Source organism: Halomonas pelophila (genome assembly GCF_040196315.1).
Classification (GTDB): Bacteria; Pseudomonadota; Gammaproteobacteria; order Pseudomonadales; family Halomonadaceae; genus Halomonas; species Halomonas pelophila.
Window position 1 is genome coordinate 1 of record NZ_JBEGCI010000019.1, and the last position, 55,115, is coordinate 55,115.

The window sequence follows — 55,115 nt, forward strand, 5'->3', positions numbered from 1 at the left end:
TGGTGCCATCGTGCAAACACTGCTGCGCCACCTGCAGTTTGAACCACTCGTCGTATCGTTTGCTCATAAAAACACCCCGAAGGTTGGATTGGGGGTCCAACTTTCGGGGTGCAGTTCACACCGGCGGGGCCTTTTTTCATGCTCGGCGCACTATCAGAAGGAGCGGCGACGATAGCGCCGATACTCCGGCGTCCAGCTGTTGCGCTCGATGGCCTGGCGCAGCTTGATGCCGTTGGTCTTCAGCGCCACGCCCTCGCCCTGGGCCTGGGCGGCGACGTCGAAGGCGATCGCCTTAGAGAGCTCGCGGATCTGGGAGAGCGGCGGCAGCAGTGCGCCCTTCCCTTCCTTGACCAGCGGCGCCTCGCGGGCCAGCGCACGGGACGAGGCCATCAGCATGGCATCGGTGACCCGCTTCGCCCCGGCCGCCACCACGCCCAGGCCGATGCCCGGGAAGATATAGGCGTTGTTGCACTGGGCGATAGGGATGCTGCGACCGTCGTGCTCGACCGGCGGGAAGGGGCTGCCGGTGGCGACCAGGGCCTGGCCGTCGGTCCAGCGGATCACATCCTCCGGCACCGCCTCGGCCCGGGAGGTCGGGTTGGAGAGCGGCATGATCAGCGGCATCTCGCAGTTGGCATGCATGGCGCGCACCACCTCCTCGGTGAAGATGCCCGGCATGCCACAGACCCCGATCAGCACCGTGGGCTCGATCCGGCGGACCACCTCGAGCAGCGACTGGCCTTCCCACTCGGCCACCAGTTCCGGATCGTGGGCGAGGCGCCCCTGGAAGTCGCGCAGCCAGGCCTGCTCGTTGGTGACCAGGCCCTCGCGATCGACCATGTAGATGCGCGAGCGCGCCTCCTTCTCGGTCAGTCCCTCGGCCTGCATGGTCACCACCACCTGCTCGGCGATGCCGCAGCCGGCGGAGCCGGCGCCCACGAACACCACCCGCTGCTGGCCGATGCCCTCGTCGCGCGCCTGGCAGGCCGCCATCAGGGTGCCCACGACCACCGAGGCCGTGCCCTGGACGTCGTCGTTGAAGCAGCACAGCTGGTCGCGGTAGCGATCCAGCAGCGGCAGGGCGTTGGCCTGGGCGAAGTCCTCAAACTGCAGCAGCGCGTTGGGCCAGCGGCGCTTCACCGCGGTGATGAACTCCGCCATGAAGGCGTCGTACTCTTCCTGGGAGACCCGCCGGTGGCGCCAGCCCATGTACATGGGATCGTCGAGCAGCGCCTGGTTGTTGGTCCCCACGTCGAGCATGATCGGCAGGGTGTAGGCCGGGCTGATGCCGCCGCAGGCGGTGTAGAGCGCCAGCTTGCCGATCGGGATGCCCATGCCGCCGATGCCCTGGTCGCCGAGCCCCAGGATGCGCTCGCCGTCGGTGACCACGATCACCTTGACGTTGTCCTTGGTAGCGCTCCTGAGGATGTCATCCATGCGGTCGCGGTCGGGATAGGCGATGAAGAGTCCGCGGTGGTTGCGGTAGATGTTGGAGAACTCCTCGCACGCCTTGCCGACCGTGGGGGTATAGATGATCGGTAGCATCTCCTCGAGATGCTCGGAGACCAGCCGGTAGTAGAGGGTCTCGTTGTCGTCCTGGATCGCCCGCAGGTAGATGTGCTTGTCGAGGTCGTTCTGGCACTGGCTGTACTGCCGGTAGGCCCGTTCCGCCTGTTCCTCGATGGTCTCCACATTCTGCGGCAGCAGCCCGATCAGGTTGAACTCCAGGCGCTCCTCACGGGTGAAGGCACTGCCCTTGTTGAGCAGCGGCATCTCGAGCAGCGGTGGACCGGCATAGGGAATATAGAGGGGGCGCTTGTGTTCGATGGTCATCTCTCGCCTCGATAGGGTGACTGGAACGGGCCGTTGGCGCTCTCCCGGCGCCATTGGCGACACTCTACCATGCCGCAAACGACGACGCCCCGGCCGGGGGCCGGGGCGCCTTAGATGCCGACGAAAACGCGGCTCAGCAGCCCTTCGCCGTCGCCACCCGGGCGGCAGGCCCGTCGAAGAAGAAAGGCCGCAGCTTGACCCCGAGCATGTTGCCGGCGAAGGCCGCCACCAGCCACACCCAGCCATGCAGGCTGCCGGAGGCGATGCCGCCGAAGTAGGCGCCGATGTTGCAGCCGAACGCCAGGCGAGCCCCGTAGCCCAGCAGGATGCCGCCGATCACCGCGGCCAGCACCGAGCGCGCCGGGATGCGCAGGCTGGGGGCGAACTTGCCGGCCAAGGACGCCGCCACCAGGGCGCCGATCATGATGCCGACATTCATCACCGTGGTGATGTCCCCCCACACGCTGGCCTCGAGCGCCCTGGCGTTCCAGGAGGCCTGCCAGTAGCCCCACTGGCCGACATCGCCGCCCAAGAGCTCGAAGCCCTTGGCGCCCCAGAGTGCGAAGGCCGAGGTCACCCCCCAGGGGCGACCGGCGAGCGACAGGGTGGCGAAGTTGAGCAGCGCCAGCGCCACGGCGCCGGCCAGCAGCGGCCAGGGGCCGGTGAGCCAGCGCCGGTTGCCGGCGTCGATCCGAGGCGCCTGCTCCAGCTGGCCGTGGCGACGCCGCTCCATCACCACGGTCAGCGCCGCGATGGCAGCGAACAGCGCAAAACTGATCGCGATGCCGCCCCCGGCGCCGGCGGTCTTCACCAGCGAGACCGGCTGGAAGGCCGGCAGGCTCTGCCACCAGCTGAAGTGGGCCGTGCCGATCACCGAGCCGACCACGAAGAACAGCAGGGTGATCAGCATGCGGGCGTTGCCGCCCCCGGCCGTGAACAGGGTGCCGGAGGCGCAGCCACCGCCCAACTGCATGCCGAGCCCGAACAGGAAGGCGCCGACGATCACCGACACGCCGATCGGCGCCACGAAGCCGGTGACGGACTGGCCGAACAGGCTGCCGGCCGAGAGTGCCGGGAAGAACAGCGCCACGGCGATGGCCAGCATCACCATCTGCGCGCGCAGGCCGCGGCCGCGACGCTCGGTGATGAATACTCGCCAGGCGGCGGTGAAGCCGAAGGCGGCGTGGTAGAGCACGATGCCGAGCAGTCCGCCCACCACCATCAGCGCGCCTAGCCGGGCGCCGAAGGCGCTGCCCACGGCGAGCGCCCCCAGCAGCAGGCCGGCGGCGGCAAGGAGCGGCAGGGTCGGACGGGAACGCCGAATCAGGGCGACATCACTCATGAGGGATCCTCCGGAAACGTCCGGGTCAGCGATCAGATTAGCGCGCAGACTAACGAATCTCGAGCAGAACGTGAAATCATCGTATGGATGGTTTTCATTCGATCCGGCAATAAAAAGGCCGGGCCCCCGAGGGGCCCGGCCCGCGGCCATGAGCGTGGCTTAGCCGACGCTCAGACGAAACGGCCGAGGCCCGCCGCCTGGCGCAGGCGATCCATGAAGGGCGCCGCCTCGGCGCGAGCCCGCTCGGCGCCCTGGAGCAGCACCCGCTCGATATGGCCAGGATCCTCCATCAGCCCCTGATAGCGCTCGCGGGGCTCGCGCAGCTGCTCGTTGAGCAACTCGAAGACGCGGTTCTTGGCCTCGCCCCAACCGATGCCGTTGGCATACTCGCCGCGCATGGCCTCGGTCTCGTCGGCCGTCGCGAAGGCCGAGAAGATCTGGAACAGGGTGCAGCTCGCCGGGTCCTTGGGCTCGCCGGGCTCCAGGGAGTTGGTCTTGATCTTGCGCACCAGCTTCTGGAGCTTCTTCTCGGAGACGAACAGCGGGATGGTGTTGTTGTAGCTCTTGGACATCTTGCGCCCGTCCAGGCCGCCCAGCACCTCGACCCGCTCGTCCACCACCGCCTCGGGCTGGGTGAAGTACTGCCCCTTGTAGAGGTGGTTGAAGCGCCCGCCGATGTCGCGCGCCATCTCGATGTGCTGGATCTGGTCGCGGCCCACCGGCACCTTGTGGGCGTTGAACATCAGGATGTCGGCCGCCATCAGCACCGGATAGCCGAACAGCCCCATGGTGATGCCCTTGTCCGGGTCCTGATTGCCGGCGTCCTCGTTCTCGGCTACCGCCGCCTTGTAGGCGTGGGCGCGGTTCATCAGGCCCTTGGCACAGACGCAGGAGAGCATCCAGGTCAGCTCCGGGATCTCCGGCACGTCCGACTGGCGGTAGAAGATGGCGTTGTCGGTATCCAGCCCCAGCGCCAGCCAGGTCGCGGCGATCTCCAGACGCGACTCCTGCACCCGCTGCGGATCTTGGCACTTGATCAGCGCGTGCAGGTCGGCGAGGAAGTAGTAGGACTGGACGGACGGATCCTGACTCGCGGCGATGGCGGGCTTGATCGCCCCCACATAGTTGCCCAGGTGGGGCGTGCCGGTGGTGGTGATGCCGGTGAGGACACGGGTCTTGTCGGACGGTGCGGTCATGAAGGCGGGACTCTGCTGACTCTCGAATGGCCGCTATGGTAACGCGAGGCCCCGGTCAAGGCGACCGGGGCCGGCAGTGTCGACCAGCAGAGGGGGCAGGTCAGCGCGGAGGTCCTTTTCCAGGGAGGGAAAAGGTAGCGCCCAGGGAAGGGTTCACAGCGCCTCCGCGATGGCCCTGCGCCCCGGAAGCGGTCACCCTGCCAAGCGTCGCTTCAGCATCGAACGGCCAGGGCTGTCTTATTTCACCAGGCTGGCGGGATCGACGCTCTCGAGGCCGAAGGCGTCCGCCACCGCCTGGTAGGTGACCTGGCCGTCATGGACGTTGAGGCCGGCGGCGAAGTGCGGATCGTCGGCCAGGGCCTGCTTCCAGCCCTTGTCGGCCAGCGCCCGCACGAACGGAAGGGTGGCGTTGGTCAGCGCCTGGGTCGAGGTGCGCGCCACGGCGCCGGGCATGTTGGCCACGCAGTAGTGCACGACGCCGTCGACGATGTAGGTCGGGTCGGTATGGGTGGTGGGCCGGCTGGTCTCGAAGCAGCCGCCCTGGTCGATGGCCACGTCCACCAGCACGCTGCCCGGCTTCATCTCGGCGAGCATCGCGCGGGTGATCAGCTTGGGCGCGGCCGCACCGGGGATGAGCACGGCGCCGACGATCAGGTCGCACTCGCGCACCGCCTCATCGATGGCGTCGGCGGTGGAGAAGACGGTCTTCATGCGCCCCTGATAGCGGTCGTCCAGGGTCTCGAGGCGCGGGATGGAGGTGTCGAGCACCGTGACCTCGGCGCCCAGGCCCAGCGCCATGCGGGCGGCGTTCTCGCCCACCACGCCGCCACCGATCACGGCCACCTTGGCCGGGGCCACGCCGGGCACGCCGGGCAGCAGCACGCCGGCCCCGCCCTGCGCCTTCTCCAGGCTGTGGGCGCCCGCCTGTACGGCCATGCGGCCGGCCACGGTGCTCATCGGCGCCAGCAGCGGCAGCCCGCCCTGGCGATCCGTGACGGTCTCGTAGGCGATGCAGGTGGCGCCGCTCGCCATCAGGCCGCGGGTGAGGGTCTGTTCGGCGGCCAGGTGCAGGTAGGTGAAGAGCGTCTGGCCCTTGGCGAGCCGGGCGACCTCCTCGGCCTGGGGCTCCTTGACCTTGAGGATCAGCTCGGCCTCGCCCCAGACCTTCGCCACATCGGCTTCGAGGCGCGCCCCGGCGGCCTCATAGTCGGCGTCATGGAAGCCGGCGCCCTCGCCGGCCCCGGCCTGTACGGTGACCGTGTGGCCTCGGCCGACCAGTTCCCGGGCCCCCGAGGGGGTCAGGGCGACGCGGTACTCGTGGTTCTTGATTTCCTTGGGCACGGCGATCTGCATGGCACGCTCCTGCTATGGATGACGGAATCGGTGTTCCCCCATTACAGCACAGGCAGTCGATACACGAAGAGTCCACGCAGAAGAACAAAAAGGATGCGTGTACGCCGGCTTTTTCACCGGAAAATCTTCTATGAGAGAAGGCGTCTACAGAAAACCCTGTGGCCATAACCGAGCAGCTATGCCGTTCACGCGGGCGAGCCGGAGGTCTGGGTGGCGCCTCCCCTGCCCGCTCACCGGGCTAGTCCGCCCCCTCCCGGGTGGCGCCGCAGTGCCAGCAGGTGTCGAAGGCACCCTCGAGGCGCTCGCCGCAGCCGGGACAGGTCCAGGCCGGGCGCTCGCTGCCCCCATGAAGGGCCTGGCGAATCAGCGCCTCGGTGCGCTCGAGGTTGTGGGGCGCCACCCAGACCTCCGGCTCGCACTCGCCCAGCGGCAGCTCGCCGGCGCCGCCGCCCAGGGTCAGGTTGCGCAGCTCCACCGGGATGCCGGCCGCGGTCAGCACGTTATGCACGTGACTGACCAGCAGCGCATTGGAATGGGCGAAGGCGCGAACGTAGCCGGGCACCGTCACGGCCTAGTCCCGGAAGACGCGCACGCCCAGGGCCTTGAGGTAGGCGGTCTCGGGGATCGCCGGATGCACCGGATGATCCGGTCCCTGATGGCCCTGGAAGAGGATCTGGCCCTGGCGGTCCTGATGGCGCACCGCGCCGCGCACTACGTCCACCAGGCGCTCCGGGGCCAGGTGCATGGAGCACGAGGCCGAGAGCAGCAAGCCGTCGCGGCCGAGCAGGCGCATCGCCTCGCGGTTGAGCTTGCCGTAGGCCCGCTCGCCGTTGGGGATGTCCTTGCGCTTGCGGATGAAGGCCGGCGGATCGAGGATCACCACGTCGAACTCCTCCCCCTCGGCCTTGAGGGCGGCGAGCACCTCGAAGGCATCGCCCTCGCCCACCGCCACCTGCTCGTGCAGGCCGTTGAGGGTGGCGTTCTCGGCGACCCGCTCGAGGGCCGCGCCGGAGGCATCCACGCAGAGCACCTCGCTGGCACCGTTGGCCGCGGCCTGCACGCCCCAGCCGCCGACGTAGCTGAACAGGTCCAGTACCCGCTTGCCGCCCACCAGGCCATTGAGCCAGGTGCGGTTGACGCGGTGATCGTAGAACCAGCCGGTCTTCTGGCCGTCGAGCACCGGCACGACGAAGCGCACGCCGTTCTCCTCCAGCAGCACCTGGTCGGGCAGCTCGCCCTTCACCACCTCGACACTCGCCTCGAGGCCCTCCTGGCGACGCCCGCTGGTGTCGTTGCGGAACACCACGGCCGCCGGCGAGAGCACCTTGTCCAGGGCATCCAGCAGCTCGTCGGCCACGGCCTGCATGCCGGCGGTATTGAGCTGGACCACGACGACGTCGCCGAAGCGGTCGATGATCAGTCCCGGCAACAGGTCGCCCTCGCCGTGCACCAGGCGGTAGAAGGGCTTGTCGAAGAGCCGCTGACGCAGGGCCAGCGCCTGGTTCAGGCGGTGCACCAGCAGCGAGCGGTCGAGCCCCTGCTTGGGATCCCGGGAGACCATCCGCGCGCAGATCAGCGAGTGCGGATTGACGTAGGCCACCCCCATGCCCTTGCCGTTGGCCGCCTCGACCACCACCTGCGTGCCGGGGACGATGTCCTTGAGCGGCGTGGCCTGGATGTCGATCTCGTTGGAGTAGAGCCACAGGTGGCCGGCCTTGAGGCGACGGTCGGCATTCTTCTTCAGGCGCAGGGTATGCTGGGTCATGAGGGGTCTCGCAGGGAAAAGAGGGGATCGTTCAGGTCTGGCACTGGCCACAGAACACGCTGGCCCGCTGGCCCAGGGTCACCAGGCGCAGCTCGGCGCCGCAGCGCCGACAGGGCTCGCCGTCGCGGCCGTAGACGTTGAGGCGCTGCTTGAAGTAGCCGGGCTCGCCGGTGCCGCCGACGAAGTCGCGCAGGGTGGTACCCCCCTGGGTGATGGCAGCCGCCAGCACCTCGCGCACCGCCGCCGCGAGCCGGTCGAAGCGCTCCCGGGAGATGCGCCCGGCGGCCCGGCGCGGGTCGATGCCGGCCAGGAACAGCGCCTCGGCGGCGTAGATGTTGCCCACGCCCACCACCACGGCGTTGTCCATCAGGAAGGGCTTCACCGCGAGGCGCCGGCGGCGGGACAGGTCAAAGAGCCGGGCACCGTCGAAGGCGTCAGACAGCGGCTCCGGCCCCAGCCGAGCGAGACGCGCATCCGGTGCCGGGCCCTCGGCGAGCCAGTCGATGAAGCCGAAGCGGCGCGGGTCGTGATAGCGCAGGATGCCGCCGTCGTCGAGCACCAGGTCGACGTGGTCGTGCTTCTTCGGCAGCTCGCCGAGGTGGGCGAGCCGCAGGCTGCCGGACATGCCCAGATGCCAGAGCAGGGTGCCCACCGAGCCGCCAGCCTCCGGGGCCGCCAGCGGCACCAGCAGGTACTTGGCGCGGCGCGAGAGGGCGCCGATCCGCGCCCCGACCAGGCGCTCGACCAGATCCGCCGGCACCGGCACGCGCAGGCGGGTCTGACGGACGATCACCTCGGTGATCTCGCGACCCTCCACGTGGGGCGCGATGCCGCGGCGGGTGGTCTCGACTTCGGGCAACTCGGGCATGGTCTCGTCCGGAGAAGCGGTGATACGCAAGAACCCGACCATCGGGCCGGGTTCAGGCTGACAGGCTCGTACCTGCGGCGGAAGCGACCAAGTCTTACTTGATCTTGCCTTCCTTGTACATCACGTGCTTGCGGATCGTCGGATCAAACATCTTCTTCTCAAGCTTGTCCGGAGTGTTCCGCTTGTTCTTGTCGGTGGTGTAGAAGTGGCCGGTACCGGCACTGGAAATCATTCTGATCTTGTCACGCATGACGTGTCTCCCCTGGTGGAACGCTTAGACGGCTTCGCCGCGCTTGCGAATGTCGCCGAGCACCGCCTCGATGCCCTTCTTGTCGATGATGCGCATGCCCTTGGAGGAGACGCGCAGCTTGACGAAGCGCTTCTCGGACTCCACCCAGAAACGGTGGGAATGCAGATTCGGCACGAAACGACGGCGAGTCTTGCGCTGGGAGTGTGAAACGTTGTTACCAGTCACCGGGCGCTTGCCGGTAACCTGACATACTTTGGACATGAGAGCCTCCAACCGCTTGGCCAGGTGTATAGACCTGAGTGTTCAAAACCTGTCGGGCAAACCGGGACGACCCCGTTGTCATTTGACCCAAGGGAATTCAAAGGCTGCACTTTATACCAGAGACCGCCACAGTCGGCAAGCGACGCGGCGATGATCCGATGAGGGCATGGCATGGCCTCGCGACACCCAGGGTGGCGCGGCATACGGCGATGACAGGCGGGGACCCGTACCAAAGGGCCCAGCGCAACCGGTGCGGCATTATAGCGACCCGCGCGCGCTTTTCCTATCACGATCCTCACTTATCCCCATCACAACCACCCCCGCTCGGCGAAGGAGACCACCTCTCCGTCCCCCACCACGAAATGATCCAGCACGCGGATCTCGAACAGCGAGAGCGCCTCGCTCAGCCGCTCGGTGATGCGACGGTCGGCATCCGACGGCTCGGCCACGCCAGAGGGATGGTTATGGGCGAAGATCACCGCCCCGGCGCCCAGCGCCAGGGCACGACGAGCCACCTCGCGGGGATAGACCGAGGCGCTGTCCAGGGTGCCACGAAACAGCGACTCGTAGCGGATCACCCGGTGCTGGCTGTCGAGGAAGAGCGCAGCGAACTCCTCGTGCCCGAGATGGCGAAGCTTCGCGGCGAGATAGGCGCGCACCAGCGTGGGCGACGTCAGGGCGTGACCGCGCTCGAGCTGGCTCGCGAGGTGGCGCCGCGACAGCTCCAGGGTGGCCTGGAGCTGCACGAAGGTGGCCGTACCGATGCCGCGCTCGGCGCAGAAGCGCGCCTGGTCGGCCTCGAGCAGCGGCCGCAGGCCGCCAAAGGACGACAACAGGTCCCGCGCCAGGTCCACCGCCGAGCGGCCCGCCACCCCCACGCGCAGAAAGATCGCCAAGAGCTCCGCGTCGGACAGCGCCTCCACGCCGAGTGCCAGCAGCTTCTCCCTGGGACGCTCCCCTTCCGGCCAGTCGCGAATCGACATCTCGGCCTCCCTGCCCGCCGTTCGTGGGTATCAGTGTAGTCGGGCCGGCGGCTACGCAAGGTCGGGCGCCGATGGTAAGGTAGGAGGCCCGATTCCCACTCGGATACCACCATGTCTTCACTGCCCGGCCAACGGCGCAGCGGCCGCCCGATCGCGGGCCGCCGCATCCTGCTCGGCATCAGTGCCGGCATCGCCGCCTACAAGAGCGCCCAGCTCGCCCGCCTGCTCAAGCAGACCGGCTGCGAGGTGCGCGTGGTCATGACCGAGGGCGCCCAGGCCTTCATCACGCCGCTGACGCTGCAGGCGCTGACCGGCGAGCCGGTGCGCACCTCGCTGCTCGACCCCGAGGCCGAGGCCGGCATGGGCCACATCGAGCTGGCTCGCTGGGCCGAGATCATCCTGATCGCCCCGGCGACCGCCGACCTGATGGCGCGCCTCGCCCAGGGCATGGCGAACGACCTGCTGACCACCCTGTGCCTGGCGAGCGACGCCGAGACGGTGATGGCGCCGGCCATGAACCAGGCCATGTGGCGCCATCCGGCCACCCTGCGCAACGCCGACCGGCTCACCCAGGACGGCTGGCGGCTGCTGGGGCCGGAGAGCGGCGACCAAGCCTGCGGCGACGTGGGCCCGGGGCGCATGCTGGAGCCCGAGGCGATCGTCGAGGCGCTGCTTGCTACGGCGCCCGATGCCTCGCCAGCTAAGGCGCCCGACGCCGCGACAGCCATGGCGCCCGAGGCCTTGCCCTCCTCCGTGACGCCCAACGCCGCGACCGCCGAGGCGCACGAGGCCGAGGGCCTGACCGTGACCATCACCGCCGGCCCCACCCGGGAGGCGCTGGATCCGGTGCGCTACCTCTCCAACCACAGCTCCGGCAAGATGGGCTACGCCCTGGCCGCCGCGGCGGCCTCGCTCGGGGCCCGGGTGCGGCTGATCAGCGGCCCGGTCGCCCTCCCCACCCCCGAGGGCGTGGAGCGCATCGACGTGGAGAGCGCCCAGGAGATGCACGAGGCCGCCAAGCGGCTGGCGCCCGACAGCGATCTCTTCATCGGCTGCGCCGCCGTGGCCGACTACCGCGCCGAGACGGCCGCCGAGCACAAGATCAAGAAGGTCGACGGCGAGGACGGCCTCACCCTGCGCCTGGTCAAGAACCCCGATATCATCGCCGCGGTGGCGGCCCTGGCGGAGCGGCCCTTCGTCGTCGGCTTCGCCGCCGAGACGCGCGACCTCGAGGCCTATGCCCGGGACAAGCTGACCCGCAAGGGGCTGGACCTGATCGTCGCCAACGACGTCTCCGACCCCGAGATCGGCTTCGGCACCGATCACAATGCCGCCCTGCTGCTGTGGCGCGACGGCGAGACCGAGGGCCGCGAGGCGCTCTCGCCCCAGCCCAAGGCCGACCTCGCCCTGGCAGTGATGCGCCGTGCCCTGGCCTGCCTGACGGCCCGCCACACCCCCTGACACCGCACCCCGAGGAGCCCCGATGTCTTCCGCCCCAGAACGCCCGCGTCTCGCCGTCAAGCTGCTCGATGAGCGCCTGCGCGACGTGATGCCCCGCTATGCCACCGACGGCTCCGCCGGCATGGACCTGCACGCCCTGCTCGACGCCCCCCTGACCCTCGCGCCCGGCCAGTGCGAGCTGATTCGCACCGGGCTCGCCATTCACATCGCCGATCCGGGCCTCGCCGGGATGATCCTGCCCCGCTCGGGCCTGGGCCATAAGCACGGCATCGTGCTCGGCAACCTGGTCGGCCTGATCGATTCCGACTACCAGGGCGAGCTGATGATCTCCACCTGGAACCGCGGCCAGGCGTCCTTCACCATCGAGCCCTTCGAGCGTCTGGCACAGTACGTGCTCGTGCCCGTGGTGCAGGCCGAACTCGAGATCGTCGACGACTTCGACGCCAGCCATCGCGGCGGCGGCGGCTTCGGCAGCTCGGGCCGGCGCTGAGCCTCTCGATACCCCACAACGGATGGACCCCATGACCACAGAGACCGTACCCGCCTCGATCTTCCGCGCCTACGACATCCGCGGCATCGTCGATGACACCCTGACCGAGACCGGCGTCGAGCTGATCGGCCGCGCCATCGGCAGCGAGGCCCGCGCCCGCGGCGAATCCGCCGTGGTCGTCGCCCGCGACGGGCGCCTCTCGGGCCCACGGCTGCTCGAGGCCCTGACCCGCGGCCTGACGTCGACCGGGTGCGACGTCATCGACGTTGGCATGGTCCCCACCCCGGTGCTCTACTTCGCCACCCACGTGCTCGAGGGCACCGCCTCCGGCGTCATGGTCACCGGCAGCCACAACCCGCCGGACTACAACGGCTTCAAGATCGTGCTCGGCGGCGAGACACTCTCCGGGGACGCCATCACCGCGCTGCACACCCGTCTGGCGACGGGCGATCTCGCCGAGGGCCAGGGCCAGACGCGCCAGGAAGACGTGCGCAACGCCTATCTGGCGCGCATCCTCGGCGACGTCACGCTTACCCGGCCGCTCAAGGCCGTGGTCGACTGCGGCAACGGCGTGGCCGGCGAACTCGGCCCGGCGCTGGTCGAGCGCCTGGGCGCCGAGACGATTCCGCTATTCGCCGAGATCGACGGCACCTTCCCGAACCATCATCCGGACCCGGGCAAGCCCGAGAACCTGAAGGATCTGATCCGCACCGTGCAGGAGACCGGTGCCGACATCGGCCTGGCCTTCGACGGCGACGGCGACCGCCTGGGAGTGATCACCCCGAGCGGAGCGCTGATCTACCCCGATCACCTGCTGATGGCCTTCGCCGAGGACATGCTGTCGCGCAACCCGGGCGCCCGCGTGATCTTCGACGTCAAGTGCACCGGCAACCTGACCCGGGTGATCGAGGAAGCGGGCGGCACCCCCGAGATGTGGCGCACCGGCCACTCGCTGATCAAGGCGCGCATGAAGGCGACCGGTGCGGCGCTTGCCGGCGAGATGAGCGGCCATATCTTCTTCCAGGAGCGCTGGTACGGCTTCGACGACGGCCTCTATGCCGCGGCCCGCCTGCTCGAGATCCTCTCGAAGGAGCTCTCCACCGAGGGCATGGATGCCGACGCCTTCTTCGCCCGCTATCCTCAGGATCTCGGCACCCCGGAGATCAACATCGCCGTGACCGACGAGACCAAGTTTGCCCTGGTGGACCGGCTCGCGCGGGAGGGCGACTTCGGCGATGGCGGCATCAAGACTACCCTGGACGGCATCCGCGTCGACTACCCGGACGGCTGGGGGCTGTGTCGCGCCTCCAACACCACGCCGGTGCTGGTGCTGCGCTTCGAGGGCAAGGACGAGGCGGCGCTCACTCGCATCCGCGGCCGCTTCGCCGACGCCCTCGCCCAGGTGTCGCCCGAGCTCGAACTGCCCCACTGAGGGGCCGCTCGCCACATGACTTCTCGGCACATGAACGCTCACCAGGCGAGCTCTCGCCAGACGAAACAGGACAGGGAACCCGACCGATGACCGAACAGACTCGCGACCCGCGCCAGGTGGTGGAGGTGCTCTCCGAGGCGCTGCCCTACATCCAGCGCTTCTCCGGCAAGACCGTGGTAGTGAAGTACGGCGGCAACGCCATGACCGAGGACACCCTGATCGACTCCTTCGCCCGCGACATGGTGCTGATGAAGGAGGTCGGCATCAATCCGGTGGTGGTGCATGGCGGCGGCCCGCAGATCGGCGACCTGCTGGCCAAGCTCAACATCGAGTCGCGCTTCGTCAACGGCATGCGGGTCACCGACGCCGAGACCATGGACGTGGTCGAGATGGTGCTGGGCGGGCTGGTCAACAAGGGCATCGTCAACCTGATCAACCAGTCCGGCGGCAAGGCCATCGGCCTGACCGGCAAGGACGGTGCCCAGATCCGCGCCCGTCAGCTCAAGGTCGAGCATCAGAGCCCGGAGATGACCGCGCCGGAGATCATCGACATCGGCCACGTCGGCGAGGTGGAGCACATCTCCACCGACCTGATCGAGATGCTCGCCGCCCGCGACTTCATCCCGGTCATCGCCCCCATCGGGGTGGATGCGAAGGGCCGCAGCTACAACATCAACGCCGACCTCGTGGCCGGCAAGGTGGCCGAGGCCCTGGACGCCGAGAAGCTGATGCTGCTGACCAACGTGGCCGGCCTGATGAACGCCGAGGGCGAGGTGCTCACCGGACTGACCACCGGCCAGGTGGATGGCCTGATCGCCGACGGCACCATCCACGGCGGCATGCTGCCGAAGATCCGCTGTGCGCTGGAGGCCGTGAAGGGCGGCGCCAAGAGCGCCCATATCATCGACGGCCGGGTGCCCCACGCCACCCTGCTGGAGATCTTCACCAACGCCGGGGTCGGCACCCTGATTACCGACGAGCCGCAGGAACCGAGCGACGGCTGAACGCCGGCGACCCGATCCCAGTGAGCCAGCCCCAGAAGCTGGCCCTACGAGCCGCGCCCTGCGGGGCCGGCCCGATCCACCCGACCGATAAGAATATAACGACATGACGCAGGCAACCCACACTCCCAGCCGCCGCGAGCAGATCCTGCAGGGCTTGGCGCTGATGCTGGAGGAAGACAGCGGCAAGCGCATCACCGTGGCCGCCCTGGCCCGCCAGGTCGGCGTCTCGGAGGCGGCGCTCTATCGCCATTTCCCGAGCAAGGCGCGCATGTTCGAGGGCCTCATCGAGTTCATCGAGGAGAGCCTCTTCGAGCGCATCGGCCGGATCCTCGACGAGGTACCCGAGGCGGTGCCGCGCTGCGGCCAGATCCTCACCCTGGTACTGGCCTTCGCCGAAAAGAACCCGGGCCTCTCGCGCCTGCTCGGCGGCGACGCCCTGACCGGCGAGACGGCAAGGCTCAGGCTTCGCATCCATCAGCTCTTCGAGCGCCTGGAGACCCAGCTCAAGCAGGTGCTGCGCGAGGCCGAACTGCGCGAGGGCCGCCGCCCCGCCCTGCCGGTCTCCGCCGCGGCCAACCTGATGCTGGCCCAGCTCGAGGGACAGATCTCGCGCTACGTGCGCAGCGACTTCCGCCACCGCCCCACCGAGCACTGGGACGACCAGTGGCCGCTGCTCTCGGCACAACTCTTGCGCCCCGCGGCGCAGACGGCCTGACCCACGCCCGTAACACTCCGCGGTACAACGCACGAAGCCCCGGCCATTGGCCGGGGCTTCGTCATTCGGGCGATGCGATGAGGTAGCGATCTTCGCCAGGACCGGCAGTCGCCAGCCAGGGGGATCAGGCCGCCAGGGCGTCGCCGATCTGCAGGCGGATCTTCTTCATGGCGTTCTTCTCGAGCTGGCGGATGCGCTCGGCGGAGACGCCGTAGACGTCGGCCAGCTCGTGCAGGGTGGCCTTGCCGTCGCCGAGCCAGCGGCGCTGCAGGATATCCCGCGAACGCTCGTCGAGGGCCGCAAGGGCCGTCTGCAGGCGCTGGGTGGCGTCCTGCTCCCAGTCACTGTCCTCGAGCTGGGTGGCCGGGTCGGCGCTGGCGTCGTCGAGGAAGTGCACTGGCGCCTGATAGGCGGACTCGTCGTCCTCCCCGGGCGAGGCGTCGAAGCCGGCGTCGTGGGCCGACAGGCGACCTTCCATCTCGCGCACCACCTCGGGCTTGACGTCGAGATCCTTGGCGATCGCCTCGACCTCATCGGTGTTCAACCAGGCCAGGCGCTTCTTGGCGCCGCGCAGGTTGAAGAACAGCTTGCGCTGGGCCTTGGTGGTGGCGATCTTGACGATGCGCCAGTTGCGCAGCACGAACTCGTGGATCTCGGCCTTGATCCAGTGCACGGCGAAGGAGACCAGCCGCACACCCTGGTTCGGGTCGAAGCGTTTCACGGCCTTCATCAGTCCGACGTTGCCCTCCTGGATCAGGTCCGCCTGGGGCAGGCCATAGCCGGAGTAGCTGCGGGCGATGTAGACGACGAAGCGCAGATGCGACAGCACCAGACGGCGAGCCGCTTCCAGGTCCCCCTCGTCGTGAAGCCGGAAGGCGAGATCGCGCTCCTCTTCGACGGTCAGCATGGGAATGCCGTTGACCGCCTGGATGTAGCCGTTCAGGTCATGACCCGGGGAGAGTTGCCCCACCGGCAGAAGACTGGTGCTCATGTGCAGGTTGTCTCCTTCGAAGCCCATAGTGCTGTTCGTGATCGCCGACTACGACGATAAAGGCCGTTGAAAGTTCCGAATGTGCTCGCATATAGCGAGGAATCATCCAGCCATTTGCCTTAACGAGGCCGGATCTCCGCCAGGTGCCGATTCACGGCCAGCCAAGCACCCAGCCAGCCCAGTAGTGTACTACAGCCCAACAGTATTGTAGACCCTTCGCCTCCCAGCCGCGGCAGGGTGAAACTGGCGCCATAGCTGGCCGCCAGCGCGGAAACCGGGGCCGCAAGCCAGTCGCTGCCGAGGCTCAACAGCCCCCAGGCCAGCAGGCCACCGCCGAGGCCGAACCAGGCGCCGCTGTAGAGGAAGGGGCGTCGCACGAAGGCGTGGGTGGCGCCGATCAGGGTGACCACCTCGATCTCCTGGCGGCGGCTCTCCACGGCCAGCCGGATGGTATTGCCGACCACCAGCAGCACCCCCAGCGCGAACAGCACGCCCAGCGCCAGGGTGACGCGCTGGCCCAGCGCGGCGAGGTGGCGCAGGCGCTCCAGCCAGGCGAGGTCCAGGCGCACCTCGTCGACGCCGGGCACGGCCGCGAGGCCATCGGCGAGCCGGCGCACCGCCGCGGGGTCGGCATTGGCGGGGCGCACCACCACGCTTGCCGGCAGCGGATTCGTCTCGAGCCGCGCCAGGGCGTCCTCGAGCCCCAGCGCCTGCTGGAACTCGGCCATACCCTCGGCGGCGGTGATCAGCCGGGTGGCCGCCACGCCGTCCTGGGCGGCCAGGGCCTGCTCGATGCGCCCGGCCTCGGCCTCGCCGACCTCCTCGTCCAGGTAGGTGGTGAGAGTGGCGCTCTGCTCCAGCTGGGCGTCGAGCAGACGGGCGCTGTCCAGGGTCAGCCACAGGCCGGCCGGCAGCACCAGGGCGATGGCGATGGCCAGCATGGTCAGCAGGCTGCCCAGTGGCCGACGCAGCAGCCGGCGCGCGCTGTCGGCGGCCATGGCGCGGTGGTGGCGTGCCCAGGCGCGCCAGCGCAGGCCGCTTCTCGGCCGCTGCGTGCGGGCGCCGCGGGACGAGGGCTCGGGTCGACTCATGCGATCTCCTCGTCGGCCACCAGGCGGCCCTCGCTCAGCCGCAGGGTGCGGTGGCGAAGCCGGGCGATCAGCGCCAGGTCGTGGCTGGCGACCATCACCGTGGTGCCGATGCGATTGAAGTCCTCGAACAGCCCCATGATGTCGGCGGAGAGCTGCGGGTCGAGGTTGCCGGTGGGCTCGTCGGCCAACAGCAGTGCCGGCTTGTTGACCACCGCCCGGGCGATGCCCACCCGCTGCTGCTCGCCGCCGGAGAGCTCGATGGGCAGGGCCGCCTCGCGGTGCAGCAGCCCCACCTTGTCGAGCGCCGCCCGCACCCGGCGCGCGGCCTCGCGGCGCTCGATGCCCTGGATCTCCAGGGGCAGCGCCACGTTGTGGTAGATCGAGCGGTCGAAGAGCAGCTGGTGATCCTGGAAGACCACGCCGATCTGGCGGCGATAGAAGGGGATCTGGCTGTGGTGCAGGCGATCGATGTCGTGGCCCGCCACCCGCACCCGGCCGCGGCTGGGCCGCTCCAGGCGCATGATCAGCCGCAGCAGCGAGCTCTTGCCCGCCCCGGAGTGGCCGGTCAGGAAGACCATCTCGCCGCGGCGCACGCGAAAATCGATATTGGCGAGCGCATCATAGCGCCCTCCATAGCGCTTGCCGACGTGCTCGAAGGCAATCATGACGCGGGCGTGTCCTGGTCCCGATCGAACAGGGCATCGACGAACTCGTGCGCCACGAAGGGTCGCAGGTCATCCAGCCCCTCGCCGACGCCGATGAAGCGGATCGGGGTGCCGAGCTGTCGCGCCAGGGCGAAGATGATGCCGCCCTTGGCGGTACCGTCGAGCTTGGTCAGGGTCACGCCGGTGATCGGCACCGCCTCGTGGAAGGTCGAGGCCTGGGCCAGGGCGTTCTGCCCGGTGCCAGCGTCGAGCACCAGCATCACCTCGTGGGGGGCGCTGGCGTCGATCTTGCCCATCACCCGATGGACCTTCTTGAGCTCCTCCATCAGGTGCGCCTTGTTGTGCAGGCGCCCGGCGGTGTCGGCGATAAGCACGTCGACGCCGCGCGCCTTGGCCGCCGAGAGGGCATCGAAGATCACCGAGGCGCTGTCAGCGCCGGTGTGCTGGGCGATCACCGGCACGTCGTTGCGCTCGCCCCACACCTTGAGCTGCTCCACGGCGGCGGCACGGAAGGTATCGCCGGCGGCCAGCATCACGCTGCGCCCCTCGCGCTGGAAGCGCTGGGTCAGCTTGCCGATGGTGGTGGTCTTGCCCACGCCGTTGACGCCGATCACCAGGATCACGAAGGGGCCCTCGCCCTTGGGCGGCAGGGCCAGGGGCTCGGTGACCGGCTCGAGGCTCGCCGCCAGCTCCTCCTGCAGGGCGCGGTAGAGTGCCTGGGGATCCTTGAGTTCCTTGCGCGAGACCCGGTCGGCGAGCCGGTCGATGATCTCGGTGGTGGCCTCGATGCCGACGTCCGCCATCAGCAGCTGGGTCTCGAGCTCCTCCATCAGATCGTCATCGATCTGCTTGCGCCCCATGAAGAGGTCGGCCAGGCCGTCGGTGAGGTTGGCGCGGGTCTTGCCGAGCCCGGCGCGGATGCGGGCGAACCAGCCCTTCTTCTCGCTGACCGGCTTCTCCTGCAGGGCGGCAGGCGCGGGTTCGGGTTCGGGTTCGGGTTCGGGTTCGGGTTCGGGTTCGGGTTCGGGTTCGAAAACAGACTCGGGCTCGGGGGCGACCTGCTGCACCGCCTCTTCCGCGGGTTCCTCGGGCGTGGGCTCAGGGCTGGGCTCAAGGCTGGACTCGGCCGCCACCTCCTCATCGGCCGCGATCTTCTCCTCGGCGGCGACGGGCGCTTCTTCGGCGGCGGGAACAGTCTCGACAGCCTCCGCCTCGCCGGATTCCTCTGCCACGGACGTTTCCGGGGCCGTGGCGGCCGCGGAGGGCTCCTCCTGCTCTGGCCGCGCGCCGTCGGCTATCGTGTCCTGTTCCTCTTCCGACCGGCGCTCGGCCTCCTGTTCCGGTGTCGTCTGCTGCTGTTCCTGCTTCTTCTTGCGCTTGAGAAAACCGAACATGGGGGGATCACGCCTCACGGATGAACGAATCGCCTCATCCTACCATTGCGCACCATGACTGTGGACAAGCCGGCGGTTACAATCCGCTCCATGACACGTCACCCCTCCTCCTCCCGCAAGTCCCGCCGCCCGGGCCCAGGCGCCTCGCCCAGGGGCGCCCCAGCCAAGACCGGACGGCTGCGCCTGATCGGCGGCGACTACCGCCGCCGCCAGCTTCCCGTGCTCGATCATCCCGGGCTACGCCCCACCCCCGACCGGGTGCGCGAGACGCTCTTCAACTGGCTGACCGCCGCCGTGCCCGGGGCCCGGGTGCTCGACCTCTTCGCCGGCACTGGGGCACTCGGCCTCGAGGCCCTGTCGCGAGGCGCTCGGGAGGCGGTGTTCGTCGAGGCCGACGCCAGGGTGGCGCGCCAGCTGGCCGACAACCTCGAGACCCTGAAGGCGAGCGAGCGCGCCACGCTGCTGACCACCCAGGCCCAGGCCTTCCTGGCCGACACCTCCGCCCCCTTCTCGCTGGTCTTTCTCGACCCGCCCTTCCATCAGGGCCTCGCCGCCGGCTGCTGCGCGGCCCTGGAGGCCGGCGGCTGGCTCGCCGAGGAGGCCTGGATCTATCTCGAGACCGAGACCTCGCTGGCGCCGGCCGTGCCGGCCAGCTGGCAGCTGCATCGTGAGGTGCGGGCCGGTGACAGCACCGGGCGGCTCTACCGGCGCCGGCAGGCCGAGGACCAGTCGCCCGACGGCGACGGTTGCTGAGCCCCGGCCGCAAGGTTACGCTGCCGTCAGGAGAATCCCCACCGGGCGCGGCCCGATCAGCAGGATGTTGTCAGGAGAACAGGATGAGCATCGAACTCTTCAACCAGCTCGAACAGAAGGTCACCAGCGCCGTCGAGGCCCTGGAGTTGATGAGAATGGAAGCCGAGGAGCTGCGCGAGGAAAACGCTCGCCTGAAGCAGGAACGCGAGGAGTGGGAGCGTCGCCTCTCCGCCCTGCTGGGCAAGTTCGAGGAAGTCGAGACGACCGCGACCAGCTGAGGCGGGATCAGGCCAGCGGGAGCGACATCAGCAGCGCATCCTCCCGCGCACGGCCGGCGAGCGGCGGATAGTAGCCGCGACGCCGGCCGTCCTCGTTGAAGCCGGCGCGTCGATAGAGGCCAATGGCCGCGACATTGCTCGCCCGCACCTCCAGCAGCAGGCGCTCCACGCCCCAGCCCCTTGCCGCCTCGATCACCGCATCGAGCAGCCGACCCGCAAGCCCCTGACGACGACAGTCGCCGGCCACCAGGATGGCCTGCAGCTCCGCATCGAAGGGCAGGCGCACCACCACCGCATGCCCCACCAGCCGCGTCTCCTGCTCGACGCCGACGACCCTCGCCTCGGCATCACCCAGCACGGCCTCGAGCTGAGCCGGCGTCCAGGGATCATGCTGATGGGCCTGCTCCAGGGTCGTCAGCACCGCCAGATCGTCGATCTCCAGCGGGCGCAGCGTCGTCTCAGTCGGGCGCATGCGCCTCCCAGGCCTGACGCCAGCCGGCCATCTGCGGCCAGAGCGCGCGCTTGGCCGCGGCGCTGCCGGCCAGCTCATCCAGGGCAGGCCCCTGCCAGGCGGGCAACGCCAGCAGCGGGCAGTGTGCATCAACCAGGGCGAGCAGCTCATCGAGAACGGCGTCGTCGCCGAACACCAGCAGCCGCTCCGGCACCCAGCCGCGCCGCTGACGGCCGGCCAGGAAGGCCTGGAGCCCCTCCCGGGCCTCCTCGACCGGAGCCTCCACCGGCAGGCCCTCCAGCTGCGGCCAGCGAAAGGCCTCGAAGGCCGGCATCTGCTCGGGCACCACGCCGGCGGCCTGCAGCAGGTGGCGCAGCAGGCGCACCTCGGTGGCGCCGGGGGCCGCCTCCTGGGGCAGCAGGATCAGCCAGCGGCCATCCAGGCAGGCCACCTGCAGGGTGAAGCGCAGCGCCTCGCCGGCACGCTGCGCCGGGCGCGCCGCGGCCGGCTTCGCGTCAGCCTCCGCCTCGGCGGCGGGCACCATGTCGCCGAGCAGCGCACGCGCCTTGCCGGGGCCGGCCGGCGGGCGCTGGGGCGGCTCCGGCTCGGCGGGCGCCTCCCGGGGCGTGGCGACCTGGGCCTGGGCGGCCTCGTCGAGCAGGGCGTGCAGGCGCTCACCCGGCGGGGTCGGCGTCGCGGCCTCGGGTTCGGGCGGCGCCCACTCGCACTCCGGCGTGGGCAGGGCGTTGGGCAGGCGGTAGCGGGAGACCCAGGCCGTCAGGCCCATGGCCTCCAGGTACTGCAGGCGCTGCGGCTCCGGGGTCACGAGGTGCTGCCGCCCCGGCAGTCGGGGGAATCGGGGCGCGACCGGCCGCTGGCCTCCCACTCCTCGGGCGTGAAGAGGTGCAGGGCCAGGGCGTGCACCGGGCCTGCCAGCTCATCGGCGAGCAGCGCGTAGAGCTGCTGGTGGCGCTTGACCGGCATCAGCCCCTCGAAGCGGCGAGCGACCAGGGTGACCTTGAAGTGCGTCTCCGAATTCGCCGGCACGTTGTGCCGGTGGCTCTCGTTCTCCACCGCCAGGAAGTCGGGCTCGAGGGCCTTGAGCTTGGCTTCGATGGTGTCCTGGATGCTCATGTCGACGTCTCGATGCTGGGTGAGTGAGAGGGCCATTGTACGCCTTCCGTGCGGGTCCGACGACGCCCGCCGCGATCAGGCCCGGCGCGCCTCGCGCTGCGCCCGCCCGGCCAGGCCGACCCGCGAAAGGCTCGCCATGAGCGACAGCACGCAGGCCCCGGCCCCGGCCCAGAGCGTCGCCTGCACCGGGGCGCCGGCGGCCAGGAAGGCGCCGACCAGGGCGACCCCGAGGGACTGGCCCACCGTCCGGGTGGTGCTCATCACGCCGGAGGCCCGGGCGCTGCGCTCGCGGGGGACGCTGGCCATCATCTCGCGGTTGTTGGGGGGCTGGAAGAGGCCGAAGCCCATGCCGCAGAGCGCCGTGCGCCAGAGGCTGTCGGCCAGGCCCGCCTCGGCGTCCAGCCCGGCCAGCGCCGCCAGGCCCAGCAGCAGCAGTAGCAGGCCGGCACTGGAGAGCAGGCTCGGGTTGACCCGATCCGCCAGCCGACCGGCCAGCGGCCCCACCACCATGATCGCCAGCGGCCAGGGGGTGAACATCCAGGCGGTCTGCAGCGGCGTGAAGCCCATCTCCTGCTGATAGAGGAAGGAGAGCGCCACGAAGGCCAGCCCCTGTCCCACGAAGGCCAGCCCCGAGGCGCAGACCGCCAACGAGAAGCGCCGCTCGGCGAACAGTGACAGCGGCAGCAGGGGGTGACGCGCGCGCCGCTGGCGCCGCAGGAAGAGCCCGGCACTGAGCGCACTGCCGCCCAGCCAGGCGAGCACCTGCCAGCCGGGCACCCCGTGACCGGCGCTATCGAGGCCCAGGAAGAGCCCGGCCATCATGGCCACCGCGAAGAGGGCGCCGCGCCAGTCGAAGTCCTCACGGCGCCTGGCCTCCCGCGGCAGCGCCCGCCAGGCCAGGCTGGCGGCGCAGAGCCCCAGCGGCACGTGCAGGGCGAAGAGCCACGGCCAGTTCGCCACCGAGAGCACCAGCCCGCCGATGGTCGGCCCCGCCGCGTAGCCGCCGGCGACCACCAGGGCGGAGAGCCCCAGGGCGCTGCCGAGCAGCCGCGAGGGGAAGATCGACCGGTAGAGCGACGGCCCGATGGAGAGGGTCGCCGCCGCGCCGAGCCCCTGCAGGCCCCGAAACAGCAGCAGGGTCTCGAGGTTGCGGGAGAGCGCGCTGCCCAGTGCGGCCAGGGTGAAGAGCGCCACCCCGGCGGTGTAGACACGATAGCGCCCGACCCGCTCGCTGAGCGCGGCGAAGACCAGCAGGAAGGCGGCACAGACCACCTGGAAGAGGTTGGTGACCCACACCACCCGGGAGGGCGAGGCCGCGAGGTCGGCGGCGATGGTGGGCAGGGCGATGTTGACCATGGTGGTGTCCACCACCGCCATCAGGGTCCCGAGAATCAGTGCCAGCACCGCCAGGCGCCGTTCCGGGCCCGGCAGGCCATCGTCGCCGGGACGGGTCGCGAAGAGTCGACTCATCCTGTTTCCGTTGCTAGAAGATCAATAAGACAGAAACCGGCCGAAGCCGGTTTCTCGCGGTCGCCGTCGTCGGGATGACGGCCGGGCAGACGCCTCAGTCCTGGTCGGTCTCCAGCAGCAGGGCGTCGTCCACCTCGGAGATCTCCAGCGCCGCCTCGTTATCCAGGTCGACGGCCAGGTAGCTGTGCTCGACCTGCAGGAAGCGCTGGAAGAGCGCCCAGTCCAGGGACTCCGGCCACTGACGCTCGTCCTCTTCCCAGGCGCGCAGCTCGGTCTCGAGGATCTCGAGGTAGCGCTCGCGCACGAAGCCCTCCAGGGCCTCCGGCGTGTCCATCTCCGGGATCAGATAGACGGTGCTTTCACGTTCGACGTCGGCCAGGGTCAGGTCATCGCCTTCCATGGTGGGTTCGAGCGCATTGATCCAGTCCACGAAATGCCGGGTCGGCCTGACGCTCAGGGCGGAGCGGTTGAGCAGTTTCATCACGGTCTCCTCGACGTCGAAACGACGGTCATTATGGGCGCTGGCAACGGCGTTTACCAATGCTTCCCACACCTCACCGCAGATGGGTAGCCTCTGACTGCCAGGCTCAGGGCTGACTGGCGACAGGCCCCGGAGCGCCGTACCGTCGGGGAGGCGCTGTGAATCCCTCCATGGACGCTACCTCGGCCCTGCTGCGCTCTCGCGTCCCACTCCGCTTGCAGGTCCGGTGCTGGCCATCCCTGGCCAGCCCGTTCGGAGCAATGCTCCTCACCCCTGGTCCTCGGACCTCCCCTTCGGCCCATCCCCAGCGCCCCTCGCTCAGCCTCTACAACACAGCCCCTTCACTCGACCTCGGGTCTCATGGCCGGGAACAGCAGGACGTCGCGGATCGAGGCGCTGTCGGTGAACAGCATCACCAGCCGGTCGATGCCGATGCCCTCGCCGGCGGTCGGCGGCAGGCCATATTCCAGGGCGCGCACGTAATCGGCGTCGTAGTACATCGCCTCCAGATCGCCGGCCTCCTTCTCCGCAGCCTGGGCGGCGAAGCGCTCGGCCTGGTCCTCGGCATCGTTCAACTCCGAGAAGCCGTTGGCGATCTCGCGGCCGCCGACGAAGAACTCGAAACGCTCGGTGACGAAAGGATCACTGTCCTTGCGGCGCGCCAGCGGGCTCACCTCGGTGGGGTACTCGGTGATGAAGGTCGGCTGCTGGAGGCGGTGCTCGACGGTCTTCTCGAAGATCTCGATCTGGACCTTGCCCAGCCCCCAGCCGTCCTTGACGTCGATATCCAGGCGCTCGGCGATCTGGCGGGCCGCCGCCTCGTCGGCCAGGGCCTCGGCGTGGATGTCCGGGTTGAACTCGAGGATGGCGTCGAACACGCTGATGCGGCGCAGCGGCTGGCCGAAGTCGTACTCGAAGGTCTCCAGCACTTCGCCCTCGGCGTTGCGCACGGTGTTGACCACCGTGGTGGTGCCCAGCACCTTCTGGGCCACGCTGCGCAACATCTCCTCGGTGAGATCCATCAGGTCATGATGATTGGCATGGGCCTGGTAGAACTCGATCATCGTGAACTCGGGGTTGTGCCGCGTGGAGAGCCCCTCGTTACGGAAGTTGCGGTTGATCTCGAAGACCCGCTCGAAGCCACCCACCACCAGGCGCTTGAGGTAGAGCTCCGGGGCGATGCGCAGGTACATGTCGATGTCCAGCGCATTGTGGTGGGTGACGAAAGGCCGGGCCGTGGCGCCGCCGGGGATCGGCTGCAGCATCGGCGTCTCGACCTCCATGAAGCCGCGATCCTCGAAGAAGCGGCGCATGGCGCTGATCACCCCGGCGCGGGCCTCGAAGACCCGGCGCGAATCGGGGTTCACGATCAGATCGACGTAGCGCTGGCGATAGCGCGCCTCGAGATCGGTCAACCCGTGGAACTTGTCGGGCAGCGGACGCAGGCTCTTGGTGAGCAGCTTGGCCTCGACCATCATCACGTAGAGATCGCCCTTGCCCGACTTGTGCACCGGACCGCGGCCGGCCACGATGTCGCCGATGTCCCAGCCCTTGATGTCCTCGAGCACCTCGGCGGGCAGCCCCTTCTTGTCGACGTAGAGCTGGATCGTGCCGGAGGGGTCCTGGATGACCAGGAAGGGCCCGCGCTTGCGCATGATGCGCCCGGCCACGGCGGCCTGGCGGCCCAGCGTCTCCAGCTCGGCCTTGTCCTTGTCGCCGAGCTCGGCGTCGAGCTCGGCCGCCAGGCTGTCGCGGCGAAAATCGTTGGGGAAGGCGCTCTCGCCGGTGTCGGCGGCCAGTGCGCGGCGCGCGGCCAGCTTGGCGCGGCGCTCGGCGATCAAGCGGTTCTCGTCGTTCTGCGGGGAGTCCGGGTGGGCCATGTCGCTACCTGTGGCGTCGCGGCCTCACGGGAGGCCGCTACGGTGAAAAAGAGTGGGCGTCGCGCCGCGCTCCGGAGGAATATGCCCGGGGCGCGGCAGGGCAAGGGCTCAGAGCCCCTGTTTCAGGCTGGCTTCGATGAACTGATCCAGGTCGCCGTCCAGCACCTTGTCGCAGCTGCTCGACTGCACGCCGGTGCGCAGGTCCTTGATGCGTTGGTCGTCCAGCACGTAGGAGCGGATCTGGCTGCCCCAGCCGATGTCGGCCTTGGAGTCCTCGGCCTCCTGCTTGGCGGCGTTGCGCTTCTGCATCTCGTGTTCCCACAGCTTCGCCTTGAGCTGCTTCATGGCGAAGTCGCGGTTGGCATGCTGGCTGCGCTGGCTCTGGCAGGCCACCACGATGCCGGTGGGCTCGTGAGTGATGCGCACGGCGGAGTCGGTGGTGTTGACGTGCTGACCGCCGGCCCCGCTGGAGCGGTAGGTGTCGGTGCGCAGGTCCGAGGGATTGATCTCGACCTCGAAGCTGTCGTCGACCTCCGGGGAGAGGAACACCGAGGCGAACGAGGTGTGGCGGCGACCGCCGGAGTCGAAGGGACTCTTGCGCACCAGGCGGTGCACGCCGGTCTCGGTGCGCAGCCAGCCGAAGGCATAATCGCCCTGGATATGCACCGAGGCCGACTTGATGCCCGCCACGTCGCCGGCCGAGACCTCGATGATCTCCGCCTTGAAGCCGTGGTGTTCGGCCCAGCGCAGGTACATGCGCAGCAGGATGTTGGCCCAGTCCTGGGCTTCGGTGCCGCCGGAGCCCGCCTGGATGTCGAGGTAGGCGTTGTTCTCGTCCATCTCGCCGGAGAACATGCGCCGAAACTCGAGCTTGGCGAGGCTCGCCTGCATGCCGTCGAGCTCCTTCTGGACCTCGGCGACGGTGCCCTCGTCCTCCTCCATCTCGGCGAGTTCCAGCAGGTCCCGGCTATCGCCCAGGCCCTGGTCGAGCTCGTCGATGGTGGCAACGATGGTCTCCAGCGTGGCCCGCTCCTTGCCCAGCTTCTGGGCGTAGTCGGGATCGCTCCAGACGTTGGGGTCCTCGAGCTCGCGGGTGACTTCCTCTAGCCGATCCTTCTTTTCGGCATAGTCAAAGATACCCCCTCAGGACGTCTGTCCGCTCGGACAGGTCCTTGATGAGGTTGTGGATGGCATTGGTTTCCAGCATGGGCTCGCTCGCCTGAATCTGCGGTGGAAAGACGGCCGCCGCGGCGGCGCGGAAAAGGCCGCTATTGTAGCGAAACCCGACCGCAGCGACCATCCTCCACGGCCCTTCGCATCGGGCGATATCGAATTCATGGATGGGGCCATGCGCAATTTCGAATAGACCGCGCTCGCCGGCTTGGACATGGTGAGGCCATGACCCACACGGCCGGAACTCCACACAACCACAAGCAACGGAGTGCATGATGATCACGCCCCGCCTCGCCGCCGGCTCGCTGCTGCTGGCCGCCAGCTGCCTCGCCCTGCCCGCCAGTGCCGATACCCTGCGCCTCGCCATCATGGGCGAGCCCGCCTCCCTGGACCCCCACAAGATCAGCGGCACCTGGGAGAACGACGTGGTCGGCGACCTCTTCGAGGGGCTGGTCACCGAGGCCGCCGACGGCGCGCGCATCCCCGGCGTCGCCGAATCCTGGGAGATCGACGAGGAGGGCACGACCTATACCTTCACCCTGCGCGAGGACGCCGCCTGGTCCGATGGCACGCCGGTGACCGCCGGCGACTTCGTCTTCGCCTTCCGCCGCATCCTCGACCCGGCCACCGCCGCCAGCTACGCCTACCTGCTCTATCCGGTGAAGAACGCCGAGGCGGTCTACGGCGGCGAGGCCGAGCCGAGCGCGCTGGGCATCGAGGCGCTCGACCCGCGCACCCTGCGCATCACCCTTGAACGCTCCACTCCCTACTTCCTCGACCAGCTGGCCCACTACACCGCCTATCCGGTGCCCCAGCACGCGGTGGAGGAGTACGGCGACGACTGGTCCAGCCCCGAGCACATGGTCTCCAACGGCGCCTTCGCGCTGCAGGAGTGGCAGTCGCAGACGCGCATCGAGGCCACGCGCAACCCGCACTTCCACGACGCCGAGAACGTCGCCCTGGACGAGGTGGTGTATTTCCCCATCGAGGAGCGCAACACCGCCCTGAACCGCTTTCGCGCCGGCGAGATCGACATCGCCCGGGAGTTCCCCACCCAGCAGTACGCCTGGCTCCAGGAGAACCTGCCGGAGGCCGTGCAGGTGGCCCCCTACCTCGGCATCTACTACTACGCCTTCAACACCCGGGACGGCCGCGCCACCGCCGACCCGCGAGTGCGCGAGGCGCTGAGCCTGGCGGCGCGCCGCGAGGTGATCACCGACCAGATCCTCGGCACCGGCGAGCAGCCCGCCTACGGCTTCGTGCCGCCTAACGTGGCCCACTATGAGGGCGCCGAGCTCGACTTCGCCGAGATGAGCCAGGAGGCGCGCCTGACCCGCGCCCGCGAACTGATGGCCGAGGCCGGCTACGGCCCGGACGACCCGCTCGAGCTGCTGCTGCGCTACAACACCAGCGAGGACCATCGCAAGGTCGCCATCGCCCTGGCCGCCATGTGGAAGCCGCTGGGGGTCGAGGTGGAGCTCTACAACGCCGAGGTGGCGGTGCACTATGCCGACATCCGCCAGGGCGACTTCGACGTGGCCCGGGCCGGCTGGATCGGCGACTACAACGACGCCCAGAACTTCCTGAGTCTGCTGGAGGGCGGTGTCGCCAACAACTACGGCGCCTACGCCAACCCCGCGTTCGACGCCCTGATGGACCGGGCCGCCGAGACCCAGGACCGAGACGCCCGTGCCGAGCTGATGGCCGAGGCCGAGGCCCTGGCGCTGGCCGACAACGCCACCCTGCCCCTCTACTACTACGTGTCGCGCAACCTGGTCAGCCCCGCGCTGAGCGGCTGGCAGACCAACATCGAGGACATCCACCGCTCGCGCTGGATCGACATCGAGGAGTGATCCGCCCTTCCCCACCGCTGTGACTGTCCCCGGGCCCTGGCGGCCCGGGGCGCGAGGCCATCCCATGCTCCGCTATACCCTGACTCGCCTGCTGCAGGCGATTCCGACGCTGTGGATCGTCATTACCCTGTCGTTCTTCCTGATGCACCTGGCCCCGGGCGGCCCCTTCGACGGCGAGCGCCAGCTGCCGCCGGAGATCGAGGCCAACCTGCTGGCCACCTACCACCTGGACGAGCCGGTGTGGCAGCAGTACCTGATCTACATGGGCAACCTGCTCCAAGGCGATCTCGGCCCCTCCTTCAAGTACAAGGACTTCACCGTTACCGAGCTGGTCGCCCAGGGCTTTCCGGTGAGCCTGGAGCTCGGCCTGTGGGCCATCGGCCTGGCGCTGCTGATCGGCCTGCCGCTGGGGGTGATCGCCGCGCTCAGGCGCAACTCCACCGTCGACTACCTGGTGATGGGCACGGCGCTTGCCGGCGTGGCGATCCCCAACTTCGTGATCGCCCCGCTGCTGGCGCTGGTGTTCGGGGTCTTCCTCGGCTGGCTGCCGGTGGGCGGCTGGAACGACGGCGCCTGGCCCAACCTGGTGCTGCCGGTGGTGGCGCTGTCGATCCAGCAGATCGCCTACATCGCGCGGATGATGCGCGCCAGCATGATCGAGATCCTCGGCAGCCACTTCATCCGCACGGCCCGCGCCAAGGGGCTGACGGAGGCCGAGGTGATCTGGCGCCACGCCCTGCGCCCGGCAATGCTGCCGGTGGTCTCCTACCTCGGCCCCGCCATCGCCGGCATCATCACCGGCTCCGTGGTGATCGAGCAGATCTTCGGCATCCCGGGCATCGGCCGCTACTTCGTGCAGGCTGCCCTCAACCGCGACTACACCCTGGTGATGGGCACGGTGGTGTTCTACGGCGCACTGATCGTGCTGCTCAACCTGCTCGTCGACCTGCTCTACTCGGCCCTGGACCCGCAGATTCGCTATGACGACTGATACCGCTGTCTCGACCCCCGATATCGCCGGCGACAGCCTGGCCCGCGAGGCCTGGCGACGGCTCAAGCAGAACAAGGCCGCCACCACCAGCCTGGTGCTGCTGGCGCTGGTCGCCCTGTCCTGCATCGCCGGCCCCTGGCTGACGCCCTGGGCGATGGACGAGGTGGACTGGAACGCCTTTCTCACCGCGCCGAGCCTCGCCGATGGCCACTACGCCGGCACCGACGCCAACGGCCGCGACCTGCTGACCCGGGTGCTGCATGGCGGCCAGGTGTCGCTCTCCGTGGCGCTGGTCGCCACCCTGGTCTCGCTGGTGATCGGCGTGCTCTACGGCGCCGTGGCCGGCTACCTGGGCGGGCGCGCCGACACCCTGATGATGCGCTTCGTCGACATCATGTACTCGCTGCCCTTCATGTTCCTGGTGATCCTGCTGATGGTGGTGTTCGGCCGCAACATCCTGCTGATCTATGCCGCCATCGGCGCCGTGGAGTGGCTCGACATGTCGCGCATCGTGCGCGGCCAGGTGCTGGCCCTGAAGCGTCGCGAATTCGTCGAGGCCGCCCAGGCACTGGGCGTGCGCAGCCACACCATCGTCACCCGCCACCTGATACCCAACGCCATCGGCCCGGTGATCGTCTACGTCACCCTCACCGTGCCCAAGGTGATCCTGCTGGAGAGCTTCCTCTCCTTCCTGGGGCTCGGCGTGCAGGAGCCGCTGACCAGCTGGGGCGTACTGATCAGCGAGGGCAAGGACATGATGGAGACCGCTCCCTGGATGCTGCTGGTGCCCTCCGCCTTCCTGGCGACGACCCTCTTGTGCCTCAACTTCCTGGGCGACGGCCTGCGCGATGCCCTCGATCCCAAGACCCGTTAACGACCCGCAAGGAGGCTCCATGTCACAGCCACTGCTCGAGATCGATCGTCTGCGGGTCGACTTCGACCTGCCGGGCGGCAACGTCACCGCCGTCAAGGACTTGAGTTTCACCATCCACGAGGGCGAGACCCTGGCACTGGTCGGCGAATCCGGCTCCGGCAAGTCGGTCTCCTCCACCGCCGCCCTGGGCCTGCTGCCGGAACTCGCCCGCCCCGCCGGCGCCATCCGCTGGCATGGCGGGGCCGGCGACGAGGACCTGCTGCGGGTGCCGCCGAAGCGCCTGCGCCGCATCCGCGGCAACGAGATCTCGATGATCTTCCAGGAGCCCATGACCTCGCTGAACCCGCTGCATCGGGTGGGCCGCCAGATCATCGAGGTACTGACCAAGCACACCGCGCTGCGCGGCCGCGCCGCCCGGGCCCGCGCCCTCGATCTGCTCGGGCAGGTGGGCATCCCCGAGCCCGAGCGGCGCCTGGGGAGCTACCCCCATGAGCTCTCCGGCGGCCAGCGCCAGCGGGTGATGATCGCCATGGCGCTGGCCTGCGAGCCGAAGCTCTTGATCGCCGACGAGCCGACCACGGCGCTGGACGTCACCGTCCAGGCGCAGATCCTCACCCTGCTCAAGGACCTGCAGCGGCGCTATGGCATGGCGATACTGTTCATCACCCACGATCTGGGCATCGTGCGCCACTTCGCCGATCGGGTCTGCGTGATGCGCCGCGGCGAGCTGATGGAAAGCGGCGAGACCGCCGCCCTGTTCGCCGCCCCCCGCCACGCCTACACGCGGATGCTGATCGATGCCGAGCCCCACGGGCGCAAGGCGCCGGTGCCGGCCGACGCCCCGCTGCTACTCGAGGCCCGCGACCTGCGGGTGCGCTTCCCTCTCAAGAGGCGCCTCTTTGGGCCCGCCGAGTATTTCGAGGCGGTGCGCGGCATCGATCTCGCGATCCGCCGCGGCCAGACGGTGGGCATCGTCGGCGAGTCCGGCTCCGGCAAGTCGACGCTGGGCCGCGCCCTGCTGCGCCTGCTCGAGAGCCGGGGCGATATCCGCTTCGACGACACCGCCCTCGACGGCCTGGACAGCGCCGGCATGCGCCCGCTGCGCTCGCGCATGCAGGTGGTCTTCCAGGATCCCTTCGGCTCGCTGTCGCCGCGCATGACGGTGGGCGAGATCGTCGGCGAGGGCCTGCGGGTGCACGCCCCGGCACTCGGCCGGCGCGAGCGGGACGCCCGGGTCCAGGAGGCGCTCCACGATGTCGCCCTCGACCCGTCGATGCGCCACCGCTACCCCCACGAGTTCTCGGGCGGCCAGCGCCAGCGCATCGCCATCGCCCGCGCCCTGGTGCTCAAGCCCGAGTTCCTGCTGCTCGACGAGCCCACCTCGGCCCTGGACCGCTCGGTGCAGGCCACGGTGATCGCACTGCTGCGCGACCTGCAGGCGACCCACGGCCTCACCTACCTGTTCATCAGCCACGACCTGGCGGTGGTGCGGGCCCTGGCCGACAGCGTGCTGGTGATGAAGGAGGGCGCGGTGGTCGAGCAGGGCAATACCGAGGCGCTGTTCCAGGCGCCCCGCGAGGCCTACACCCGGGAACTGATGCGGGCGGCCTTCCTCGAGGAAGCCGCCGCCTGAGCCCTCCCCACACGCAAAGACCCCGGCCAGTGGCCGGGGTCGCGGGGGGCTTGCAGAAAAGGTCGTGCCGGAAGGGCCGCGCCTAGAAGCGGTAGTCCAGCGAGAGGGCGAAGACGTCGGCCTCCACCTCGTAGTCGCCGGAGAGGTTGCCCTTATCGGCGTTCTCGTTGGTGGCGGTTGCCCGCTGGTCGATGCCGCCATCGTCGGCGAAGACGTGCATGTAGCCGGCGGTGATGCCGAGCTCGGGGCTGGGCATCCAGGTGGCGCCGAAGGTCGCCCACTGGCGGTCGGCATCCGGCACCCGCGGGGTGCGGAACTCGGCGCTGGGCACCGGGCTCTCGTCGAGGCCCAGGCCGGCACGCAGCAGCCACTGCTTGTTCAGGGCGTAGTTGGCGCCTACCGAGAAGGCCCAGGTATCGTCCCAGTTCTCGGTGGTGGGGCTGCTGGTTCCATCTTCGAACTCGACCACCAGCTCGTCGAAACTGCTCCACTCGGTCCATTCGGCGTTGGCCATCAGCGCCAGCCGATCGGTCAGCTGATGGTAGACGCCCAGGTTCAGGTTGGCTGGCGTCGTCAGGTCAGCCTTCCCCCCTTTATCGGTAATACGTGGATCAGCCTCATTCGCCACGGCAGTGGAAGAATAAGCACTCGTGCCGCTGAACCCGACATCCCCTTCGAGAGTCAGGTCAATTTCGGAGCGGTAGCTGGCACCAAGGCGAGTCTTGTCAGTGACCTGAAAGAGCGCACCCAAGGTATAGCCATAGCCCCAGTCATCACCCTCCACCGTACCAATCACGTCATCGCGACCGGGGGTTCCGCCTTTAAGGGCTGCTGCAGTGCCAAAGTCGATGGCGTTAGACAGCGTCGCATCGGCATACTGCGCCCGCAGGCCGACGGCCAGATTGAGCCGCTCCGAGGCCCGGTAGTTGAGCGTCGGCTGGAAATCGATGGTGGTGAGTTCGGTTTCCACGGCGTGATAGCGGCCAACCCAGTCCTCGTCGTACTTGGTGGAGAGCCCGTAGGGGGCGTAGATGGCCAGGCCCAGATCGAACTGCTCGTTGAGCTGCATCTTGGCGGCGAAGCTCGGCACTGTAGCCGTTTCGCCGCCCTGGCGAGAGCCGCCTCGATCGTAATCGACATTGCCGAGACCGGGGAAGGAACGACTAGAGGCTTCGGCATCCTGAAGCTCGAAGCTGGCATCGATATAGGCCACCCCGCCGGCAACCTGGTTGCCGTCGATGTTGCCGATGGCGGCCGGGTTGTAGGCCATGAAGCTGACGTCCTCGGCGCCGGCGGTGGCGTTGGACATGGCGTTGGCGAGGGTCTTGGCGCTCTGCTCACGCACCTGGAAGCCGGAGGCGGCCGCCTGGCCGGCGATCAGCGCCGTGGAAGCGAGGGCGATGGCAATGGTCAGCCGATTGACGTGATGGGGCATATGGCGAGGCATCCCTTTCCGGTGGATCGTTGTTGTCGTTTTGCCGCGAGGCGGTCACGTGCCGTCAGTGTTCGCGCATCTGCCGTCGGGGATCAAGTCCAAACGAGCGTTTTAAAGCAAAACTTGCTAATACTTTGGTAGAACAAACGTTTCAACCCCTTACCTTTCATCGACTTAGCCTTAGGCCGCCCGCCACGACGCCTAGGGCCTCGCCGACCCTTGACCTATGGGTTACCCAAAGGTTTTACACTCTCGCCACGACATCCTCTGGAGATCCCTCGATGAAGGTCAGCGACATCGCCCGCCAGGCCGGCGTCACCGCCGAGACCGTGCGCCACTACACCCGCGAGGGGCTGCTGACCCCCGAGCGCCATCCCGAGAACGGCTACCAGCTGTTCGGCCAGCAGGAGCTGGCGCGGCTGCGCTTCATTCAGCGCGCCCGCACCCTGGGCTTCGGCGTGGCCGAGATCCGCGACATCCTCGAGCATGCCGACCATGGCGACTCGCCCTGCCCGATGGTGCGCGACCTGCTGGCCAGTCGACTGCCCCAGATACGTGAACGCATCGCCGAGCTGGAGGCGCTGGCCGCGCGCATGGAGCAGGCCCTCGCGGCCTGGGAGGAGATGCCCGACGGCACGCCGGACGGACATAGCCTGTGCCGACTGATCGAGAGCTTTCCCGAACCGCTCAATGCCGACGTCGACGCCGACAAGGAGACCCGATGAACGCCAGACACACCCTCGAGCGCCGGGTACCCGGCATGAACTGCCAGGGCTGCGTGGCTTCGATGCGCCGCGCCATCCAGGCCCAGGATACCGAGGCCGAGGTCACCGGCACCCCTGCCGAGAAGCGCCTCGAGGTCGCCACACGGCTGACCGGTGACGCCCTGGACGAGCTACTGGCCGAAGTCGGCTATCCGGCGGCCGCCGGGGCGCCGGCCGACCGTCAGCACCACGAGCGCCACGTCCCCGGCATGAGCTGCCAGGGCTGCGTCGGTCGGATGCGCAAGGCGATCCAGGCACGAGACCCCGAGGCCGACGTCACCGGCACCCCGGCCGAGAAGCGCCTCGAGATCACCACCGCGCTCTCGGCGACCGAGCTGGACGAGACCCTGACCGAGGCCGGCTATCCGCCCGGTGAGCGTAACGGCGAAGCTCCCGCAGAAACGGACGCCTCCGACGAGGCCGAGACGCCCGAAGACGCCGAGTCGGCGGCGCCCCAGGCACCCGGCGACGCGCCGACGGCTGAGACACGGCCCACGACACGACGCTTCTCCATCAGCGGCATGACCTGCGCCAGCTGCGTGAAGAGCGTCCAGCAGGCCATCGAGCAGACGCCCGGGGTGGTCAGTGCGGAGGTGAACTTCGGCACCCATACCGCCGAGGTACGTGGCAGCGCCGATCCGGAGACCCTGATCCACGCCGTGGAGGAGGTGGGCTACGGCGCCGAGCCCATCGTCGACATGCGCGAAGCGGAAGAGGCTCGAGCCCGCAAGGACGAGCAGACCTATCGCCAGCGCCTCAGGGGCAGCCTGCTGTCTCTCGCGCTCGCCGTGCCTCTGATGGCCAGCATGTTCGTCTATCATCCGCAGCCGGTGGGCGGCGGACGCCTCTACTGGCTGGCGATCGGCCTGCTCACGCTTGGCGTGATGGCCTATCCGGGACGCCACTTCTTCGTCAACGCCTGGAAGAACTTCCGGCACCACCAGGCCAACATGGACACCCTGATCGCCATGGGCACCGGCACCGCCTGGCTCTACTCCATGGCGGTGGTGGCCGTCGGTCCCTGGCTGCCGGAGGTGGCCCGGGGCATCTACTTCGAGGCCTCGGCGATGGTCATCGGCCTGGTGCTGCTGGGCAACGCCCTGGAGCTGCGCGCCCGCGGGCGCACCAGCGAGGCCTTGAAGCGCCTGCTCGACCTGCAGAGCCGCACCGCCCGGGTGATCCGCGACGGCGAGGAGCGCGAGGTCGACATCGACGAGGTGCGCCAGGGCGATCATATTCGCGTGCGTCCCGGCGAGCGCCTGCCGGTGGACGGCGAGGTGACCGAGGGGCAGAGCCACATCGACGAGTCGATGCTGACCGGCGAGCCGGTGCCCGTGGCCAAGGGCGAAAGCGACGAGGTCAGCGCCGGCACGGTCAACGGCAAGGGCGGCCTGGTCTACCGGGCCACCCGGGTCGGGGCGAACACACGCCTCGGTCAGATCACCGAGCAGGTGGCCAGCGCCCAGAACTCGCGGCCGCCCATCGGTCAGCTGGCCGACAAGGTGTCGAGCATCTTCGTGCCATCGGTGATGATCATCGCCGTGCTCACCGCGCTGGCCTGGTTCAACTTTGGCGCCGAGCCGCGGGTGATCCACATGCTGGTCACCGCCACCACGGTGCTGATCATCGCCTGCCCCTGCGCGCTGGGCCTGGCCACGCCGATCTCCACCATGATCGGGGTCGGCAAGGCCGCCGAGCACGGCGTGCTGGTGCGCAATGGCGACGCCCTGCAGACCGCCAGCAAGCTCACCACCCTGGTGGTGGACAAGACCGGCACCCTCACCGAGGGCAAGCCCCGGGTCACCGAGGCCGAGGTACTCGAGGGCGACGAACAGGCAGTACTGGGCCTGGTCGCGGCCCTGGAGCGCGGCTCCGAGCATCCGCTGGCCGAGGCGCTGATGGCGCATGCGGAGGAACAAGGCGCCACGCCCGGCGAGATCACGGACTTCGATACCGTCACCGGCGGGGGCGTCACGGCAACGACCGGTGATGGCCGGCCGCTGCTGCTGGGCAATGCCCGGCTGCTGGAGGAGGCCGGCGTCGCGCTTGGCGACGGTCGCGAGATCGCCGGCGGGCTCGAGGAGAAGGCGCGCACCGTGGTCTATCTCGCCGTGGATGGCCGGCTCGCCGCGATCTTCGGGATTAGCGACCCCCTGCGCCACGACACCCGCGAGGCGGTGAAGCGCCTGCAGGCCGACGGCCTGACGGTGGTGATGCTGACCGGTGACAACAAGCACACCGCCGCCGCCATCGCCCGGGAAGTGGGCATCGACGACTTCCGCGCCGGCCTGCTGCCCGAGGACAAGCTCGACGAGATCAGCCGCCGCCAGGCCCAGGGCGAGGTGGTCGGCATGGTCGGCGACGGCATCAACGACGCCCCGGCACTGGCCCGCGCCGACGTGGGCTTCGCCATCGGCCAGGGCACCGACGTGGCCATTGAGAGCGCCGGCATCACCCTGGTGCGCGGCTCGCTGCACGGCGTGGCCGCCGCCATCGAGATCAGCAGGGCGACGCTTGCCAACATCAAGCAGAACCTGGTGGGCGCCTTCGGCTACAACGTGCTCGGCATCCCCATCGCCGCCGGGGTGATCTACCCCTTCACCGGCACCCTGCTCTCGCCAATGATCGCCGGCGCCGCCATGTCGCTCTCCTCGATCACCGTGGTGAGCAACGCCAACCGGCTGCGCCTGTTCCGCCCCACCGCCGAGGGCCGGGGCGAGACACAGGGCAGCGATGCAACGCAGGAGGAGGCACGATGAGCTGGATCGTCAATCTCGCCGGCCTGGCCCTGATCGCCCTGATCGCCTGGTGGTTCTGGGTGGCCGACTAGGTGCGGCCGGCTAGGTGGGCCCGCCTGGGGGGTAGCCGAGTAGGGGCGGCCGGCTTGGTGTGGCCAAACGTCAAAAAACGGCGACCGGGACACAGGGCCCCGGTCGCCGACATGGCGCGTGATGTTCGAGGCTAGAGCGCCTCGCGCAGGGTCTCGAGGTAGGCGGCCGTCAGCGCCAGCACGGCTGGGTAGAAGTCGCTGGCCGTGGTCGGCGTGGCGCTGCGCGCGACGAGGCGCGGCAGCCAGGGGCAGAGCTCACGTTCCAGGAAGGTCCGAGTATCGGTGCTCAGCGCCTCGCGCTTATCGCCCTCCGCCTCGGCCAGCGTCATGAGCCGGCGGGCCAGGTAGTCGAGCATGATCGCCAGGTGGTCGGCAGGCTCGCCCACCTCGCGGGGGATCGCATAGCCCGCCTCGGCGAGGCGCGCCTCCATGCGCTCGGCCGGGGCCCCGTGAAAGCGCCCCGTCTCCTCGGCATACAGCGAGGCATAGGGCGGCGCGCCGCTGCGCGCATCGGCCAGGAACAGCTCGGCGAAATCGGCGGCGAGCTCCAGCTGCGGCGTGGTGAACATCACCAGCGTCGACAGGGCGCGGTCGACCCGCGCCACCTCGTCCGCCAGGCCATGCTCGTCGCGCAGCAGGTTCAACAGCGGCCTCGCCTCGCCCCGCCGGTAGCGGGCAAGCGTCGCCTCATCCAGCTCGGCGCTGAGCAGCGTGGCGAGCCACCGGCAGAGCAGGCTCTCCGACTCCCAGATGGCCGACCAGTCGGCCGGTTCCGCCGTTTGCTCCGAGGATGCGGGCGTCGTTTGCAGGCTCATACGTCCACCGTGATCGGTCCACCGAAGGCGGTCACCGCCGGCGCCTCGCCCTCGAAGCGCTCGATCTCGACCACGCAGGTGTTGGCGCTCGGCGCCTGGGCGAGCTTCGAGGTGCCCACGTCGAGGGTCAGGGTGTTGGGATCGCCGTAGGTATCCAGCGCCCCGATCTCCGGGCCTACCGGGCCGTACCAGGCACCCTCCTGGATGCGCACCACGCCGCTCGGGAAGTCGTCGGACACCACCGCGCCCGCCAGCAGCTGGCCGCGATCGTTGTAGACGCGCACCAGATCACCGTCCTGGATCCCGCGCGCCTCGGCGTCCTCGGGGCCGATGAAGATCGGCTCACGCCCCTGCACCGCGTAGGTGGCGCGCAGCGCCTCGGATTCGCACATCTGGGAGTGCAGCCGCTTGTCGGGGTGCACCGACTGCAGCCACAGCGGGTAGCGATCGGAGCCGGGACCGCCGTGGGAGCGCTCCGCCTTCTCCATCCAACGGGGATGCGCCTGGCAATCGTCGTACTCGTAGCGTCCGATCTTGCGGCTGGATATCTCGATGAAGCCGGAGGGCGTGCCCAGCGCGTTGACCTCGGGCGCCTGGCGGAAATCCGCGTGACGCACCCAGTTCTCCCCGGGGCCGAAGTCGACGTAGCCATCTTTCCAGAAGGTCGCGAAGTCGGGCATGGACGAGGTCGGCTCATCGCCCCCGGGCGCGGCGCTCAGCGCCGTGTTCGCCTCGCGACACTCGTCGTAGAGCTTCTTGACCCAGCCCATCTCGTCCAGCTCCTGGCGGTACTCCTCGTCGCGCCCGAAGCGCCGGCACAGGTCGGTGAAGATGTCGAAGTCGCTGCGCGAGTGGAACAGCGGGTCCACCAGCTTGTGCATGGCCAGCACGCCGCGGTTGGAGTAGGAGCCGTAGACGTCGAGGTCGTTGCGTTCGAACTGCGTGCAGGCCGGCAGCACCAGGTCCGAGAAACGGCAGGTGGCGTTCCAGGCGTAGTCGATGGTGACAACGGTCTCGAGCTTGCGGAAGGCCTGCTTCATGCGGTTGTGATCCTGGTGGTGATGCCAGGGGTTACAGCCGCTGAATACGCACATGCGGATGTCGGGAAACACCACCTCGCTGCCGTTGTACTGGATCGTCTCCCCGGGGTTGAGCAGGCAGTCGATCCAGCGCGCCACCGGAATGGTCGAGGCCGCGCCCTGGAAATCGGTGTTGTCGTGCTCGGGCGTCTTGCCGGCATCCACGTTGCGCGGAAAGGCGCCCGGCGCGCTGGCCCCCGAGGAGGGCACGCCGATGGAGCTGTAGTGGTGGCCGTAGCTGATGCCACCGCCGGGCAGGCCGATCTGCCCCAGCATGGTGGCCAGTACCGCGCCCATCCAGTAGGGCTGCTCGCCGTGCTGCTGGCGCTGAATCGCCCAGCCGAACAGAAGCTGGGTGCGATCGGCCGCCAGCAACCGCGCGAAGTCGCGAATCTGCTCGGCGTCGACGCCGCAGATGGGCGCGGCCCACTCCGGCGTCTTGGCCTCGCCGTCGTCGCCCTCGCCCTGGACGTAGGCGATGAAGTCGTCGAACCCCAGGGCGTAGGCGTCGATGAACTCCTGGCTGTAGAGCTCCTCGTTATAAAGGGTGTACGCCATGGCCAGCATGAAGGCCACGTCGGTCATCGGATTGAGGTAGAGCTGCTCGCAGCCCAGGTAGTTCTGGGTCTTGGTGCGCACCGGATCCACGCTGATCACCCGGATGCTGCCGTCGGCCACCTTGGCCTTGAGCTGCTCCAGGTAGGCGTAGGACTCGTGAGTCTCGCAGTTCCAGCCCACCTGCAGGTTCTTGTAGGGGTCATTGCCCCACAGCACCACGGTCTTGCTGTTCTCCAGGATCAGCGGCCAGGAGGTGCCCTGGCTATAGACCTCGGTGGAACCGAGCACGTAGGGGAGGATGACCTGCCCGGCGCCGGTGGAGTAGTCCCCTACCTTCTTGACGAAGTGGCCATGCATCGCCACCGCCCGCTGCATGTGGTTGCCGCAGCTGTGCACCTGGCCGGTCTGGCGCCAGCCGGTCGCGCCGGCGTAGAGCGCCCAGGGGCCGTAGTCGGTCTGGGTGCGTTCCAGCTCCTCGTGGAAGAGGTCGAGGGCGGCGTCCCAGGTCAGGCGCACGAAGCGGTTGTCGCCGCGGGTCGTGCGGTCGGCATCCTGGCGGTGCTTGAGCCACTCCAGGCGGGCCATCGGATAGCGGATGCGCGAGGGGTTGTAGATCAGTCCCTTGATGCCGTTGAGCATCTCGGTGGGGTGCCGATCGGCGCCGAACGGCTTGATCTCGGCCACCTTGCCGCCCTTGACCAGGGCGTTCAGCGCGCCCCAGTGGGAACCGGACGTCTTCCAGACGCCCAACCCGACCTCGGCACCCTCGGCAGCCAACGCCGAGGAGGCGAGCAGCCCCGGGCCGATCAGCGAGGCGGCGGATCCGGCCATCGCCCCCTTGAGGAAACTTCTGCGGCTAATAGTCATGAGAGCTCCTTGGGCGGACTCAGTGGGCAGCGTCGACGAAGTCGGAGGAGTGCATCTGCAGGTACTTGAGCACCAGTTCCTGGGTGGGCGCACTCATGTTGGTGAATCCCACCATTCCCGAGAACATGGCCGGCCAGGTGTTGGCATCGAAGTGCTCGGGCGCAGGCTCGGTATGGCAGACGCTGCAGGCGTCGCGGTAGGTCTGTCCGGCGGTCTCCCAGAGCGCCTCGCGTTTGCCCAGGTAGGCCCCCTTCTCGGCCCACAGCGTCACCGACACCTGGCCCCAGGGCAGGCCGGTCAGCTCGTCGACGACATCGCTCTGGTGAGTCTCGATCATCGCACCGTCCTGGGCGATGTCCTTGTCGAGCACGGCGCTGCTGATGTTCTGGCCGAAGTCCTCATACAGCACGCGCCCGAAGCCCTTCTCCTTGCGCCAGGCGGCGATCGCCAGCTTCACGCTGTCGTCCCGGGTCTCCAGCACCTTGACCTCGGTCGCCACCTGCAGCACGCCCGCCTGCTCGGTGCGCTCGGCGTCGGTATAGAGATCCACGGACTTGGCGCTGTAGTAGGTCTCGCCCTCGTCCAGGCGGACCGAGGTGGCCTCGCGGACCAGGCCGGCGAGCAGGGGATCGACGCTGCCCATCTGCTGGGGCAGCTGGTGGGCGATGCCCTTGTGGCAGTCCACGCAGCTCTGGCTGCGCTCCGCGGCGGGCTCCATGAAGCGCCGTGCCTCATCGCTCATCGCGTTCCAGTCCATGCTGTCGTAGTCATGGCAGTTGCGGCACTCCTGGGAGCCGTTGGCCTTGAAGCGGGACCACTCGTGCTGCGCCAGCTCGAGGCGCTTGGCCTCGAACTTCTCGGGGGTGTCGATGGTGCCGAAGATAGCGCCCCACACCTCCTTGCTGGCCTGCATCTTGCGCGCGATCTTGTCGGTCCAGTTGTGGGGGACGTGGCAGTCCGAGCAGATCGCGCGAACGCCGGAGCGATTGGACCAGTGCACTGTCTGCTGCAGCTCCTGATAGACGTTATTCTCCATCTCGTGACAGCTGACGCAGAACTTCTCGGTGTTGGTCACCTCCATCGCGGTGTTGAAACCGCCCCAGAAGATGATGCCTCCGAGGAAACTGACGATGATGATGACCCCCAGGCTGATGTGCACGGGGGGACGTTTCAGGGTATTCCACAGCGCCGCTAGGATCTTCATGTCTCTTCTCGCTCGACTGGTTCGTGAGGGTTAACCGCCGTGCCCGGGCGGGCCCAGCACGAAGACCTGCAACATCCACACCACGAAGCCATAGCCGACCACCGCCGCAATGGTCAGGAATGGCACCACCACCGCCGTCACAAACAGGAAGGCAAGCCACTCGCGCCGCTTGCCAATGGAACGGGCCTCGCCCTGATCGTTGGCCTCACCCATGTCGTCCCCCTTGAAGGTCTCGTCTTGCCCGTGGCATCCGCGTCCCGGTCATCCGCCGGCGTGGCCCGATGGGCGCCGGCGCGGCGCCTGGACCGCCGCCTTAATCGCGTCTTAACACTTTAGTCGCCCCACATTTGCCCCCCATGACCCAGGTCAAGCCGCAGACATGTGAGCACTGATTCATATGCTGATCGGACCGCAGAAGTGTTAACGGCGGGCGCCTGGCAAAGTGGAGTCGTGTGGCGGAGTGAGCCGGGGCAGCACAAGAGAAGGGACGGAGAAGGGGCGCCGAGGAGTGCTAGGCTGGAGGGAGGATCTACGCGGAGGCGCTCATGCCCAGACTCGACGGTGTGCTGGAAACCGCGCTCTACGTGGCGGACATGGCCCGCGCCCGGGCCTTCTTCGAGGAGGTGATGGGGCTCTCGCCCTTCAACGCCGACCACCGCTTCACCGCCTACGACGCCGGAGGCGGCACCGTGCTGCTGCTGTTTCGGCACGGCGAGACCCGGGAGACGGTGGTGCTGCCCGACGGCATGGGCACCATCCCGCCCCACGACGGCGACGGTCGGGTGCACATGGCCTTCGCCATCGCCGCCCGGGAGCTCGGCGCCTGGGAGGCGCGGCTCGCGCAGCACGACGTCGCGATCGAGGGGCGCACCCACTGGCCACGCGGGGGCGAGAGCGTCTACTTTCGCGACCCCGACGATCATCTGCTGGAGCTCGCCACGCCCGGGGTCTGGCCGACCTACTGAGCCTCTATGGGGTCAGCTGACCCCCATGTAGCGCCCGGGCTTGTGGTTCAGGGCGATGATCAGGTTGAGCGCCACGGCGCCCAGCACCGAGAGCCCGACCCGCTCCAGCGGCAGCATCGACAGCGCGATCAGCATGATCAGCCCGTCGATGCCCAGCTGCACGTAGCCCGCCCGCCAGCCGTAGCGATCCTGCAGGTAGAGCGAGAGGATGTTGATGCCCCCCAGGCTCGTACGGTGACGAAAGAGCACCAGCATGCCGATGCCGATCAGGCTGCCGCCCATCAGCGCCGCGTAGAGCGGCTGCAGCCGCTCGAAGCGCACCCAGCCGGCGGTGAGCTCCGAGAACATCGAGACCAGGGCGATGGCCACGAAGGTGCGCAGGGTGAAGCTCCAGCCCATGCGCCGGATCGCCAGCCAGTAGAACGGCAGGTTGATCAGGAAGAAGCCGACCCCGAAGCGCCAGCCGGTGGCGTACTGCAGCAGGAAGGCCAGGCCCGCGGTGCTGCCGGTGAGCAGCATCGCCTGGGTATAGAAGCTCACGCCGAGCGCGACGAAGAGCGTGCCGACCAGCATCGCCATCACGTCCTCGTGGAGGCGATGGGGGTCGGTGGGCAGTTCCTTGGGATCCATGTCTGCTTCCTTACCTAACGCGGCTCGGCGTGCTCGATCATCAGCTGCAGCGACTCGCGTCCCCGCCAGCGGTTGCGGTTGAGCTTGAAGGCGCAGTGCAGCGTGGTGCCGACGCCGAAGGCCGGCACCTCGCCGGGCGTGAGGGCGCGAAACCAGATCGCCTTGAGGCTCGTGGCGCCGGCCGAGAGCTCGAGCATCAGGTGGCTGCCGTCGGCGCCCACCGGGCGCAGCGACTCGACCAGGAACTCTCCCTCGAAGAGCGGGGCATCGAACTCGCGGCCGAAGGGCGCGAGCCGCTCGAGTTCGTCCAGGGTGGCGAGGCAGAGCTGGTGGGGCAAGAGCTCGCCATCGGTGAGGATGCGCGGGCGCAGCTCGACATCGCCCAGCTGCTCGCCCACGGCGGTGAGGAAGGCGGCGCGGAACTCCGTCAGCCGCTCGGCCGGCACCCCGACCCCCGCGGCGCCGCGGTGGCCGCCGAAGCGCGGCAGCGCCTCGGGCGCCAGCTCGAAGGTGCGCTGCAGGGCCTCGCGCAGGTGCAGGCCCTCGATGGAGCGCCCGGAGCCGGTCAGCATGCCGGGTGCCGCCGCCGGCGTCAGCACCAGGGCCGGCCGGCCGAAGGCCTGCACTAGCCTTGATGCGACGATGCCCTGCACCCCGGGATGGCCCTCCTCCAGGTAGATCACGATGGCGGGCTCATCGGCGGTCAGCGCCGGCAGCGCCAGCGCCCTGGCCTGCTGGGCCATCTCCGCCTCGATCGCCTTGCGGGACTGGTTGTCCTGGTCGAGCGTCTCGAGGTGGCGATGGGCCACCGCCTCGTTTGCGGCGAGCATGAAGTGAAGCGCCGCGTAGGGGTCGTCGAGCCGCGAGCGGGCATTGATGCGCGGCCCCATCTGGAAGGCCAGGGTCTCCGCGTCGAAGGGCACGCTGTCGGCCCCCAGCCGCGCCGCCATGGCGCGCCAGCAGGCCGCCTCCATGCGGTTGATCAGGGTCAGGCCGTGATGGACCACGGCGCGATTGGCGGCGCTGCCGCCCAGCGACACGCAGTCGGCCACGGTGCCCAGCGCCACATAGGAGAGCCAGGGCGAGAGCTTGGGGGTAGCCGGCGCCAGCACGCCCCACTCGACCAGCACCCGCCGGGCCAGCGACATGACGAGCCACGCCACCATGCAGCCGGCGATGGTCGGATCCGGGTAGTCGCAATCATCGCGGGTCGGGTTCACGGTGGCGTAGGCCGAGGCCGGCGGCCCCTCCAGCGGCAGGGCGTGGTGATCGCTGACCACCACCTCGACGCCGGCGGCCTTGAGCCGCGCGATACGCGGCTCATCAGAGCTGCCGCAGTCGGCGGTGATCACCAGGCTCGGCCGCGGCGAGAGCGCAAGCGTACGCTCCACCAGCGGCAGGCTGATGCCGTAGCCGTCGTGGATGCGATGGCCGATCAGGCTGTGCAGCTTCGCCTCCGGCACCCCGAAGAGCTCAACCAGGGTGCGCCGGATCACCACGTGGGAGGTGATGCCGTCCACGTCGTAGTCGGTGAGGATGCCGATATGCTCGCCATCGACCACCGCCTGGGCGATGCGCTCGGCCGCGCGACGGGCATCGGCGAGCCTCTCGGGGTGCGCCAGGTGGCGCAGGCTCGGCGAGACCAGCGGGCCAAGCTCCCCCTGGTAACCGGCCAGTCGCCCGGCCAGCACCCGGGCCTGAAGCTCGGAGAGCCCCTCTTCGCGAGCACGGGCATAGAGCGCCTCGTCCCGGGGGCGCGGCTCGATGCGCGGCTGGAGGCGTTCATTCAGGTCGTGGGGATCGGTCACGGCGTCCAAGCCTGGCTCCTGTGGTTCGCTCACACCGGCACAGCGATACAGGATCGCGGTGCCCTAGGAGGGGCGCCGGGGACAGGCCGAAGAGGAGGTCCGATGCCAAGGATGGCATCGGTAGCGCCCAGGGAGGGGTTTACAGCGCCTCCTCGACGGCCTGTCGCCGGATCAGCCCCGACGGAAGGGCTAGCGACGATTCTCGGCCACGAACGCCTGCACCGCGGAGAGCTCCGCGGGCAGTACGGTGTAGCGCTCCTCGCGCTCCAGCAGGTCGTCCATGTGCGGCGGCAGCGGCACGCCCGGGAAGCCGGCCTTGACCACCGCCTCGGCGAACTTGGCCGGGTGGGCCGTGGCCAGGGTGATCACCGGGGTCGTCGCATCGGCGCGCGCCCGCTCGGCCGCCCGGTAGCCGGTGGCGGTGTGCGGGTCGAGGATCTCCTGGGTGCGATGGTGCGCCTCGCGGATCACCTCGAGGATGGTAGCGTCGTCGACGCTGTGGCTGGCGAAGCTCTCGCGAAGCCGGGCCAGCGGCGCATCGGCGAGCGCCGTGGGCTCGTGCTGGAAGCGCTCGAGCAGGGCCCTCACCGCATCGCCGTCGCGGCCGTAGGCCTCGAACAGCAGCCGCTCGAAGTTGGACGACACCACGATGTCCATGGACGGCGCCAGGGTGGCCTTGAGCTCCTGCTTGGAGAAGTCGTTGGCGGCCAGCGTCCGGTGCAGGATGTCGTTGGCGTTGGTGGCGATGATGAACTGCTCCACCGGCAGCCCCATGCGCTTGGCGATGTAGCCGGCGAAGACGTTGCCGAAGTTCGCCGAGGGCACGCAGAAGCTGACCGCGCGATGCGGGGCGCCCAGCGCCACGGCGGAGGCCACATAGTAGACGACCTGGGCCATGATGCGCGCCCAGTTGATCGAGTTCACCGCCACCAGCCGGGTGCCGTCGAGGAAGCCCTGATCGGCGAAGCTCGCCTTGACCATCGCCTGGGCGTCGTCGAAGTTGCCCTCGATGGCGACGTTGAAGACGTTGTCGGCCAGCACCGTGGTCATCTGGCGGCGCTGCACCTCCGAGACCCGGTTGTGGGGGTGGAGGATGAAGATGTCGAGGTTGTCGCAGTGGCGGCAACCCTCGATGGCGGCGGAGCCGGTGTCGCCGGAGGTCGCCCCCATGATCACCGCCCGCTCGCCGCGCTTCTGCAGGAAGTGATCGAGGATGCGGCCGAGCAGCTGCAGCGCCACGTCCTTGAAGGCCAGCGTCGGGCCGTGGAACAGCTCGAGCAGAAAGTGGTTGGCGTCGAGCTGGTTGAGCGGCACCACGGCGTCGTGGCTGAAGGTCGCGTAGGCCTCCTCGACGATGCCGCGGAAGGTGTCGTCGTCGATCTCGCCGTTGACGTAGGGCTGCATGACCCGGAAGGCGATCTCGGCGTAGGAGAGCCCGGCCATGGCGGCCAGCTCGTCATGGCCGAGGGCGGGGATCGTCTCGGGCACGTAAAGCCCGCCGTCGCTGGCCATGCCGGTGAGCACGACTTCCTCGAAGGAGAGCGCGGGCGCCTGCCCGCGAGTGCTGATGTAGCGCATGCCTTACTCCTGCTCGTCCAGCGACTCGACGCGGATCCGCGTCAGCGGGCCGGCGACATCGGCCAGCGATTCGATCAGGCGAATGGCCTCGTTCATCTGCTTCTCGCGGGTACGGTGGGTCAGCAGGATGATCGGCACCAGCTCGCCTTCGGTGGCCTCCTTCTGGATCAGCGCCTCGATGGAGATGCCCTGCTCGGAGAGGATGGTCGCCACCCGCGCCAGCACGCCGGGGCGATCCACCGCCAGCAGACGCAGGTAGTAGGCGGTGGTGATGTCCTCCATGGGCATGATCGGCAGCTGGCTGACATCCTCGTCGATGCCGCTGAAGGCCAGGTAGGGCACGCGGTAGTGGTGATCGGTGGCGATGTCGCGGGCCACGTCCAGCAGGTCGGCGACCACCGCCGACGCGGTGGGCTCGGCGCCGGCGCCGGCGCCGTAGTAGAGGGTCGGGCCCACGGCGTCGCCCATCACGGCGATGGCGTTCTTGACGCCGTGGACGTTGGCCAGCAGCCGCTCCTTGGGAATCAGGGTCGGGTGCACGCGCAGCTCGAGCCCGGACTCGGTGCGCTTGGAAATCCCCAGGTGCTTGATGATGTAGCCCAGGTTGTCGGCCTGCTCCACGTCCTCGGCGGTGATTCGCGAGATGCCCTCGGTGTAGGCCTTCTCGAACTGCAGCGGCACGCCGTAGGCGATGGAGGCGAGGATGGTCAGCTTGTGCGCGGCGTCGATGCCCTCGACGTCGAAGGTCGGATCGGACTCGGCATACCCCAGCGCCTGGGCCTCGGCCAGCACGTCCTCGAAGGCACGGCCCTCGTCGCGCATGTGGGTGAGGATGTAGTTGCCGGTGCCGTTGATGATGCCGGCGACCCACTCGATGCGGTTGGCGCCGAGGCCCTCGCGCAACGACTTGATCACCGGGATGCCGCCGGCGACAGCGGCCTCGAAGGCGACGATCACGCCCCTCTCGTGGGCGGCCTTGAAGATCTCGTTGCCGTGCACCGCGATCAGCGCCTTGTTGGCGGTGACCACGTGCTTGCCGTGCTCGATGGCGGTCAGCACCAGTTCGCGGGCCACGTCGTAGCCGCCGATCAGCTCGACCAGCACGTCGACCTCGGGATTGGTGGCCACCTCGAAGACGTCGGCGGTGGTCTTGATGCCGGTGGTGTCACACTCGGGATTGAGGCTGCGGAAGGCGACCTGCTCGATGACGATCGGACGCCCCGCCCGCCGGGCGATGTCGTCGGCATTGCGTGTCAGCACGTTGAAGGTTCCGCCACCGACGGTCCCCAGGCCACAGATTCCCACTCTCACCGGTTTCAATGTCTTTCCCCTTGTTCTGGCGTGTGTCTCAGCGTGTAGGGGGCCCGCCTGGGCCCCTCGTGCCGACGCTCGTCGGCGTCGGTCATCATTCGGCCATCATTCGCTCAGGCCGAGCATGGCGGCCAGACGCTCCGCCGGCACATAGCCGGGCACCAGGCGGCCGTCGGGCAGCACAATCGCCGGCGTGCCCTGCACGCCGAGCTGCATGCCCAGATGATACTGTTCCTCGACCGGATTGTCGCAGTCCGCAGCGCCGCTCAGCGCTTCTTCGCGCTTGGCCGCCGACATCGCCTCGGTTGGGTTGTCGGCGCACCACACCTGCTGCAGCTGGCGTCCGCCCGGCGAGCCCAGCCCGCTGCGCGGGAAGGCCAGGTAGTGGACCTCGATGCCCATCTCGTTGAGCCGCGGCACCTCCTCGTGGAGCTGGCGGCAGTAGGGGCAGGTGGTGTCGGTGAAGACCACCAGCTCGGCGCGACTCTCGCCGGTGCCGCGGTAGATCACTCGCTCGCTCTCCGGCACCGCGGCGAGACGCGCGCTGCGCTCGGCATTGCGGCGCTGTTCGGTGAGGTTGACCAGGCCGTGCTCGGCGTTCTCGTAGAGGTCGCCAACCAGGAAGTGGCTGCCCTCGGCGTTGCTGTAGAAGGTCTCGCCGCTCTCCAGCGTCACTTCATAGAAGCCCTCCAGCGGCGTCTCGCGCACGCGCTCCACCGGCATGGACTGGCCGTTGACCGTCAGGGTCTCGGCCAGCTGCCGGGCCGGGTCGGCCTGGGCAACGGGCAGCAGGGCCAGGGACGCGGCCAGCAGGCCCCCGCCGACGGTAAGGGTCGATAATCTCATGGTTCAGCCTCGAGGATGATGGTGGGCATGCAGGTCTTCCAGTCGCACCTGCGCCACATGGGTATAGATCTGCGTGGTCGAGAGATCGCTGTGACCGAGCAGCAGCTGTACGACACGCAGATTGGCGCCATGATTCAACAGATGGGTGGCGAAGGCATGGCGCAGGGTGTGCGGCGACAGCGGCCGATCGATCCCGGCGACCCGCGCATGGGCCTTGATGCGGTACCAGAAGGCCTGGCGGGTCAGGCAGCGGTCGTTGCGCCCGGGAAACAGGGCCGGCCGGGTGATGTCGGCCATCAGCGCGGCGCGGGCGGTACGCAGGTAGCGCTCGAGCCAGCTCACGGCCTCCTCGCCCAGCGGCACCAGGCGATCCTTGTCGCCCTTGCCGCGCACCCGGACCACGCCCTGGCGCAGGTTGACCGCATCGGTGGTCAGCCCCACCAGCTCGGTGACCCGCAGCCCGGCGCCGTAGAGCACCTCCAGCATGGCCCGGTCGCGCACGCCGAGATCGGTGGCGAGGTCCGGCGCCGCGAGCAGGCGCTCCACCTCGTCCTCCTCCAGGGTGTCGGGAAGGGCGGGACGCACCCGGGGCAGGCGCACGTCGACCAGCGGATCGTGATCGACCAGCCCCTCACCCAGCGCCCAACGGTAGAAGCGCCGCAGGCTCGACAGCAGCCGGGCGTTGCTGCGCAGGCTATAGCCCCCCTCCCGACGCTCGTCGAGCCAGGCCGGCAGCGCTGCGCTCGTCGGCGACAGCAGCGGCTCGTCGGCCTCTGCCAGGCGAGCCTGCCAGCGGGTCAGGTCGTGGCGATAGGCACTCAGCGTGTTGTCACTGGCGCCCTGCTCCAGCCACAGGCCGTCGAGGAAGGCATCGATCAGCGCAGCGGCCTGCGTGGTGGTTCCCATACGACTCCCGAACGGGCCCAATCAGAACGAAACCCCGCCCCGCGGCAGCGGTGACGGGGTTCCGGAAGTGGGGACGGGGCCTTGGCCCCGACGCCACGCGCGGGCAGAGGCTTTCGCCTCAGGCCAGCTTTTCCTTGATGCGGGCAGACTTGCCGCTGCGCTCGCGGAGGTAGTACAGCTTGGCCTGGCGCACGTCACCGCGACGCTTGACCTCGATGGAATCGACCAGCGGGCTGTAGGTCTGGAAGGTACGCTCGACGCCGACACCGTGGGAGATCTTGCGCACGGTGAAGGCGGAGTTCAGGCCGCGGTTACGCTTGCCGATGACCACGCCTTCGAAGGCCTGGAGACGCTCGCGGGTGCCTTCCTTGACCTTGACCTGGACGATCACGGTATCGCCGGGGGCGAAGGCCGGGACTTCCTTGCTCATCTGCTCGGTCTCGAGCGCCTGGATCACCTTGTTCTTGCTACTCATGACAACAACTCCTCAAAAAATCTCGTGACGCGCCGGATGCGGTTCGTCGCCGGCGTGTCGTGATCCCGGCGCCCGAGACGAGCTCGAGAGCGCGGGAATGCTGTTGGTGACACAGGTCCGTCGTCCTGGGGACGCGCCCTGCACCTCCGCCCTGACCTACTTCGTGGCCAGCGCGTAGTCCTCGATGAACTCCTCGAGCAGCACACGCTGCTCGTCGCTCAACGCCCTGCCTTCCAGCAGGTCGGGACGCCTGAGCCAGGTCCGCCCCAATGACTGCTTCAGCCGCCAGCGCCGGATGGCGCCATGGTGGCCGCTGAGCAGGACCTCCGGCACTCGCCGCCCGTCGACATCCTCGGGGCGCGTATAGTGCGGGCAGTCCAGCAGCCCGTCGTTGAAGGAGTCCTCGACCGCGGAATCCTGATGACCCAGCACTCCGGGCACCAGCCTCGCTGCGGCATCGATCAGTACCATGGCCGGCAGCTCACCGCCGCTGAGCACATAGTCACCGATCGACCACTCCTCATCGATGTCGGCTTCCACCACCCGCTCATCGATGCCTTCGTAGCGCCCGGCCACCACCACCAGGGGTGGGCCCGAGGCCAGTTCCTGCACGCCCTGCTGATCCAGCCGCCGCCCCTGAGGGGACAGGTAGATGACCCTGGCGCGCTGACCGGTGGCGGCCTCGGCACGCTCGCGGGAGGCGTGAATGGCCGCCCGCAGGGTATCGACCTTCATCAACATCCCCGGGCCGCCGCCGTAGGGGCGGTCGTCCACGGTGCGATGCCGGTCGGTGGCGTAGTCCCGGGGATTCCAGAACTCGAGCGCAATGCGCCCCTTCTCCACCGCCCTGCCCGTGACGCCGTGGCGAGTGATCGCCTCGAACATCTCGGGGAACAGCGACACCACGCCGATCCACATGGCCGGCGCCGGGATCGCATCGGAACTCAAAATTCCGGATCCCAGTCGACGGTCATCACGCCGCCCTCGAGGTCGACCTCCAGCACGACATCGCCGGGCAGGAAGGGCAGCAGTCGTTCGCGAGCCTCGATGCGCTCGTCGGTCTCGCCCTTCACGACCATGACGTCGTTGGCGCCGGTCTCGAAAAGGTGATCGATGCGCCCCAGTGCCAGACCCTCGCGGGTCACCACGGCGAGCCCCTCGAGCTGATACCAGTAGTAATCATCGCCGGCGAGCTCGGGCAGTTCGGCCTTGGGCAGCAGAATCTCGGCACCCGCCAGGGCCTCGGCCGCCTCGCGGCTGTCGACACCCTCGAGCCTCGCCACCAGGCCCTTGCCCTGGCGACGCCCCTGCAGCAGGCGCGCGCGGGTCAGGCGACTTCCTTGGCGCAGCACCCAGGCCTCGTAGTCGAGGATGCCCTCCATGGGACTGGTGTACGAGTACACCTTCAGCCAGCCCTTGACGCCGTAGGGGCTGGTCAGCTTGCCCAGCACCACGTGATCGTCGGCTGGCTGCGCTTGCGCATGTTCGCTCATCGACGACCCCTGGACCGTTGCAGCAGACAAGTCAGACCTATCAGGCCTGCTTGCGGGCTTCCTTGACCAGCTCGGCGACGCGGTCGGAGAGCTGGGCACCCTGGCTCTGCCAGTGGGTGATGCGCTCCAGGTCGACGCGCAGACGCTCTTCCTGACCACGGGCCACCGGGTTGAAGAAGCCGAGGCGCTCGATGAAGCGACCGTCACGGGACTTGCGAGAATCGGTCACGGTGAGGTGGTAGAAGGGACGCTTCTTGGCGCCACCACGTGCCAGACGAATGGTAACCATGCGTTGATTATCCTTCGGTTGAAGTTACGGATGTTTCGGCCGAGGTGCCGATACCCTGCTGACCCTCGACAATCTGCTCCGGGAAGCGGGCCGACGGCCCGGCTTCGGGTCATTCGGTCACGACGATGACCGCGTCGATCGCGGTCCTGCCTGTGAAGACGCGATATTCTACGGAAAACCGCTCGACTTGGAAACCTTTTTGCGCTCGACGCCGCGCCATGCGCCGGCTCAGCGCCTGGGCATCCCGCCGGGACCACCCATGCCACCCATGCCACCCATGCCGCCGGGCCCGCCCGGGCCGCCGCCGCCCATCATGCCGGACATGCCGCGCATCATCTTCTGCATACCGCCCTTCTGGCCCGCCTTCTTCATCATCTTCTGCATCTGCTTGTGCTGCTTGAGCAGGCGATTGAGGTCGGGCACCTGCAGGCCGGCACCGGCGGCGATGCGACGCTTGCGCGAGCCGTTGATGATCTCGGGCTTGCGACGTTCCTGGGGCGTCATGGAGTTGATCAAGGCCTCGAGCTTGCCCATCTCCTTCTCCGGACCGGGGCCCTGGGCCATCTCGGCCATCTGCCCCATGCCCGGCAGCTTGCCCATCAGGCCGCCCATGCCGCCCATCTTCTTGAGCTGCTGGAGCTGGTCGCGGAAGTCCTCGAGGTCGAACCCCTGGCCCTTCTTGACCTTCTTGGCGAGCTGGTCGGCCTTCTTCTTGTCGACGGTGCGCTCGGCCTCCTCGATCAGCGAGAGCATGTCGCCCATGCCGAGGATGCGCGAGGCCACCCGGTCCGGATGGAAGGGCTCGAGGGCGTCGACCTTCTCGCCCACGCCCATGAACTTGATCGGCTTCCCGGTGACGTGGCGCACCGAGAGCGCCGCGCCGCCGCGGGCATCGCCGTCGGCCTTGGTGAGGATCACCCCGGTCAGCGGCAGCGCCTCATGGAAGGCCTTGGCGGTGTTGGCAGCGTCCTGGCCGGTCATGGCATCGACGACGAACAGCGTCTCGTCGGGCACCACTGCCTTATGCAGCGCCTGGATCTCGGCCATCATCGCCTCGTCGATGGCCAGGCGACCGGCGGTATCGACCAGCACCACGTCGTGGAACTGGATCTTGGCGTGCTTGATCGCCGCCTCGGCGATGGCCACCGGCTGCTGATCGCTGCGCGACGGGAAGAAGTCGACCTCGACCTCGCGGGCCAGGGTCTCGAGCTGATCGATGGCCGCCGGACGATAGACGTCGGCCGAGACGACGAGCACCTTCTTCTTCTCGCGCTCGCGCAGGTAGCGCGCCAGCTTGGCCACCGAGGTGGTCTTGCCCGCGCCCTGCAGGCCGGCCATCAGCACCACGGCCGGCGAGCCCTTGAGGGTCAGCCCCTCGTTGGCCTCGCCCATGATCGCCTCGAGCTCCTGCTGGACGATCTTGACGAACTGCTGTCCCGGGGAAAGGCTCTGGGAGACTTCCTGACCCACGGCGCGCTCGCGCACCCGGTCGATGAACTCCTTGACCACCGGCAGCGCGACGTCCGCCTCGAGCAGGGCTCGACGCACCTCGCGCAGGGTGTCCTTGACGTTGTCCTCGGTCAGGCGGGCCTGACCCTTGATGGACTTGAGCGTCTGGGACAGACGCTCGCTGAGATTCTGGAACATGGGGCCTCTCCAATCACGATGGCCGGGGAAACCGCTCCGGCATCGGCCGGGGCTCCCTGCAATGGTCGAAAATTATACGCGCCCTGGCCGGCAGTCTCCATGCATGACCGGCATTCGCTGCCCCCAAGGGGCGCCGCCGTGCTGTGCGCCGCCGCGGGGATTCGGTATAGTAGCAACACCATTTCATAAGCTCAGGCGCTGGCGAAGGCGCACGGACAGCGATCGATGCAGCCGCTATCACTTGCCGTCATGGCCTTCCTCTTCTATCTGGGGGCCGCCTCTTGGCAGGGCCTCGCCCTGGCCCGGCGTGTACCACCGCGCGACATGCTGGTGCGCGCCCTGGCCCTGTTCGGACTGCTCTGCCACCTGCCGCTGGCCGCCACGCTGCTGGCCCGGGGCGACTCCCTGCTGCCCGGCCTCTCGACCAGCGCGGTGCTGGTCGGCGCGCTCGCCGTGCTGGTGCTGCTGCTGGTCAGCCTCTTCAAGCCGGTGCTCAACATCGCTACCGGACTGCTGCCGCTGGCCGGCCTGAGCCTGCTGCTGGCGGCCGGACTGCCGAGCCCGGAGCGCGCCACCGGCATGACGCCGGGCATCGCTCTGCACGCGTTGAGCAGCGCCCTGGCCTTCGCCCTGCTGGCGATCGCCGCCGTTCAGGCGGTGCTGCTGGGCATCCAGAACCAGGCGCTGCGCCACCACCACATCCGCGGCGTCGTCCAGTCGCTGCCCCCGCTGACCACCATGGAGCGGATCCTCTTCGAGATGATCTGGGCCGGCATGATCCTGCTGACCCTGTCGATCGTCAGCGGCTTCCTGTTCGTCGACGACATGTTCGCCCAGCACCTGGCCCATAAGTCGATCCTCTCGCTGGCCGCCTGGGTGATCTTCGCCACCCTGCTGTTCAGCCACCACCGGCTGGGCTGGCGCGGCATGCGCGCGGTGCGCTGGACGCTGGGCGGCTGCCTGGTGCTGCTGCTGGCCTACTTCGGCAGCAAGTTCGTGCTGGAGATCGTGCTCGACCGCGGCTGAGACCGGCACCCGCCTTGACACCCGCCGACCGACCCCCTACAACTCGAGCCTGATACGCCTTTGAGGATCCTTCGACATTGAGTGACGACTTCCCGCTGGGACTGCTGTTCGGCCTGCTGTTCCTGCTCGTCTGCCTGTCCGCCTTCTTCTCCAGTTCCGAGACCGGAATGATGTCGATCAACCGCTACCGCCTGAGCCATCAGGCGAGCAGCGGCGATACGCGTGCCCAGCGGGTCATGCGCCTGCTCGCGCGGCCGGATCGGCTGATCGGCGTGATCCTGATCGGCAACAACTTCGTCAACAACCTCGCGGCCTCCATCGCCACCATCATCGCCATCCACTTCTTCGGCGAGGTGACCGGCCCGGCCGTTGCCACCGCGCTGCTGACCATCACCATCCTGATCTTCGCCGAGGTCACGCCCAAGACCTACGCGGCGATCAAGCCCGAGCGCATTGCCTACCCCGCCTCGCTGGCCCTGGAGCCGCTGCTCAAGCTGCTCTACCCGCTGGTCTGGCTGGTCAAT

General features: G+C 68.7%; 54 protein-coding genes (1 of these 54 running past the window's edge). 16 read left to right on the forward strand and 38 right to left on the reverse strand.

From position 1 onward, the window contains the following. Window positions 1–153: 153 nt before the first annotated feature. The 10 genes from ABE957_RS16525 to radC form a co-directional block, all read right to left on the reverse strand. Window positions 154–1,833, reverse strand: coding sequence for an NAD-dependent malic enzyme (locus ABE957_RS16525; protein WP_349759769.1), 1,680 nt, complete (start codon window positions 1,831–1,833; stop codon window positions 154–156). 133 nt (window positions 1,834–1,966) lie between these two features. After that, on the reverse strand, window positions 1,967–3,175 hold the full coding sequence (locus tag ABE957_RS16530; protein WP_349759770.1) for a YeeE/YedE family protein: 1,209 nt from the start codon (window positions 3,173–3,175) through the stop codon (window positions 1,967–1,969). A 170-nt stretch (window positions 3,176–3,345) separates the two neighbouring features. Then, window positions 3,346–4,371: a tryptophan--tRNA ligase gene (gene trpS / locus ABE957_RS16535; RefSeq protein ID WP_349759771.1), complete on the reverse strand. Its 1,026-nt coding sequence runs from the start codon at window positions 4,369–4,371 to the stop codon at window positions 3,346–3,348. A 237-nt stretch (window positions 4,372–4,608) separates the two neighbouring features. Then, window positions 4,609–5,724 (reverse strand): alanine dehydrogenase, encoded by a 1,116-nt coding sequence (gene ald / locus ABE957_RS16540; protein WP_349759772.1) that lies wholly within the window; start codon window positions 5,722–5,724, stop codon window positions 4,609–4,611. A gap of 238 nt (window positions 5,725–5,962) precedes the next feature. After that, the gene (locus ABE957_RS16545; RefSeq protein WP_349759773.1) at window positions 5,963–6,292 is read right to left on the reverse strand and encodes a putative signal transducing protein; all 330 of its coding nucleotides are present in this window, start codon (window positions 6,290–6,292) and stop codon (window positions 5,963–5,965) included. Between the two features lie 3 nt (window positions 6,293–6,295). Continuing rightward, window positions 6,296–7,489 carry a class I SAM-dependent rRNA methyltransferase gene (locus ABE957_RS16550; RefSeq protein ID WP_349759774.1) on the reverse strand — a complete coding sequence of 398 codons (1,194 nt, stop codon included), beginning with the start codon at window positions 7,487–7,489 and terminating at the stop codon, window positions 6,296–6,298. A gap of 31 nt (window positions 7,490–7,520) precedes the next feature. Continuing rightward, window positions 7,521–8,357: a bifunctional DNA-formamidopyrimidine glycosylase/DNA-(apurinic or apyrimidinic site) lyase gene (gene mutM, locus ABE957_RS16555; protein ID WP_349759775.1), complete on the reverse strand. Its 837-nt coding sequence runs from the start codon at window positions 8,355–8,357 to the stop codon at window positions 7,521–7,523. A gap of 94 nt (window positions 8,358–8,451) precedes the next feature. Beyond that, complete coding sequence (gene rpmG / locus ABE957_RS16560) at window positions 8,452–8,607, reverse strand: 50S ribosomal protein L33 (RefSeq protein ID WP_071944136.1); 156 nt, start codon at window positions 8,605–8,607, stop codon at window positions 8,452–8,454. 24 nt (window positions 8,608–8,631) lie between these two features. Then, on the reverse strand, window positions 8,632–8,868 hold the full coding sequence (rpmB, locus tag ABE957_RS16565) for a 50S ribosomal protein L28 (protein ID WP_040184989.1): 237 nt from the start codon (window positions 8,866–8,868) through the stop codon (window positions 8,632–8,634). Window positions 8,869–9,176: 308 nt separating this feature from the next. Then, on the reverse strand, window positions 9,177–9,851 hold the full coding sequence (gene radC / locus ABE957_RS16570; RefSeq protein ID WP_349759776.1) for a RadC family protein: 675 nt from the start codon (window positions 9,849–9,851) through the stop codon (window positions 9,177–9,179). Window positions 9,852–9,962: 111 nt separating this feature from the next. Between radC and coaBC the strand changes: the two genes are divergently transcribed. From coaBC to slmA, 5 genes are all read left to right on the forward strand, one after another. Further along, window positions 9,963–11,312, forward strand: coding sequence for a bifunctional phosphopantothenoylcysteine decarboxylase/phosphopantothenate--cysteine ligase CoaBC (gene coaBC / locus ABE957_RS16575; RefSeq protein WP_349759777.1), 1,350 nt, complete (start codon window positions 9,963–9,965; stop codon window positions 11,310–11,312). A 22-nt stretch (window positions 11,313–11,334) separates the two neighbouring features. Beyond that, window positions 11,335–11,802 carry a dUTP diphosphatase gene (gene dut / locus ABE957_RS16580; protein ID WP_349759778.1) on the forward strand — a complete coding sequence of 156 codons (468 nt, stop codon included), beginning with the start codon at window positions 11,335–11,337 and terminating at the stop codon, window positions 11,800–11,802. A gap of 31 nt (window positions 11,803–11,833) precedes the next feature. Beyond that, on the forward strand, window positions 11,834–13,234 hold the full coding sequence (locus tag ABE957_RS16585) for a phosphomannomutase/phosphoglucomutase (RefSeq protein WP_349759779.1): 1,401 nt from the start codon (window positions 11,834–11,836) through the stop codon (window positions 13,232–13,234). Window positions 13,235–13,320: 86 nt separating this feature from the next. Beyond that, window positions 13,321–14,238, forward strand: coding sequence for an acetylglutamate kinase (gene argB, locus ABE957_RS16590; RefSeq protein ID WP_349759780.1), 918 nt, complete (start codon window positions 13,321–13,323; stop codon window positions 14,236–14,238). Window positions 14,239–14,341: 103 nt separating this feature from the next. Next, window positions 14,342–14,953, forward strand: coding sequence for a nucleoid occlusion factor SlmA (gene slmA, locus ABE957_RS16595; protein WP_349759781.1), 612 nt, complete (start codon window positions 14,342–14,344; stop codon window positions 14,951–14,953). A 124-nt stretch (window positions 14,954–15,077) separates the two neighbouring features. Here slmA and rpoH read toward each other — a convergent pair whose 3' ends face one another. From rpoH to ftsY, 4 genes are all read right to left on the reverse strand, one after another. Then, complete coding sequence (gene rpoH, locus ABE957_RS16600) at window positions 15,078–15,944, reverse strand: RNA polymerase sigma factor RpoH (RefSeq protein WP_349759782.1); 867 nt, start codon at window positions 15,942–15,944, stop codon at window positions 15,078–15,080. A gap of 119 nt (window positions 15,945–16,063) precedes the next feature. Beyond that, on the reverse strand, window positions 16,064–17,035 hold the full coding sequence (ftsX, locus tag ABE957_RS16605; protein ID WP_349759783.1) for a permease-like cell division protein FtsX: 972 nt from the start codon (window positions 17,033–17,035) through the stop codon (window positions 16,064–16,066). After that, window positions 17,032–17,700: a cell division ATP-binding protein FtsE gene (gene ftsE, locus ABE957_RS16610; RefSeq protein ID WP_349759784.1), complete on the reverse strand. Its 669-nt coding sequence runs from the start codon at window positions 17,698–17,700 to the stop codon at window positions 17,032–17,034. Before ftsE ends, ftsX begins: the two co-directional genes overlap by 4 nt. Then, window positions 17,697–19,094, reverse strand: a complete 1,398-nt coding sequence (ftsY, locus tag ABE957_RS16615) for a signal recognition particle-docking protein FtsY (protein ID WP_349759785.1) — start codon at window positions 19,092–19,094, stop codon at window positions 17,697–17,699. The genes ftsE and ftsY overlap by 4 nt, the downstream gene beginning before the upstream one ends. 90 nt (window positions 19,095–19,184) lie before the next feature. On the opposite strand from ftsY, the gene rsmD reads away from it, so the two are divergent. Both rsmD and ABE957_RS16625 read left to right on the forward strand, forming a co-directional pair. Then, window positions 19,185–19,847, forward strand: coding sequence for a 16S rRNA (guanine(966)-N(2))-methyltransferase RsmD (gene rsmD / locus ABE957_RS16620; RefSeq protein WP_349759786.1), 663 nt, complete (start codon window positions 19,185–19,187; stop codon window positions 19,845–19,847). Between the two features lie 83 nt (window positions 19,848–19,930). Continuing rightward, window positions 19,931–20,125, forward strand: coding sequence for a cell division protein ZapB (locus ABE957_RS16625; protein ID WP_138181448.1), 195 nt, complete (start codon window positions 19,931–19,933; stop codon window positions 20,123–20,125). 7 nt (window positions 20,126–20,132) lie between these two features. Here the strand turns inward: ABE957_RS16625 and rimI are convergent, their stop codons facing one another. From rimI to ABE957_RS16665, 8 genes are all read right to left on the reverse strand, one after another. Then, window positions 20,133–20,597: a ribosomal protein S18-alanine N-acetyltransferase gene (rimI, locus tag ABE957_RS16630; RefSeq protein WP_349759787.1), complete on the reverse strand. Its 465-nt coding sequence runs from the start codon at window positions 20,595–20,597 to the stop codon at window positions 20,133–20,135. Beyond that, on the reverse strand, window positions 20,584–21,402 hold the full coding sequence (locus ABE957_RS16635) for a hypothetical protein (protein ID WP_349759788.1): 819 nt from the start codon (window positions 21,400–21,402) through the stop codon (window positions 20,584–20,586). The genes rimI and ABE957_RS16635 overlap by 14 nt, the downstream gene beginning before the upstream one ends. Next, entirely contained in the window at window positions 21,399–21,710 is a 312-nt protein-coding gene (locus ABE957_RS16640; RefSeq protein ID WP_089849881.1) for a BolA family protein, read from the reverse strand. The genes ABE957_RS16635 and ABE957_RS16640 overlap by 4 nt, the downstream gene beginning before the upstream one ends. Window positions 21,711–21,785: 75 nt before the next feature. Next, window positions 21,786–23,180, reverse strand: a complete 1,395-nt coding sequence (locus ABE957_RS16645; RefSeq protein WP_349759789.1) for an MFS transporter — start codon at window positions 23,178–23,180, stop codon at window positions 21,786–21,788. A gap of 94 nt (window positions 23,181–23,274) precedes the next feature. Then, window positions 23,275–23,661, reverse strand: a complete 387-nt coding sequence (locus ABE957_RS16650; RefSeq protein ID WP_349759790.1) for a hypothetical protein — start codon at window positions 23,659–23,661, stop codon at window positions 23,275–23,277. A gap of 341 nt (window positions 23,662–24,002) precedes the next feature. Further along, the gene (gene lysS, locus ABE957_RS16655) at window positions 24,003–25,541 is read right to left on the reverse strand and encodes a lysine--tRNA ligase (protein WP_349759791.1); all 1,539 of its coding nucleotides are present in this window, start codon (window positions 25,539–25,541) and stop codon (window positions 24,003–24,005) included. A gap of 108 nt (window positions 25,542–25,649) precedes the next feature. After that, window positions 25,650–26,745, reverse strand: a protein-coding gene (gene prfB / locus ABE957_RS16660) for a peptide chain release factor 2 (RefSeq protein WP_349759818.1) whose coding sequence is annotated in 2 segments (ribosomal slippage) — window positions 25,650–26,672 and window positions 26,674–26,745 — 1,095 coding nt in all. Because the reading frame shifts where the segments join, the coding sequence is not laid out codon by codon here. After that, complete coding sequence (locus ABE957_RS16665) at window positions 26,671–26,997, reverse strand: hypothetical protein (RefSeq protein WP_349759821.1); 327 nt, start codon at window positions 26,995–26,997, stop codon at window positions 26,671–26,673. Before ABE957_RS16665 ends, prfB begins: the two co-directional genes overlap by 75 nt. On the opposite strand from ABE957_RS16665, the gene ABE957_RS16670 reads away from it, so the two are divergent. The 4 genes from ABE957_RS16670 to ABE957_RS16685 all read left to right on the forward strand — a co-directional run bounded on the left by ABE957_RS16670 (window position 26,990) and on the right by ABE957_RS16685 (window position 32,065). Next, complete coding sequence (locus tag ABE957_RS16670) at window positions 26,990–28,567, forward strand: peptide ABC transporter substrate-binding protein (RefSeq protein ID WP_349759792.1); 1,578 nt, start codon at window positions 26,990–26,992, stop codon at window positions 28,565–28,567. The genes ABE957_RS16665 and ABE957_RS16670 overlap by 8 nt on opposite strands. 64 nt (window positions 28,568–28,631) lie before the next feature. Then, window positions 28,632–29,558, forward strand: a complete 927-nt coding sequence (gene oppB, locus ABE957_RS16675; protein ID WP_349759793.1) for an oligopeptide ABC transporter permease OppB — start codon at window positions 28,632–28,634, stop codon at window positions 29,556–29,558. Continuing rightward, window positions 29,548–30,432 (forward strand): ABC transporter permease subunit, encoded by an 885-nt coding sequence (locus ABE957_RS16680; protein WP_349759794.1) that lies wholly within the window; start codon window positions 29,548–29,550, stop codon window positions 30,430–30,432. Before oppB ends, ABE957_RS16680 begins: the two co-directional genes overlap by 11 nt. A gap of 19 nt (window positions 30,433–30,451) precedes the next feature. Continuing rightward, entirely contained in the window at window positions 30,452–32,065 is a 1,614-nt protein-coding gene (locus ABE957_RS16685; RefSeq protein ID WP_349759795.1) for an ABC transporter ATP-binding protein, read from the forward strand. Window positions 32,066–32,147: 82 nt separating this feature from the next. Here the strand turns inward: ABE957_RS16685 and ABE957_RS16690 are convergent, their stop codons facing one another. After that, window positions 32,148–33,500, reverse strand: coding sequence for an OmpP1/FadL family transporter (locus tag ABE957_RS16690; RefSeq protein WP_349759796.1), 1,353 nt, complete (start codon window positions 33,498–33,500; stop codon window positions 32,148–32,150). A gap of 281 nt (window positions 33,501–33,781) precedes the next feature. On the opposite strand from ABE957_RS16690, the gene ABE957_RS16695 reads away from it, so the two are divergent. After that, on the forward strand, window positions 33,782–34,225 hold the full coding sequence (locus tag ABE957_RS16695) for a MerR family transcriptional regulator (protein WP_349759797.1): 444 nt from the start codon (window positions 33,782–33,784) through the stop codon (window positions 34,223–34,225). Then, the gene (locus ABE957_RS16700; RefSeq protein ID WP_432765427.1) at window positions 34,222–37,023 is read left to right on the forward strand and encodes a heavy metal translocating P-type ATPase; all 2,802 of its coding nucleotides are present in this window, start codon (window positions 34,222–34,224) and stop codon (window positions 37,021–37,023) included. The genes ABE957_RS16695 and ABE957_RS16700 overlap by 4 nt, the downstream gene beginning before the upstream one ends. Window positions 37,024–37,225: 202 nt before the next feature. Here ABE957_RS16700 and torD read toward each other — a convergent pair whose 3' ends face one another. The 4 genes from torD to ABE957_RS16720 are packed head-to-tail and all read right to left on the reverse strand — an operon-like array spanning window position 37,226 to window position 41,830. Beyond that, window positions 37,226–37,909 (reverse strand): molecular chaperone TorD, encoded by a 684-nt coding sequence (torD, locus tag ABE957_RS16705; protein ID WP_349759798.1) that lies wholly within the window; start codon window positions 37,907–37,909, stop codon window positions 37,226–37,228. After that, window positions 37,906–40,413 carry a trimethylamine-N-oxide reductase TorA gene (torA, locus tag ABE957_RS16710; RefSeq protein ID WP_349759799.1) on the reverse strand — a complete coding sequence of 836 codons (2,508 nt, stop codon included), beginning with the start codon at window positions 40,411–40,413 and terminating at the stop codon, window positions 37,906–37,908. Before torA ends, torD begins: the two co-directional genes overlap by 4 nt. 19 nt (window positions 40,414–40,432) lie before the next feature. Continuing rightward, window positions 40,433–41,617: a pentaheme c-type cytochrome TorC gene (gene torC, locus ABE957_RS16715; RefSeq protein ID WP_349759800.1), complete on the reverse strand. Its 1,185-nt coding sequence runs from the start codon at window positions 41,615–41,617 to the stop codon at window positions 40,433–40,435. Window positions 41,618–41,647: 30 nt separating this feature from the next. Next, on the reverse strand, window positions 41,648–41,830 hold the full coding sequence (locus ABE957_RS16720; protein ID WP_349759801.1) for a periplasmic nitrate reductase, NapE protein: 183 nt from the start codon (window positions 41,828–41,830) through the stop codon (window positions 41,648–41,650). 332 nt (window positions 41,831–42,162) lie between these two features. Here ABE957_RS16720 and ABE957_RS16725 point away from each other — a divergent pair, with 332 nt between their 5' ends. Beyond that, entirely contained in the window at window positions 42,163–42,582 is a 420-nt protein-coding gene (locus tag ABE957_RS16725) for a VOC family protein (protein WP_349759802.1), read from the forward strand. Window positions 42,583–42,594: 12 nt separating this feature from the next. Here the strand turns inward: ABE957_RS16725 and ABE957_RS16730 are convergent, their stop codons facing one another. The 11 genes from ABE957_RS16730 to ffh all read right to left on the reverse strand — a co-directional run bounded on the left by ABE957_RS16730 (window position 42,595) and on the right by ffh (window position 53,565). Beyond that, on the reverse strand, window positions 42,595–43,212 hold the full coding sequence (locus ABE957_RS16730) for a YitT family protein (protein ID WP_349759803.1): 618 nt from the start codon (window positions 43,210–43,212) through the stop codon (window positions 42,595–42,597). Between the two features lie 14 nt (window positions 43,213–43,226). Then, window positions 43,227–45,029, reverse strand: coding sequence for a single-stranded-DNA-specific exonuclease RecJ (locus tag ABE957_RS16735; RefSeq protein ID WP_349759804.1), 1,803 nt, complete (start codon window positions 45,027–45,029; stop codon window positions 43,227–43,229). 180 nt (window positions 45,030–45,209) lie between these two features. After that, window positions 45,210–46,598 carry a threonine synthase gene (gene thrC / locus ABE957_RS16740; RefSeq protein WP_349759805.1) on the reverse strand — a complete coding sequence of 463 codons (1,389 nt, stop codon included), beginning with the start codon at window positions 46,596–46,598 and terminating at the stop codon, window positions 45,210–45,212. Window positions 46,599–46,601: 3 nt separating this feature from the next. After that, complete coding sequence (locus tag ABE957_RS16745) at window positions 46,602–47,918, reverse strand: homoserine dehydrogenase (RefSeq protein ID WP_349759806.1); 1,317 nt, start codon at window positions 47,916–47,918, stop codon at window positions 46,602–46,604. A gap of 96 nt (window positions 47,919–48,014) precedes the next feature. After that, complete coding sequence (locus tag ABE957_RS16750) at window positions 48,015–48,755, reverse strand: DsbC family protein (RefSeq protein WP_349759807.1); 741 nt, start codon at window positions 48,753–48,755, stop codon at window positions 48,015–48,017. Window positions 48,756–48,758: 3 nt separating this feature from the next. Further along, window positions 48,759–49,661, reverse strand: a complete 903-nt coding sequence (gene xerD, locus ABE957_RS16755; protein WP_349759808.1) for a site-specific tyrosine recombinase XerD — start codon at window positions 49,659–49,661, stop codon at window positions 48,759–48,761. A 118-nt stretch (window positions 49,662–49,779) separates the two neighbouring features. Further along, entirely contained in the window at window positions 49,780–50,136 is a 357-nt protein-coding gene (rplS, locus tag ABE957_RS16760; RefSeq protein WP_108447385.1) for a 50S ribosomal protein L19, read from the reverse strand. Between the two features lie 156 nt (window positions 50,137–50,292). Then, the gene (trmD, locus tag ABE957_RS16765) at window positions 50,293–51,054 is read right to left on the reverse strand and encodes a tRNA (guanosine(37)-N1)-methyltransferase TrmD (RefSeq protein WP_349759820.1); all 762 of its coding nucleotides are present in this window, start codon (window positions 51,052–51,054) and stop codon (window positions 50,293–50,295) included. Window positions 51,055–51,080: 26 nt separating this feature from the next. Beyond that, window positions 51,081–51,629 carry a ribosome maturation factor RimM gene (gene rimM / locus ABE957_RS16770; RefSeq protein WP_349759809.1) on the reverse strand — a complete coding sequence of 183 codons (549 nt, stop codon included), beginning with the start codon at window positions 51,627–51,629 and terminating at the stop codon, window positions 51,081–51,083. A gap of 40 nt (window positions 51,630–51,669) precedes the next feature. Continuing rightward, a complete protein-coding gene (rpsP, locus tag ABE957_RS16775) occupies window positions 51,670–51,918 on the reverse strand; it encodes a 30S ribosomal protein S16 (RefSeq protein ID WP_071944078.1) in 249 nt (82 codons plus the stop codon). A 228-nt stretch (window positions 51,919–52,146) separates the two neighbouring features. Continuing rightward, window positions 52,147–53,565 carry a signal recognition particle protein gene (ffh, locus tag ABE957_RS16780; protein ID WP_349759810.1) on the reverse strand — a complete coding sequence of 473 codons (1,419 nt, stop codon included), beginning with the start codon at window positions 53,563–53,565 and terminating at the stop codon, window positions 52,147–52,149. Window positions 53,566–53,790: 225 nt separating this feature from the next. Between ffh and ABE957_RS16785 the strand changes: the two genes are divergently transcribed. After that, window positions 53,791–54,591: a cytochrome C assembly family protein gene (locus tag ABE957_RS16785; protein WP_349759811.1), complete on the forward strand. Its 801-nt coding sequence runs from the start codon at window positions 53,791–53,793 to the stop codon at window positions 54,589–54,591. Between the two features lie 77 nt (window positions 54,592–54,668). Continuing rightward, window positions 54,669–55,115, forward strand: partial view of an HlyC/CorC family transporter gene (locus tag ABE957_RS16790; RefSeq protein WP_349759812.1) — the 5' portion only. Its footprint extends 837 nt past the window's final position; 447 of the gene's 1,284 nt are visible here — the first part of the coding sequence; the start codon lies at window positions 54,669–54,671; the stop codon falls past the right edge of the window.

What these genes read in the sequence shown, in the direction of transcription:
- ABE957_RS16525 (WP_349759769.1), bottom strand. Translation starts at nt 1,833, where the DNA reads ATGACCATCGAACACAAGCGCCCCCTCTATATTCCCTATGCCGGTCCA.
- ABE957_RS16530 (WP_349759770.1), bottom strand. Translation starts at nt 3,175, where the DNA reads ATGAGTGATGTCGCCCTGATTCGGCGTTCCCGTCCGACCCTGCCGCTC.
- trpS (WP_349759771.1), bottom strand. Translation starts at nt 4,371, where the DNA reads ATGACCGCACCGTCCGACAAGACCCGTGTCCTCACCGGCATCACCACC.
- ald (WP_349759772.1), bottom strand. Translation starts at nt 5,724, where the DNA reads ATGCAGATCGCCGTGCCCAAGGAAATCAAGAACCACGAGTACCGCGTC.
- ABE957_RS16550 (WP_349759774.1), bottom strand. Translation starts at nt 7,489, where the DNA reads ATGACCCAGCATACCCTGCGCCTGAAGAAGAATGCCGACCGTCGCCTC.
- mutM (WP_349759775.1), bottom strand. Translation starts at nt 8,357, where the DNA reads ATGCCCGAGTTGCCCGAAGTCGAGACCACCCGCCGCGGCATCGCGCCC.
- rpmG (WP_071944136.1), bottom strand. Translation starts at nt 8,607, where the DNA reads ATGCGTGACAAGATCAGAATGATTTCCAGTGCCGGTACCGGCCACTTC.
- rpmB (WP_040184989.1), bottom strand. Translation starts at nt 8,868, where the DNA reads ATGTCCAAAGTATGTCAGGTTACCGGCAAGCGCCCGGTGACTGGTAAC.
- radC (WP_349759776.1), bottom strand. Translation starts at nt 9,851, where the DNA reads ATGTCGATTCGCGACTGGCCGGAAGGGGAGCGTCCCAGGGAGAAGCTG.
- coaBC (WP_349759777.1), top strand. Translation starts at nt 9,963, where the DNA reads ATGTCTTCACTGCCCGGCCAACGGCGCAGCGGCCGCCCGATCGCGGGC.
- dut (WP_349759778.1), top strand. Translation starts at nt 11,335, where the DNA reads ATGTCTTCCGCCCCAGAACGCCCGCGTCTCGCCGTCAAGCTGCTCGAT.
- ABE957_RS16585 (WP_349759779.1), top strand. Translation starts at nt 11,834, where the DNA reads ATGACCACAGAGACCGTACCCGCCTCGATCTTCCGCGCCTACGACATC.
- argB (WP_349759780.1), top strand. Translation starts at nt 13,321, where the DNA reads ATGACCGAACAGACTCGCGACCCGCGCCAGGTGGTGGAGGTGCTCTCC.
- slmA (WP_349759781.1), top strand. Translation starts at nt 14,342, where the DNA reads ATGACGCAGGCAACCCACACTCCCAGCCGCCGCGAGCAGATCCTGCAG.
- rpoH (WP_349759782.1), bottom strand. Translation starts at nt 15,944, where the DNA reads ATGAGCACCAGTCTTCTGCCGGTGGGGCAACTCTCCCCGGGTCATGAC.
- ftsX (WP_349759783.1), bottom strand. Translation starts at nt 17,035, where the DNA reads ATGAGTCGACCCGAGCCCTCGTCCCGCGGCGCCCGCACGCAGCGGCCG.
- ftsE (WP_349759784.1), bottom strand. Translation starts at nt 17,700, where the DNA reads ATGATTGCCTTCGAGCACGTCGGCAAGCGCTATGGAGGGCGCTATGAT.
- ftsY (WP_349759785.1), bottom strand. Translation starts at nt 19,094, where the DNA reads ATGTTCGGTTTTCTCAAGCGCAAGAAGAAGCAGGAACAGCAGCAGACG.
- rsmD (WP_349759786.1), top strand. Translation starts at nt 19,185, where the DNA reads ATGACACGTCACCCCTCCTCCTCCCGCAAGTCCCGCCGCCCGGGCCCA.
- ABE957_RS16625 (WP_138181448.1), top strand. Translation starts at nt 19,931, where the DNA reads ATGAGCATCGAACTCTTCAACCAGCTCGAACAGAAGGTCACCAGCGCC.
- rimI (WP_349759787.1), bottom strand. Translation starts at nt 20,597, where the DNA reads ATGCGCCCGACTGAGACGACGCTGCGCCCGCTGGAGATCGACGATCTG.
- ABE957_RS16640 (WP_089849881.1), bottom strand. Translation starts at nt 21,710, where the DNA reads ATGAGCATCCAGGACACCATCGAAGCCAAGCTCAAGGCCCTCGAGCCC.
- ABE957_RS16645 (WP_349759789.1), bottom strand. Translation starts at nt 23,180, where the DNA reads ATGAGTCGACTCTTCGCGACCCGTCCCGGCGACGATGGCCTGCCGGGC.
- ABE957_RS16650 (WP_349759790.1), bottom strand. Translation starts at nt 23,661, where the DNA reads ATGAAACTGCTCAACCGCTCCGCCCTGAGCGTCAGGCCGACCCGGCAT.
- lysS (WP_349759791.1), bottom strand. Translation starts at nt 25,541, where the DNA reads ATGGCCCACCCGGACTCCCCGCAGAACGACGAGAACCGCTTGATCGCC.
- ABE957_RS16670 (WP_349759792.1), top strand. Translation starts at nt 26,990, where the DNA reads ATGATCACGCCCCGCCTCGCCGCCGGCTCGCTGCTGCTGGCCGCCAGC.
- oppB (WP_349759793.1), top strand. Translation starts at nt 28,632, where the DNA reads ATGCTCCGCTATACCCTGACTCGCCTGCTGCAGGCGATTCCGACGCTG.
- ABE957_RS16680 (WP_349759794.1), top strand. Translation starts at nt 29,548, where the DNA reads ATGACGACTGATACCGCTGTCTCGACCCCCGATATCGCCGGCGACAGC.
- ABE957_RS16685 (WP_349759795.1), top strand. Translation starts at nt 30,452, where the DNA reads ATGTCACAGCCACTGCTCGAGATCGATCGTCTGCGGGTCGACTTCGAC.
- ABE957_RS16690 (WP_349759796.1), bottom strand. Translation starts at nt 33,500, where the DNA reads ATGCCCCATCACGTCAATCGGCTGACCATTGCCATCGCCCTCGCTTCC.
- ABE957_RS16695 (WP_349759797.1), top strand. Translation starts at nt 33,782, where the DNA reads ATGAAGGTCAGCGACATCGCCCGCCAGGCCGGCGTCACCGCCGAGACC.
- ABE957_RS16700 (WP_432765427.1), top strand. Translation starts at nt 34,222, where the DNA reads ATGAACGCCAGACACACCCTCGAGCGCCGGGTACCCGGCATGAACTGC.
- torD (WP_349759798.1), bottom strand. Translation starts at nt 37,909, where the DNA reads ATGAGCCTGCAAACGACGCCCGCATCCTCGGAGCAAACGGCGGAACCG.
- torA (WP_349759799.1), bottom strand. Translation starts at nt 40,413, where the DNA reads ATGACTATTAGCCGCAGAAGTTTCCTCAAGGGGGCGATGGCCGGATCC.
- torC (WP_349759800.1), bottom strand. Translation starts at nt 41,617, where the DNA reads ATGAAGATCCTAGCGGCGCTGTGGAATACCCTGAAACGTCCCCCCGTG.
- ABE957_RS16720 (WP_349759801.1), bottom strand. Translation starts at nt 41,830, where the DNA reads ATGGGTGAGGCCAACGATCAGGGCGAGGCCCGTTCCATTGGCAAGCGG.
- ABE957_RS16725 (WP_349759802.1), top strand. Translation starts at nt 42,163, where the DNA reads ATGCCCAGACTCGACGGTGTGCTGGAAACCGCGCTCTACGTGGCGGAC.
- ABE957_RS16730 (WP_349759803.1), bottom strand. Translation starts at nt 43,212, where the DNA reads ATGGATCCCAAGGAACTGCCCACCGACCCCCATCGCCTCCACGAGGAC.
- thrC (WP_349759805.1), bottom strand. Translation starts at nt 46,598, where the DNA reads ATGCGCTACATCAGCACTCGCGGGCAGGCGCCCGCGCTCTCCTTCGAG.
- ABE957_RS16750 (WP_349759807.1), bottom strand. Translation starts at nt 48,755, where the DNA reads ATGAGATTATCGACCCTTACCGTCGGCGGGGGCCTGCTGGCCGCGTCC.
- xerD (WP_349759808.1), bottom strand. Translation starts at nt 49,661, where the DNA reads ATGGGAACCACCACGCAGGCCGCTGCGCTGATCGATGCCTTCCTCGAC.
- rplS (WP_108447385.1), bottom strand. Translation starts at nt 50,136, where the DNA reads ATGAGTAGCAAGAACAAGGTGATCCAGGCGCTCGAGACCGAGCAGATG.
- trmD (WP_349759820.1), bottom strand. Translation starts at nt 51,054, where the DNA reads ATGTGGATCGGCGTGGTGTCGCTGTTCCCCGAGATGTTCGAGGCGATC.
- rimM (WP_349759809.1), bottom strand. Translation starts at nt 51,629, where the DNA reads ATGAGCGAACATGCGCAAGCGCAGCCAGCCGACGATCACGTGGTGCTG.
- rpsP (WP_071944078.1), bottom strand. Translation starts at nt 51,918, where the DNA reads ATGGTTACCATTCGTCTGGCACGTGGTGGCGCCAAGAAGCGTCCCTTC.
- ffh (WP_349759810.1), bottom strand. Translation starts at nt 53,565, where the DNA reads ATGTTCCAGAATCTCAGCGAGCGTCTGTCCCAGACGCTCAAGTCCATC.
- ABE957_RS16785 (WP_349759811.1), top strand. Translation starts at nt 53,791, where the DNA reads ATGCAGCCGCTATCACTTGCCGTCATGGCCTTCCTCTTCTATCTGGGG.